Annotated in this window: 43 protein-coding genes (1 of these 43 cut by a window edge); 19 read left to right on the top strand and 24 right to left on the bottom strand. The window is 44.4% G+C overall.

What is annotated here, in order from left to right; all coding sequences use genetic code 11:
- Nucleotides 1-459: the 3' portion of a GyrI-like domain-containing protein gene (locus AB6805_RS20045; protein WP_370911220.1), read on the top strand. Its footprint begins 222 nt before the window's first position; the window shows 459 of its 681 coding nt (coding positions 223-681); its start codon lies beyond the left edge, outside the window; it ends in the stop codon at nucleotides 457-459.
- A 35-nt stretch (nucleotides 460-494) separates the two neighbouring features.
- Here AB6805_RS20045 and rnc read toward each other — a convergent pair whose 3' ends face one another.
- The 3 genes from rnc to AB6805_RS20060 are packed head-to-tail and all read right to left on the bottom strand — an operon-like array spanning nucleotide 495 to nucleotide 2,738.
- Nucleotides 495-1,214, bottom strand: coding sequence for a ribonuclease III (rnc, locus tag AB6805_RS20050; protein ID WP_079469778.1), 720 nt, complete (start codon nucleotides 1,212-1,214; stop codon nucleotides 495-497).
- 10 nt (nucleotides 1,215-1,224) lie between these two features.
- Nucleotides 1,225-2,478: a beta-ketoacyl-ACP synthase II gene (fabF, locus tag AB6805_RS20055; RefSeq protein ID WP_370911221.1), complete on the bottom strand. Its 1,254-nt coding sequence runs from the start codon at nucleotides 2,476-2,478 to the stop codon at nucleotides 1,225-1,227.
- A 23-nt stretch (nucleotides 2,479-2,501) separates the two neighbouring features.
- On the bottom strand, nucleotides 2,502-2,738 hold the full coding sequence (locus tag AB6805_RS20060; RefSeq protein ID WP_012788038.1) for an acyl carrier protein: 237 nt from the start codon (nucleotides 2,736-2,738) through the stop codon (nucleotides 2,502-2,504).
- Between the two features lie 451 nt (nucleotides 2,739-3,189).
- Here AB6805_RS20060 and AB6805_RS20065 point away from each other — a divergent pair, with 451 nt between their 5' ends.
- The 4 genes from AB6805_RS20065 to AB6805_RS20080 all read left to right on the top strand — a co-directional run bounded on the left by AB6805_RS20065 (nucleotide 3,190) and on the right by AB6805_RS20080 (nucleotide 9,667).
- On the top strand, nucleotides 3,190-4,278 hold the full coding sequence (locus AB6805_RS20065) for an efflux RND transporter periplasmic adaptor subunit (RefSeq protein WP_370911222.1): 1,089 nt from the start codon (nucleotides 3,190-3,192) through the stop codon (nucleotides 4,276-4,278).
- A 78-nt stretch (nucleotides 4,279-4,356) separates the two neighbouring features.
- A complete protein-coding gene (locus AB6805_RS20070) occupies nucleotides 4,357-7,488 on the top strand; it encodes an efflux RND transporter permease subunit (RefSeq protein ID WP_370911223.1) in 3,132 nt (1,043 codons plus the stop codon).
- A 15-nt stretch (nucleotides 7,489-7,503) separates the two neighbouring features.
- Nucleotides 7,504-8,856 (top strand): TolC family protein, encoded by a 1,353-nt coding sequence (locus AB6805_RS20075; protein ID WP_370911224.1) that lies wholly within the window; start codon nucleotides 7,504-7,506, stop codon nucleotides 8,854-8,856.
- A 220-nt stretch (nucleotides 8,857-9,076) separates the two neighbouring features.
- Nucleotides 9,077-9,667 (top strand): family 16 glycoside hydrolase, encoded by a 591-nt coding sequence (locus AB6805_RS20080; RefSeq protein ID WP_370911225.1) that lies wholly within the window; start codon nucleotides 9,077-9,079, stop codon nucleotides 9,665-9,667.
- Between the two features lie 68 nt (nucleotides 9,668-9,735).
- On the opposite strand, the gene AB6805_RS20085 is transcribed toward AB6805_RS20080, so the two are convergent.
- Together AB6805_RS20085 and AB6805_RS20090 are read right to left on the bottom strand one after the other, a co-directional pair.
- A complete protein-coding gene (locus AB6805_RS20085; RefSeq protein WP_370911226.1) occupies nucleotides 9,736-9,960 on the bottom strand; it encodes a hypothetical protein in 225 nt (74 codons plus the stop codon).
- 16 nt (nucleotides 9,961-9,976) lie between these two features.
- Nucleotides 9,977-10,621 (bottom strand): hypothetical protein, encoded by a 645-nt coding sequence (locus AB6805_RS20090; RefSeq protein ID WP_370911227.1) that lies wholly within the window; start codon nucleotides 10,619-10,621, stop codon nucleotides 9,977-9,979.
- 442 nt (nucleotides 10,622-11,063) lie between these two features.
- Here AB6805_RS20090 and AB6805_RS20095 point away from each other — a divergent pair, with 442 nt between their 5' ends.
- The 3 genes from AB6805_RS20095 to AB6805_RS20105 all read left to right on the top strand — a co-directional run bounded on the left by AB6805_RS20095 (nucleotide 11,064) and on the right by AB6805_RS20105 (nucleotide 18,095).
- Nucleotides 11,064-12,887: a type VI secretion system Vgr family protein gene (locus AB6805_RS20095; protein ID WP_370911228.1), complete on the top strand. Its 1,824-nt coding sequence runs from the start codon at nucleotides 11,064-11,066 to the stop codon at nucleotides 12,885-12,887.
- A 214-nt stretch (nucleotides 12,888-13,101) separates the two neighbouring features.
- The gene (locus AB6805_RS20100; RefSeq protein ID WP_370911229.1) at nucleotides 13,102-16,977 is read left to right on the top strand and encodes a PAAR-like protein; all 3,876 of its coding nucleotides are present in this window, start codon (nucleotides 13,102-13,104) and stop codon (nucleotides 16,975-16,977) included.
- Complete coding sequence (locus AB6805_RS20105; protein ID WP_370911230.1) at nucleotides 16,974-18,095, top strand: hypothetical protein; 1,122 nt, start codon at nucleotides 16,974-16,976, stop codon at nucleotides 18,093-18,095. Before AB6805_RS20100 ends, AB6805_RS20105 begins: the two co-directional genes overlap by 4 nt.
- Nucleotides 18,096-18,207: 112 nt before the next feature.
- Here AB6805_RS20105 and AB6805_RS20110 read toward each other — a convergent pair whose 3' ends face one another.
- Nucleotides 18,208-18,939 carry a carboxypeptidase-like regulatory domain-containing protein gene (locus tag AB6805_RS20110; protein WP_370911231.1) on the bottom strand — a complete coding sequence of 244 codons (732 nt, stop codon included), beginning with the start codon at nucleotides 18,937-18,939 and terminating at the stop codon, nucleotides 18,208-18,210.
- 161 nt (nucleotides 18,940-19,100) lie between these two features.
- On the opposite strand from AB6805_RS20110, the gene prs reads away from it, so the two are divergent.
- From prs to AB6805_RS20135, 5 genes are all read left to right on the top strand, one after another.
- Nucleotides 19,101-20,033, top strand: a complete 933-nt coding sequence (prs, locus tag AB6805_RS20115) for a ribose-phosphate diphosphokinase (RefSeq protein ID WP_370911232.1) — start codon at nucleotides 19,101-19,103, stop codon at nucleotides 20,031-20,033.
- Between the two features lie 108 nt (nucleotides 20,034-20,141).
- Nucleotides 20,142-20,588, top strand: a complete 447-nt coding sequence (locus tag AB6805_RS20120; RefSeq protein WP_370911233.1) for a GNAT family N-acetyltransferase — start codon at nucleotides 20,142-20,144, stop codon at nucleotides 20,586-20,588.
- Nucleotides 20,589-20,728: 140 nt separating this feature from the next.
- The gene (locus AB6805_RS20125) at nucleotides 20,729-24,253 is read left to right on the top strand and encodes a SusC/RagA family TonB-linked outer membrane protein (protein ID WP_370911234.1); all 3,525 of its coding nucleotides are present in this window, start codon (nucleotides 20,729-20,731) and stop codon (nucleotides 24,251-24,253) included.
- A gap of 11 nt (nucleotides 24,254-24,264) precedes the next feature.
- The gene (locus AB6805_RS20130) at nucleotides 24,265-25,755 is read left to right on the top strand and encodes a SusD/RagB family nutrient-binding outer membrane lipoprotein (protein ID WP_370911235.1); all 1,491 of its coding nucleotides are present in this window, start codon (nucleotides 24,265-24,267) and stop codon (nucleotides 25,753-25,755) included.
- A gap of 110 nt (nucleotides 25,756-25,865) precedes the next feature.
- Nucleotides 25,866-26,582, top strand: a complete 717-nt coding sequence (locus AB6805_RS20135; RefSeq protein ID WP_370911236.1) for a DUF2490 domain-containing protein — start codon at nucleotides 25,866-25,868, stop codon at nucleotides 26,580-26,582.
- 11 nt (nucleotides 26,583-26,593) lie between these two features.
- Here the strand turns inward: AB6805_RS20135 and AB6805_RS20140 are convergent, their stop codons facing one another.
- From AB6805_RS20140 to AB6805_RS20150, 3 genes are all read right to left on the bottom strand, one after another.
- Nucleotides 26,594-27,082 (bottom strand): YcxB family protein, encoded by a 489-nt coding sequence (locus AB6805_RS20140; RefSeq protein WP_370911237.1) that lies wholly within the window; start codon nucleotides 27,080-27,082, stop codon nucleotides 26,594-26,596.
- Nucleotides 27,083-27,102: 20 nt separating this feature from the next.
- Nucleotides 27,103-27,603: a hypothetical protein gene (locus tag AB6805_RS20145; RefSeq protein ID WP_370911238.1), complete on the bottom strand. Its 501-nt coding sequence runs from the start codon at nucleotides 27,601-27,603 to the stop codon at nucleotides 27,103-27,105.
- Between the two features lie 549 nt (nucleotides 27,604-28,152).
- Nucleotides 28,153-31,449 (bottom strand): vitamin B12-dependent ribonucleotide reductase, encoded by a 3,297-nt coding sequence (locus AB6805_RS20150; RefSeq protein ID WP_370911239.1) that lies wholly within the window; start codon nucleotides 31,447-31,449, stop codon nucleotides 28,153-28,155.
- A gap of 328 nt (nucleotides 31,450-31,777) precedes the next feature.
- Between AB6805_RS20150 and AB6805_RS20155 the strand changes: the two genes are divergently transcribed.
- Nucleotides 31,778-32,533 (top strand): geranylgeranylglyceryl/heptaprenylglyceryl phosphate synthase, encoded by a 756-nt coding sequence (locus AB6805_RS20155; protein ID WP_370911240.1) that lies wholly within the window; start codon nucleotides 31,778-31,780, stop codon nucleotides 32,531-32,533.
- 79 nt (nucleotides 32,534-32,612) lie between these two features.
- On the opposite strand, the gene AB6805_RS20160 is transcribed toward AB6805_RS20155, so the two are convergent.
- Nucleotides 32,613-33,341 (bottom strand): LytTR family DNA-binding domain-containing protein, encoded by a 729-nt coding sequence (locus tag AB6805_RS20160; RefSeq protein WP_079469799.1) that lies wholly within the window; start codon nucleotides 33,339-33,341, stop codon nucleotides 32,613-32,615.
- A gap of 91 nt (nucleotides 33,342-33,432) precedes the next feature.
- A complete protein-coding gene (locus AB6805_RS20165) occupies nucleotides 33,433-34,461 on the bottom strand; it encodes a sensor histidine kinase (RefSeq protein ID WP_370911241.1) in 1,029 nt (342 codons plus the stop codon).
- A gap of 222 nt (nucleotides 34,462-34,683) precedes the next feature.
- On the opposite strand from AB6805_RS20165, the gene dxs reads away from it, so the two are divergent.
- From dxs to AB6805_RS20180, 3 genes are all read left to right on the top strand, one after another.
- Complete coding sequence (gene dxs, locus AB6805_RS20170; RefSeq protein WP_370911242.1) at nucleotides 34,684-36,609, top strand: 1-deoxy-D-xylulose-5-phosphate synthase; 1,926 nt, start codon at nucleotides 34,684-34,686, stop codon at nucleotides 36,607-36,609.
- Between the two features lie 82 nt (nucleotides 36,610-36,691).
- Nucleotides 36,692-37,738, top strand: coding sequence for a flavin reductase family protein (locus AB6805_RS20175; RefSeq protein WP_370911243.1), 1,047 nt, complete (start codon nucleotides 36,692-36,694; stop codon nucleotides 37,736-37,738).
- 79 nt (nucleotides 37,739-37,817) lie between these two features.
- Nucleotides 37,818-38,984: a PAS domain-containing protein gene (locus tag AB6805_RS20180; RefSeq protein ID WP_370911244.1), complete on the top strand. Its 1,167-nt coding sequence runs from the start codon at nucleotides 37,818-37,820 to the stop codon at nucleotides 38,982-38,984.
- Here AB6805_RS20180 and AB6805_RS20185 read toward each other — a convergent pair whose 3' ends face one another.
- The 11 genes from AB6805_RS20185 to AB6805_RS20235 form a co-directional block, all read right to left on the bottom strand.
- The gene (locus tag AB6805_RS20185; protein WP_370911245.1) at nucleotides 38,985-39,362 is read right to left on the bottom strand and encodes a hypothetical protein; all 378 of its coding nucleotides are present in this window, start codon (nucleotides 39,360-39,362) and stop codon (nucleotides 38,985-38,987) included.
- A gap of 146 nt (nucleotides 39,363-39,508) precedes the next feature.
- Nucleotides 39,509-40,222: an HAD-IIB family hydrolase gene (locus tag AB6805_RS20190; protein WP_370911246.1), complete on the bottom strand. Its 714-nt coding sequence runs from the start codon at nucleotides 40,220-40,222 to the stop codon at nucleotides 39,509-39,511.
- A gap of 119 nt (nucleotides 40,223-40,341) precedes the next feature.
- Nucleotides 40,342-41,055 (bottom strand): pirin family protein, encoded by a 714-nt coding sequence (locus AB6805_RS20195; protein WP_370911247.1) that lies wholly within the window; start codon nucleotides 41,053-41,055, stop codon nucleotides 40,342-40,344.
- Between the two features lie 176 nt (nucleotides 41,056-41,231).
- Complete coding sequence (locus AB6805_RS20200; protein ID WP_079469807.1) at nucleotides 41,232-41,642, bottom strand: OsmC family protein; 411 nt, start codon at nucleotides 41,640-41,642, stop codon at nucleotides 41,232-41,234.
- A gap of 229 nt (nucleotides 41,643-41,871) precedes the next feature.
- Nucleotides 41,872-42,399: a YceI family protein gene (locus tag AB6805_RS20205; RefSeq protein WP_370911248.1), complete on the bottom strand. Its 528-nt coding sequence runs from the start codon at nucleotides 42,397-42,399 to the stop codon at nucleotides 41,872-41,874.
- Between the two features lie 35 nt (nucleotides 42,400-42,434).
- Nucleotides 42,435-43,307 (bottom strand): pirin family protein, encoded by an 873-nt coding sequence (locus AB6805_RS20210; RefSeq protein WP_370911249.1) that lies wholly within the window; start codon nucleotides 43,305-43,307, stop codon nucleotides 42,435-42,437.
- Between the two features lie 103 nt (nucleotides 43,308-43,410).
- Complete coding sequence (locus AB6805_RS20215; protein ID WP_370911250.1) at nucleotides 43,411-44,319, bottom strand: helix-turn-helix domain-containing protein; 909 nt, start codon at nucleotides 44,317-44,319, stop codon at nucleotides 43,411-43,413.
- Nucleotides 44,312-45,106 (bottom strand): ScpA family protein, encoded by a 795-nt coding sequence (locus AB6805_RS20220; protein WP_079469813.1) that lies wholly within the window; start codon nucleotides 45,104-45,106, stop codon nucleotides 44,312-44,314. The genes AB6805_RS20215 and AB6805_RS20220 overlap by 8 nt, the downstream gene beginning before the upstream one ends.
- Nucleotides 45,107-45,236: 130 nt before the next feature.
- Entirely contained in the window at nucleotides 45,237-46,181 is a 945-nt protein-coding gene (locus tag AB6805_RS20225; RefSeq protein ID WP_370911251.1) for a DUF3078 domain-containing protein, read from the bottom strand.
- 86 nt (nucleotides 46,182-46,267) lie between these two features.
- The gene (gene mscL / locus AB6805_RS20230) at nucleotides 46,268-46,696 is read right to left on the bottom strand and encodes a large conductance mechanosensitive channel protein MscL (RefSeq protein ID WP_370911252.1); all 429 of its coding nucleotides are present in this window, start codon (nucleotides 46,694-46,696) and stop codon (nucleotides 46,268-46,270) included.
- A gap of 76 nt (nucleotides 46,697-46,772) precedes the next feature.
- On the bottom strand, nucleotides 46,773-47,519 hold the full coding sequence (locus AB6805_RS20235) for a PPK2 family polyphosphate kinase (RefSeq protein ID WP_370911253.1): 747 nt from the start codon (nucleotides 47,517-47,519) through the stop codon (nucleotides 46,773-46,775).
- 118 nt (nucleotides 47,520-47,637) lie between these two features.
- Here AB6805_RS20235 and AB6805_RS20240 point away from each other — a divergent pair, with 118 nt between their 5' ends.
- Nucleotides 47,638-48,525, top strand: coding sequence for a DMT family transporter (locus tag AB6805_RS20240; protein ID WP_370911254.1), 888 nt, complete (start codon nucleotides 47,638-47,640; stop codon nucleotides 48,523-48,525).
- An 89-nt stretch (nucleotides 48,526-48,614) separates the two neighbouring features.
- Here the strand turns inward: AB6805_RS20240 and frr are convergent, their stop codons facing one another.
- Together frr and AB6805_RS20250 are read right to left on the bottom strand one after the other, a co-directional pair.
- Complete coding sequence (frr, locus tag AB6805_RS20245) at nucleotides 48,615-49,178, bottom strand: ribosome recycling factor (RefSeq protein ID WP_370911255.1); 564 nt, start codon at nucleotides 49,176-49,178, stop codon at nucleotides 48,615-48,617.
- 107 nt (nucleotides 49,179-49,285) lie between these two features.
- Nucleotides 49,286-50,428, bottom strand: a complete 1,143-nt coding sequence (locus AB6805_RS20250) for a glycosyltransferase family 4 protein (protein WP_370911256.1) — start codon at nucleotides 50,426-50,428, stop codon at nucleotides 49,286-49,288.
- A 163-nt stretch (nucleotides 50,429-50,591) separates the two neighbouring features.
- Here AB6805_RS20250 and AB6805_RS20255 point away from each other — a divergent pair, with 163 nt between their 5' ends.
- Nucleotides 50,592-51,428: a transketolase gene (locus AB6805_RS20255; RefSeq protein WP_370911257.1), complete on the top strand. Its 837-nt coding sequence runs from the start codon at nucleotides 50,592-50,594 to the stop codon at nucleotides 51,426-51,428.
- Nucleotides 51,429-51,534 lie beyond the last annotated feature (106 nt).

The following is a 51,534-nucleotide window of genomic DNA, read 5'->3' on the forward strand; positions in this document are numbered from 1 at the left end:
GCGTTGTATGCAGTGGCCTATGGTATTAAGTTCAGCAGCAAGCAAAAGGGCCGCGACTTTACCGTGAGCAAGCTGGAAGGTTTCTGGTGGGTAAACGTTAATACCGCGGATCCGCTGCAGGTCCCCCGCGATCAATGGCACTACGAACTGGCCATCAGGATGCCGGATGACATTACCCGCCAGCAGTTTTCCGAAGCAGTGCTTGCTGCAGAGAAAAAGAAGAAGTCTGTTTTTATCAGGCAGGTGGATTTAAAGCATATAGAAGAGGGGCTGAGTGTTCAGCTGATGCATATTGGTCCTTATAGTGAAGAGCCGGTATCATTGAAAAAGATGGAGGACTTCATGCTTCAGCAGGGGTTGCGCATGAATGGGCGGCATCATGAAATTTACCTGTCGGACTTCAGGAAAACGGCGCCGGAAAAGCTGAAAACGATATTAAGGCATCCGGTAAGTAAATAGCTGATGATGGGCGGAGCACATCTTACCAAAAACAGTTAGTCGGTTAACCCGAGTTGTATAATGGCTTGTTGTGCGGCGATCTGGCTGGCATCTTTTTTATTGAAGGCTTTGCCGCTGCAAATGAGTTCGCCGTCTACTACAGCCCCTACGGTGAAGATGCGCCGGCCGTTGTCCATCTGTTCTTCGAGGAGTTCGAATTCCAGTGTTTTGCCATTTTTATTGGCCCAGCCGTATAATTTGTTCTTGTGGTTCATTTCCACGGTTTCCAGCAGTTCCATGTCTATATAAGGCATGATAATGCGTTTATGCACAAACTGTTGGGTTTTATTATAGCCGCGGTCGAGGTATACAGCGCCTACGAGGGCTTCGAGGGTGTTGCCGAATATCTGGCTTATTTTGAGGAAGCTGTTGTATTTGTCGTAGATGGTGAGCTTTCGTAAGCCCATTTTGATGGCGATGTCGTTCAGTTGTTGCCGGTTAACGATCTTGGAGCGCATCTCGGTTAAATATCCTTCTGTTTTATAGGGATATTTTTTAAAGAGATAGTCACCCACAATGGCGCCGAGAATAGCGTCACCGAGGTATTCCAGCCTTTCGTTGCTTTCCAGGAATTTTTCTTTACTGGAACGATGGCTCAGGGCCACTTCATAAAGGGCAAAGTTACCAGGCGGGAAGCCCAGCAGGTTGTGCAGCTCTTTATATAAGTGCCTTTTTTTGGAAACAAGTCGATATAAAAAACCTGGCAGTAAACTCACACAATCAAGATCAAGGAACAAATTTTTTGAAAATCACGGAAGCATTATGTCCGCCAAACCCGAAGGTGTTGGACAATGCAGCGTTTACTTCTCTCCTTTGTGCGATATTAAAAGTAAAATTCAGCTTCGGGTCTAACTGCGGGTCGTCAGTGAAGTGGTTGATCGTAGGAGGAACTATGCCATCGAGGATAGACATAATTACGGCTATGGATTCAACGGCGCCGGCAGCCCCGAGTAAGTGCCCTGTCATGGATTTTGTAGAGCTGATGTTCATTTGATAGGCATGCTCTTCAAAAACGCGCTGAATGGCTTTTACTTCGGCAATATCTCCCAACGGAGTGGAAGTACCGTGAACGTTGATGTAATCGATTTCGTTGGCCTGCATTCCGGCATCTGCCAAAGCATTCCGCATTACATTTAAAGCGCCCAGTCCTTCCGGATGTGGGGCTGTGATGTGATATGCGTCTGCGGTAGCGCCGCCGCCGGCTAACTCTGCATATATCCTGGCGCCTCTTTCCTGTGCGTGTTCTAACGACTCCAGTATCAGTGCGCCAGCTCCTTCGCCCATCACAAAACCATCGCGGTCAAGATCAAAGGGTCTGGAAGCAGTTTTGGGATCTTCATTCCTTTCTGACAGGGCCTTCATGGCGTTGAAGCCACCAACACAAGGCTCGTTGATCACATTTTCCGATCCGCCGGTAACCACCATATCGGTTTTGCCGTAGCGGATACTGTACATCGCCTCAATGATAGCATTGGTAGCAGATGCGCAGGCTGATACAACGGAAAAGTTAGGCCCCCTGAAACCGTGACGGATAGAAATATAGCCGGCAGCGATATCAAGAATAAGCCTTGGAATTAGAAAAGGACTGAAGCGGGGCGTACCATCCCCTGTATGGAAATCTCTCAGCTCGTGACTGAAATTGATCATACCTCCAACACCAGTACCCCATATCACTCCAACACGATCAGCATTGATCTTGTCTTTATTGATATTGGCGTCTAGTATCGCCTGATCTGCGGCAATTACAGCCGTTTGTGTAAAGGGGTCCATTTTACGGGCCTCTTTTTTGTCCAGGTAGTTAGCAGGATCAAAATTTTTCAGTTCGCAAGCAAAACGGGTTTTGAACTTGGAAGCATCAAATTGCTTGATATAATCCGCGCCGGATACACCGTTCGTCAATCCGTGCCAGAAATCGGCCACAGTATTGCCGAGCGGTGTAAGAGCGCCTAAACCTGTAACGACAACTCGTCTTGGTTGCATTAAAACAATTCTGATTAGGAGGATTATTTTACATGTTCTTCCAGGTAAGCAACTGCCTGGCCAACAGTAGTAATAGTTTCAGCTTGTTCGTCAGGAATGGAGATGTTGAATTCTTTTTCGAATTCCATAATCAGTTCTACCGTATCCAAAGAGTCAGCGCCTAAGTCATTGGTGAAGCTGGCTTCAGGAGTTACCTCGGCTTCGTCAACGCCCAATTTGTCAATGATGATCTTTTTAACTCTTGATGCAATGTCTGACATAATTTTAAGTGTTTTTGGTTTAAAACTTGACTGCAAAAATATAATTTTTATTGAATTGCCAACAGATAGCCCGAATTTTAAGGACGCTCTAACCTGGCCAATCTCACCAAACCCAATACAGTAAACATATTCATAGCTTTGTTAATAAAAGAATTTATATATTTTTGATACTGGCTGGATTACAGATTTGCATATTTTACCACAAAAGTCGCCTTTTTCGGGACAATTACGCCATTCTCTGAAATCCAAAACATATAAATCTTAAAATATCTCCATTCAACCGGCTATTTAGCCACTTATCTAAAGCATTAACGCTATTTAACAGTTGCCGGGAGCATTCAGCCTCCTCAATGCGTAAATTTGTCCGGCTTGTGAGATAGTATCCCTTCAGGAGCCTGTTTCTCTGTTATGAATCAGTGGCAAAAGTTAGAAAAACACATATAAATAAGATATGGCCATCACCAAAAAGACCGTTCGCACAATAGTTATATTGGCCGCAGCCGGTATCGTCGTTTACCTCGCTTTTAAGAAAATAGCCGGCAAAAAATCAGCCGGAGAGCCGGCCGCTGCCGCATCCGGCGCAAAAGGAGGCGCTTCCCGGCTGCTGCTTACCGATGCCTGGATCGTTAAAACATCCCGGCTCGACCAATCTATTGAAGCAAGCGGCACCTTGCAGAGCAATGAAGAAGTAGAAGTGAAACCGGAAATTAATGGCCGCATCACACACCTCTATTTTAAAGAAGGAACCACTGTAAGAAAAGGAGATCTGCTGGTTAAACTGTATGACGAAGACCTCAGAGCACAGCTTCAGAAGCTCAAATTACAGCAGCAACTGGCCAAAACAACCCTGGAACGCCAGGAAAACCTCCTTAAAATAAATGGAATCAGCCAACAGGACGTAGATGTGACCCGCAACCAGGTAAGCGCCTACGGAGCCGATATGGAGTATACCCAAACCCAGTTGCAGAAAACAGAACTACGCGCTCCCTTCAGCGGCAAGCTCGGTTTACGCAACGTAAGCGAAGGCGCCATCGTGTCGTCCCTTACCATTATTACCACTCTCCAGCAAATAGATCCGCTGAAAATGGACTTCTCCGTGGCCGAGAAATACCGCAACGCCATCAAAAATGGCGACCAGGTCAACTTCCTGGTATCCGGTGACAATAAAGAATATAAAGGCAGCATTTATGCCATCGATCCGAAAATAGATCTTACCACCCGTACGGTAAAGCTTCGTGCTATCGTTCCTAATAATAACGGTATCCTGTTCCCGGGCTCCTTTGCCAAAGTGAAAATTTTGCTGAAAGACCTCCCGGATGCTATGTTGATACCGTCACAGGCCGTTATTCCCGGCACCCGTGATAAAAAAGTAATTATTGCCGATAAAGGCCAGGCCAAGTTTGTAACAGTAGAAACAGGCATCAGAACCGAAAGCAGTGTACAGATCACCAGTGGCCTACAACCTGGTGACACGGTTATTACCACTGGTATTCTCCAGCTGAAACCAGGCATGCAGTTGAAGTATAATAAGATACAATAATAGTTTTCCCAACGGCACTTCCACCGGCGGCATCGCTGTCAACAGGAAAGCCCGGCAGAAAATCTGAAAATAATTATCATGAGTTTACCTTCATTATCTCTCAAACGCCCCGTATTTGCTATCGTGATGAATATCATTATCGTGATATTCGGCCTGGTGGGCTTTACTTTTCTGGGGGTAAGGGATTTCCCGGCGATCGATCCGCCTGTCGTGAACGTACGCACCTCCTATGCGGGCGCCAACTCCGATATCATCGAAACACAGATCACCGAACCACTGGAAAAACAGATCAATGGTATCGCAGGGATCAAAAATATTTCTTCCAGCAGCAGCCAGGGAAGTAGTAACATCACCGTGGAATTTGAACTGGGAGAAGACCTGGAAGGTGCTACCAACGATGTGCGTGATAAAGTATCACAGGCGCTGCGCCAGCTGCCACCCGATATTGATGCCCCTCCCGTAGTATCCAAGCAGGACGCCAACTCCGATCCCATCATCTCCATGACGGTGCAGAGCAACACCCGCAACCAGCTGGAAGTAACCGAATACGCCTCCAACGTACTCCTGGAAAAACTGCAAACCATTCCCGGTGTAAGCGCCATACAGATATGGGGAGAAAAAAAATACGCCATGCGTATCTGGATGGACCCCGCCAGGTTATCGTCCTACAGTCTTACCCCCGGCGATGTACAGGCTGCCCTGTTACGCGAAAACGTGGAACTGCCCTCCGGAAAAATTGCCGGCAACGCCACCGACTTTACCGTACGTACCTTCGGACGGCTGGTATCTGAAGACGACTTCAACGGCCTGATCATCAAAAATGTAAACGGCAGCGAAATACGCATCCGCGACATCGGCCAGGCAGTGCTGGGACCCGAAAATGAAGAAACGGTACTGAAAGAATCCGGTAGCCCGATGATTGCACTCGCCCTCATCCCGCAGCCCGGCTCCAACTATGTAGCCATTGCAGAAGAATTCTATAAAAGATTCGAACAACTAAAAAAAGATATCCCGGAAGATTATTCCGTAAATATTGCAATGGATAATACCCGCTTCATCAAACAATCGATCGATGAAGTAGAAGAAACCCTCATAGTAGCACTGGTACTCGTAATTATTATTGTATACCTGTTCTTCCGCGACTGGCTCATGGCACTCCGTCCGCTGATAGATATCCCTGTATCTTTAATCGGCGCCTTCTTTATTATGTACGCCTGCGGCTTTACCATTAATATCCTCACCCTGCTGGCCATTGTACTGGCCACCGGTCTGGTAGTGGATGATGGTATTGTGGTAACAGAAAATATTTATAAAAAGATAGAACAGGGAATGCCCCGTATGAGGGCTGCACGCGAAGGATCTGAAGAAATATTCTTTGCCGTAATCGCTACGTCGATCACACTGGCCTTTGTATTCTTACCGATCATCTTCCTCCAGGGCTTCGTGGGACAACTGTTCCGTGAATTTGGTATCGTGGTGGCCGGCGCAGTAATCATCTCTGCCTTTGTATCACTCACGTTAACGCCTGTACTAAACGTAAAGCTCGGCCGTAAAACACATACCCACTCCTGGTTTTATACCAAAACGGAACCTTTCTTCCGCTGGATGGAAGACGGATACAGAAAATCGCTGGAATCGTTTATGCGTATCCGTTGGGTAGCCGGACTAATCATCGTCGGCTGCCTGGCAATGATTTACTTCCTCTTTAAAACGTTACAGTCGGAACTGGCGCCACTGGAAGACCGCAGCACTTTCCGCCTGTCTATTACCACTCCGGAGGGCACCGCATTCGATTACATGGATAACTATGTGGACAAGCTTACTAAGTTCATGATGGACTCTATTCCTGAAAAGAAGATCATCCTGAGCGTAACTTCTCCCGGCTTCAGTGGCTCCGGTGCGGTAAACACCGCCTTTGCCAACGTAATGCTCACAGAGCCGCACGATCGAACCCGCTCCCAGAAAGATATCGTGAATATGGTAAACCGGAGCATGAACAAGTTCCCGGAAGGTAAAGTTTTTGCCATCGAATCCCAGACTATCCAGGTAGGCCGCCGCGCGGGATTGCCGGTATCTTTTGTGCTGGAGCACATTAACTTCGACAGTCTGACCAGGGTGCTACCCAAGTTTATGGAAGAAGTGGGCAACAGCCCTGTTTTCCAGGGAACGGATGTGGACCTGAAATTCAATAAACCAGAACTGCGCATACATATTAACCGCGATAAAGCAACCCAACTCGGCGTATCTGTACAGGATATATCATCCACACTGCAGCTGGCACTGAGTAACCTCCGCTATGGTTATTTTATCAGGAATGGTAAACAATACCAGGTAATGGGACAGGTGTTCCGTGCCGACCGCGATGATCCAATGGATCTGCAAAACCTTTATGTACGTAACTCCCGCGGCGAAGCCATACAGCTCGATAACGTGGTAAGTATAGAAGAAGAAACCAGTCCGCCGATCATTTATCACTTTAACCGTTACAAATCCGCTACAGTATCTGCAGGATTGGCGCCCGGCAAAACTATTGGCGATGGTATCACCGAAATGTACCGGATCTATAATAAACTGCAAAATGAAAGTGTGCTGAATGAGTCCTTTAATACCGCCTTGTCCGGTTCCTCCCGCGACTACGCGGAAAGCGGTTCCAATACTATGTTTGCATTAGGACTGGCATTGGTACTCATTTACCTGGTATTGGCCGCACAGTTTGAAAGCTGGGTGGATCCGCTGATCATCATGTTAACGGTGCCGCTGGCATTTGCCGGAGCGCTGCTGTCGCTATGGGTATTTGACCAAACCTGGAATATCTTCTCACAGATCGGTGTAATTATGCTGATAGGGCTGGTAACGAAGAATGGTATCCTGATCGTGGAATTTGCCAACCATCAGCGTGATACCGGGATGGCAAAAGCCGATGCCGTAATCCATGCCTCCTCGATGCGTTTGCGTCCTATCCTGATGACGAGCCTCGCTATGGCACTGGGTGCGTTGCCGATTGCGATGTCGCTCGGCGCTGCCGCCACCAGCCGCATTCCGCTGGGAATCGTTATCGTAGGCGGAATCATCTTTTCACTGGTGTTAACTTTATTTGTAATTCCGGCGATGTATACTTTCCTGTCGCGCAGGGGCAGAAACAATAATGATGACGAGGAAGATGAAATGACAAAGAATGAGGAAGCACAGGTAGCAGCAGCACATGCCTGATAATAACAGATTTGAATGATCACGATTATGCTATTTATGATGAAAAATATAAAGAAGTGTTTCTTCTTATTCCTGCTACTGGTAAGTGCGGGTGTGTTAAAAGCACAGCAACAGGTACTTACCCTTGAACAGGCGATAGATGTAGCGCTGAAAAACAATTTTGATATCCGTCTGGCCAGGAATACAGCTGAACTGTCTGCTAACGACTACGCCTATGCGAACTTTGCATTTGTACCGCGCGTGAATGCCACTGCAGGTACTACCTGGAATCGCACCGCTACCAAACAGGAGTTTGTAAACGGTACCAAACGCGATACCAGCGGCATCAAGGGCAACAATCTCACTGGCAACGTAACCCTCAGCTGGACGTTGTTTGACGGTTTAAAGATGTTCGCTACACGCAATAAAATAGCATCTATCCGCGACCTCGGGGAACTGGCCATAAAAGACCAGGTGCAGAATTCCATCTCCACTATCATCGGCGGATACTATAACATTGTACAACAAAAGCAACAGTTGAAAGCCCTGGCAGAGCAGATGTCCATCTCCGAAGAACGGGTAAAATTGTCTGACGCCAAATTCAGTACAGGTCTCGCGCCCAAAACGGATCTGCTGCAATCAAAAGTAGATCTGAATGCGCAGAAGGCATTATACATCCGCCAGCAAACGCTGATAGAACAAAGTAAAGCCCTGCTGAACCAGTTGATGGCAGTACCTGCCGGCGCTACCGGATATGATGTTGTAGATTCTATTCCGCTTAACAGTGGACTATCCTTTGCGGTGCTGCAACAAAATATTGCTAACAACAATACCGCTATTAAAGTACAGCAACAGAACGTGAATATTTCTGCGCTGACAGTCAGGGAGCGTAAAGCGGATTACTTCCCGGTTATCTCCTTCAATTCAGGCTATAATTATAACAGGAATACCTCCAATGCTGCGTCTAACGCATTCAGTCCCCGTTTCAGCCGGAATGCCGTTTTCAACTACGGCTTCACCGCTGCTATCCCTATCTTCAATGGATTTAATGTAAAAAGACAGGTGCAAAATGCGCGGATCGACTTTGATTTCCAGAATATCACATTGGATAACGTAAGATCTCAGGTAGACCTGTCGCTCAACAACGCGTTCAAAGACTACGAATACTATAAAAAACAGGTGTCGCTGGAAGAAGAAACAAACGATCTTGCCAGAGAGAATGCGATGGTAGCGCTGGAGCGCTTCAAACAAGGCGTATCTACCATTCTTGAAGTAAAAATAGCGCAACAAAGCCTGGAAGATTCCTATTACCGGCTTATACAGGCGCGTTATAATACCAAGCTTGCGGAAACAGAGCTGGGTCGCCTGAACGGCGCATTGCTGCAATAGATCATTTTTTTTATATCAGAAGCGGGTAAGTAAGGGAGATGTCTCCTGCTTATCCGCTTCTTTTTTTAGTCTTATCATCAACTGTGCGGGCATGAACAGGCACTTGTATCATTAACGAACACATTAAATAATAGACAATATAAAAAAGATTACCACTCAAAGCCGATTCGTCCGGCATGATTTTGCAAATATCTCCACCGGATTATAAAACACAATACACATGTTACGCTACATTATGCTTTCTTTAAGCGGCATTATCTGCTTCACCTACATATGTACAGCACAAGAGCTACAGGTGGTAAACCGCGCAATGGTCAGCGACTCCATTATCCATTTGAACGAAGCACCAGGCGCAGGAATAGCCTGGATTAAAAATAAACAATTTGCCAGCGGCACTATTGAGTTTGATGTAAAAGGGAAGAATGTTTTGCAACAGAGTTTTGTAGGTATTGCTTTCCATGGTGTAAACGATTCTACTTATGATGCCATTTATTTCAGACCGTTCAATTTCCAGGTTCCTGAAGCCGGCAGAAGAGGGCACGCTGTGCAATACATTTCACTCCCCGGAAACGACTGGTCGTTTTTAAGAGAACAATACCCCGGAAAATATGAGCATGAAGTAAATCCTTCTACAGATCCCAACAAATGGTTTCATGTAAAGATAGTAGTAACTGATACAGAAGCAAGCACCTATCTGAATGGCGAAAGATGCTTAACAGTTACATTACTGGGCAGGCAAAAAACAGGAATGATAGGTTACTGGGTTGGTAACGGCTCCGGCGGGGACTGGAAGAATCTGAAACTAAACTAAGATTGTTGATTGATAAGTTAGAAGTCGGGCTTTGAGAACATGTGTTCTTAAAGCCTTTTTATTGGTGTTTAGTCACATAGAAAAGTGAGGAGTTTAGTTTCGACATAAATCCCTTCTGAAAAGGTGTCTACAGGGTATACTACTTCCATCTCTGTATAGGCATCTTTGGGGATGCAAAGATGAAAGATATTAAGTCTTATCAGCAGTTCCCGCGCGGCTTCGGCATCCCGGCTAACCAGTTCCCTTTGCTCCTTTAAAATCTGCTTCATTTCCATGTATTCTCTTTCAGTCATATAGTAAGTTTAAATTTCAGACCCAATCCCCAACACCGTTATCTTTTAACAAAACCGGATCGGGCCAATGTACTTCTTCTACTGGATTAAAATATCCCCTGATGCAATTTGGATTACGAATGCATATCTGAATATGATTTTTGTTCTTAAAGCCTGAATTAGGATATAATTCATCTCCTTCCACGAAAACACTTCTGACGGAATCATATGGCAGCAAGCTTTTTATCTCTCTATCAGTATGCAGATTTTCAATTACTGCGCAATCAAGATTTCTTAGCAGCAAGTCCTTTGATCCCATTGCATATTTGTTCACGGGAAGCATTCTGCCATTTTGCTCCGCTGCCTCAGATAATGTTTGATAAGAATCATACACAAGCTTCAAACAAGTTGTATCCAGCAGATCAAGACAGAACTTCAGATCAATAACTGCCCCCAATACCGCCGGTGAGCGAATTACTTTATTCCCCGGAGGATTACAGGCATAATCATATGCCCGTTCATAACTGTTCTCCCAGAAATAGTAGCCACTTCCCAGCCAGTCATATGGCTTACTGCTGGGACTCATTTTAATACTCCCTCTCACTAATGCGTCCCTCACATTTTCTTCACAACCGTGAAAACCAAGCACCAATCCAGGCCGTGTTGCGTGAATCTTTTCCATGATAGATTAACATGAACAATAAATCATAGAACAAGATTATAACTGAATGAATAGATCAGTTTAACCTGCCCTTTGCAACATACATTTACTATGGATGGAACACCTGTTGTTGTGAAAGTATTTCCGGTAAATAAACCAGCGAACAACGACACAATTTATCATTTTTCCGGATAAAAATAAGCATAGAAAAAAAATATTTTCATTTGCTACACTAAAATTAAATCTCATGAAAGGCAATATTGACATGGGTTGTATCAAAATGATATTAAAAATAAATTTGCAAAAACGAAAAGATAAAAATAATTTTTAGATAGGAATCTTAATTATTTTTTCATCAATTAAAATTAATTACATAATTTAGTTTCCACGTTTTGTTATCAACAATAACTTCAAGTTAACTCCTCACCAAAACATATCCTCAACTCTTTCAACTCATTTAGTCATGGCACTGTATACAACAACAACCATATCAGTAGACGAACAACAGTTCAGTCAATTCAACTTCCTGCACCTGAAACAATACATGGACCAGCACCACGAATTTGAGATAGGGATACAATACGATTGGCTATCACAATACGGATCGAATGCGGTTGCAGCGGGCAGGTCGTTACTGGGAAAAGAAATCAGCATCTGTATCCGGCCTGTCGAATCCCCGGGAGTATTCAATCAGTTGCTGTTTAATGGTATCATTACAGGAGTCCATGCCGGAAAAGAAAATAATGGTAATGCCGGCAGCTGCGTACTTCATGGTAACAGTCCTACCATATTGCTTTCGGGCAATCCACATATGCAATCTTATGAGCAACTGGCCTTATCATCCATTGTAAACACCGTCATAAAAAACTGTTACCCCTTTGCTGTGCATCCGCAGGTGAACCCCCATTTCACACAACCGCTGAAGTATATTGTACAATACAAAGAAACAGGATTCGACTTTCTTCAGCGGCTTTCTCAGCGTTTTGGAGAACATTTCTTCTACAATGGGCAGCAAATTATTTTCGGTCAGTACAGTTCCCTGAAAAACGACCTGGTACATCAGAAAGACCTGATTGATTTCCAGCTGGAATACAAAATTTTACCTATCCATCAAACGTTTCAAACGTATGAATACAGGTTACATAATATAGTAGAGGAAGATAGTTGTAATGCAGCCTCCGGCAACATGAACCATCACTCGTATCACGCGGGATCAGTGAGCCGGAAACTGTATCCTTATAAACCCAGCTATAAAGTACCACATGTATTTGGCAGGAATGCCGCCGCAGAACTTTCTGCATTTACCAATCGCTTCTATAAAGGACGAATAGCAGAATTGGTTTTCATAAAAGGCAGCAGCAGGAACACCGGTCTGTGTATTGGAAACATAATTGACGTAAAGGAACAGCTATCCGCCCGTGAAGACTATGGTGAATTTATACTTACAAGGCTGGAACACCATTGTAATGGGAATGGCGACTATTACAATACATTTGAAGGTATTCCGGCCGATATAGCAGTACCTGCTATGAACCTGAAAAACATGCCATATTGCGAAGCCCAGAGCGCCGTAGTAACGGATAACAATGACCCCAAAGGGCTTGGACGCGTCCGGGTAAAATTTAACTGGCAGCAGGGAAGTACGCCCTGGATCAGACTTCATCAACCGTATGGCGGAATCAATAAAGGTTTTTACTTTATTCCCGAAATAAATGAAGAGGTATGGGTAGATTTCGAAGGCGGCAACCCTGAAGCACCATACGTTACCGGCTGCGCTTACAACGGAAAAGCAACGGCTGCCTTCGGGGATCCAATGAATAACATTAAGGCAATTAAAACACGTAGTGGCCACATGATTCGCCTCGACGATACAGATGGCAATGAAAATATTATCATCACCGATAAAGGTGGCAACATGATCATGATGGATACCCAGGGACGGAACATTTCACTTTCGGCGCCCGAAAGAATAAACCTGACCGCCAAAAATATCGACGTTAATGTCACTGAAAATATCAATATAAATGCCGGGAATAATATCAATCACTACGCAGGGATAGATATCCTTCAACAGTCAGGTAACTGTCTTTATCAATATACGGTGAACGATTATCAATTAACTGCAACCAATATCACAAAAATAGCGATGGAAAATATCAACATGCAGGCGAGAGAAATAGATAAACATGCAGAAGAAATAAACATCAACAGCTCCAAAGAAAACATGCAGATAAGCTCGGGAAAGTCTGTCAACATAAAAAGTACAGAAAAGTCAAAACTATTCTAAAACACCAACACATGCGAAATATCCCCACAGGAGGCATGCTGATTGTCTGCAAAAAGTACATAGAAACAGGGAAGAGCATTCGTTGGCATAGTTCAGGAGAACTGTTTCTTCATTCCGGCAAGTCCGTAATCATCAACGGCAAACAGAAGGGTGTAAAATTCCATAAAATATCATCAGACATTCATAACCCTGGAAAATAAATTGCATTAAAAAGATGGCTGATAAACACTTTGTGGTGCAAGGAGCATTATGTAGATGTAATTTCGGTAATACTCCCGCAAAAATACAGGTTTCTGCATATACAGAATATATGAACGACGCCAGCGGAAACTCCAAACCGGTTGCTGGTTCCAATGAAACAGGCAATCCCTTCATGCCAGGTACATTTGGGATGTGCGCGTTAACACACAAGCCTTGCACACCCAACATCATTCAATGGCACAATGCATTGCCCGGCATTACACTTTCAAACGGAGGGAAAATACTAACAGAAAAAAGCACTGCTGTTTGCGCGGCAGCCGGGGCTCCCTGTGTTTGTATTATCCATCATGGTCAAACAGCTTATGTCGCTAAGGATAGCATTGCGGAAAATGAATCCACTATTATACCGGCGCTAAATCCCTTAGTTGCCACCCGTTTGAATCGCAGGGAAGTTCCTGCCATACGCACAATTATTTTATGTATTGAAAACCGTAACCCTGCGGTAATCTTTACCAGTGAAAAGAAGGAGGAGGTTTCCGTCAGGATCATGGAGCCGTTATTATTTGAGGTTGAAAGCTATTATAATCATGTGTTTCCGGACGAATCAGCGGTACAATGGAAAGTACTCAACCTTCACAATGATGGCAACGACGTGGTGTTAACCGAATCATCCGGCCCACGGTTAACATTTTCATTCGACACATCTGGGCACTTCCGGGTACTGGCCTTCGGAAAAGAACAAACAGATAGCGATGCCTTCATTGATCTATGTGCAGATAACAACACGCTTAAAGAGGAATTCATCATTAATGAAACACCTTATAAGTCAGGCCTCCTGCAAAGTGGAACTCCGGTTTGTGCAGAAGCTGTATACAGGATAACTCCCCCAACTGAAGCAGAAAGAGCGCTGGTGTCTATGCAGGTAACCGATAACAGCAAAAACATAATTGCCATATCCGATGATGATAAAATCTGGTTTACGCCCACCAACGCATCTGCCACTTACCTTGTTTCAGCCACCATGCGTACGGGTCTACATCCGCAACAGATCAGCAAAGAAATCCATACCCAAAACAACGGGGCCATATCAGTGAGCAACGGGACGTCAACACATGTGGTAAGGCCCCGCACAAATATGAATTTCCAGGTTTCACAAATGGTGCATATTAAACTGCCACCAGTACCTGCAGCGGCTATTCAATGGTTGCTAAACGGCATGCCTGTAGGCATAGGACCCAACATTACAATCAATGGCGACGTTCATCTTATTCTTCCCGGAAAGTATACAGTAGAAGTACGCGTAAATATTATGGAGGGGGAGCGTAATAATATTCAGCAAGCCTATTGGCACTTTGAAGTAAAAAACAATGAAGTACTAAAGATACTGGTACTGGAAGATAGTACTAACTGGATTGTCGGAAGGTATTATACTGTTTTCGCGCAAACACTAATGGATTATGAGGAAACTCTGGATGGTTCTGTTTTATGGAATCCCTACGGAGCCTCTACCAATAAGATCTCAACTGCATTGGCTTCACAGGAAGGAAGCTTCATGATCAGTGCACGTCTGGGAAATTCCCGGAAAACGCTCAGGATCAGTGCCATAAAAGCCACGCTCACCCGTTGGTGTTTTACAGATGAGCAATTAATTTATAGACCATCGGCTGGTTGGCAGGAGATAGTCCGCATAGCTATCAGTAGTCATGAAGCGGCAAATGAAAAGATACCGCTTCATTTGTTGCAGATAAATCCTGCGAACTGCATGCATCATGTAAAGAACCTGGGAGAGGTGGTTTTCAATGCGGATGGACTGTTGCAACTCGATGTTAGCATAAATAGCCTGAAACCATTATTAACTAATATCAGTTTCGAATGGGATACATTTCGCCTGTTGTTTGCAATACCTTTGTCTGCTAATTGCGTCCGGTTTGCTGATATGAAAACCATTACCTGTGATGGAACAGCATACTGGGTGCCGCAAAAGCAAAGCAACAAACGTATGCAGGAAAAGGGAGGGTACCTGGAGCTCAGTAACAAACGACGTGTGGTATCTGTACACTTTTACGATCAGCATAAATATCCTGGCTATAAAGTTTACAAATACGGACAGAAATTCAGCATGCTCGTACAAACCGCTAACCTTGCCGGAGAGGAATTATTCTTTCAGATATGGGAAAACCGGTATCAGGGAAAAGATAAGCATTGGCTCAGCGGCAGGTTGCATATAAATGAATATGGAACCGCAAATGCAGCAATAGATTCAAACCAGCTGAAAGCGGGGAATACACTGGAAGACAGCTTTCTCCGCTGCTTCTATGCAGTAATAAAGTCTTCTCCGGATAATTATTTCTATCCACATGAGATAGCGGATAAAAATATTCTGAACCCGGATAATATCAGTTACTACCAGCATATAAAATTATCCAACTGGTTTGATAATTTTATAAACAGGCATTCCAGGGCAAATGCACCGGTAGTATTGGGTGAGCAGCTGGAAATAAATGAGCCTAATACCAGGTGCCCGGCATGTGACGAGATGATTACGGTAGAACAGCTGGCTAAAATATTCTCCCATGCAACAACACCCTCATTGCAGATTGCAGCTGCTACCTACAACAGGTTTATGGAACAAACCGGTATGAATACCTGCTGGAATAAGGCACACTTTTTCGCCCAGGTGGCTATAGAAAGCGGTGGATGTTTGAATATTAAAGAAGGCGAAAGCTTCAACTGGTATTGGGAAGACCTGGGAAAGAATTTTCCGCCATTCAGAACAGCGGCGGGTAAAATAAAAGCGAAAGCATGGGGGAGAGCGATAAGAAAACCAGCTCGTCCTGGCGTAACAAAGGAAAACCAACGGCATATCGCTGATTATGTATACGGTCCCGATTCGGTAAAGGGGAAATCATTGGGCAACATACAACCAGGAGATGGATGGAAATTCCGTGGCAGGGGACTGATTCAGCTTACCGGCCGGGAAGCTTATACTTATGCAAACAAGTTTACCCGGAAAGAAAAGGCCGATATTCTTCTTCAACCAGATCTGGTAGCTACAGATATAAAAATTGCCGTACTCTCGTCAATGGCTTTCTGGAAATGGAAGGGATTGCAGCTTGCTGCTAATGGCAATACAGAAGTAACCGCTAAAATAAGTAAGGTAGTAGGCCTGGATGCGATTTCAAATGGCAAGAGCTCACATGCTGAAAAGAAACATTTCTTCGACACAAATTCATCTGTCTTATTCCAGGTAAACAACTGCCGGCATGGAAAAATATCCGATGGTGCCTTGAACAGGTATATTGTCAAAATAGATGCTTTCAGTTACACACTGATGGAACAAAATGTTAACTCCAATCAATACAGATACGATCTGTACAATGCCGGTACACTTATTAAAACATGCTTACTGCAAAAAAACAGATACGGCTTGCTACCATTCCCCGAAACTGGCCCCAACTGGGGAAGATACGGCACCAGGGATGGAGGAGATGATAATTATATAGCTCCTGATATTGCCGCGCCTTTGTTTGGATTCTTCTATTCATTACCACAGAATGGCTACAAGGATACACTTTATTATAACGATATCTCCGCCGGAGATAAACGGAATATAGGTCATAAAGGGCATATTAATGGTAACGACATTGATATCAGGTACCCTGGAAGCTCAAACAGGAAAGGATCTGTATTATGGACGGAAGGAATGGAGGCATATGGCAGCGAAAAGGAATTTTTGAAAGTGTTGGAGAAGATACTCAACATTGCCACTAAATGGGAATTTAGAAACAATTTCGCTTATAACAAACGTATTAATAATACGCTTGGCAGTTCTACAATCGTACATCAAGATCATTTTCATCTCGGTCTCAGGAAAAAAATAAAAAAATGAGAACAGTAAATTTAATACTGATAGTCTTTATACTTGGCAATGTAAGCTGTCAAAACACTCAGCAGCAACCAGTACAAACCATTGGAAAGAATAACGTTATCAAAAAAGAAAAAATGTATACCATGAATATAGACACCATTAAACGACACATAGAATGGCAATCCCACATAGAATCAACTGAAGACGGAATACCTGCAAGCTATACGTATACAGAGCAAGATGTTAATATCGCTTTACCTATTATTGCTCAAGGTTTAAAAGACAAAGGGTTTAAACAACTCAGCGATAGTTCTTTTAATAAAGCGCTGACCAATATATTTGGAAAAATACTTAGTCGTAAAAATGACGGAGTCAGGTTTCATAACAAATTCAATACTATTATTGAAGAAGGATACGAAAAAGAAGATGAGTATGACTATACAATCGAGAATATCTTCGTTTCAATAGAACACAAATTTATCTCGTGGGTTCCTCTATTAGGGGATTTCATTGAATTTGAAGGTAACAACAGTTATAAAATTGATCTTCATCCAAAAATAATCTCACGCAACAAATACCTCTTCAACAACAGCCAATCAGATCTTGCTTATCTTCTCGCCGAAGATACGCTCTTCCTCAAAACACTGGTCAAGTCATTTGGCTATACCAAAGAAGAAAAGATAAATACGCTGGCTATGAACGATTACCTGGATCTCGACAATAATCACATGCCTACAGTAGGCGAAATTATCTTTGTAAAAAACGTAGAAGGTGTGTTAGAAATAAAGCAGGAACTACTACAATGGATTTCGGATCATACCCGTGTCAATGATAATGCCTTGCTTCAGGCCCTTGCCCAATACGCCTATTCATTATATAGCAATACCAGTAACGACATATTCGCTGATAATCCCTTCGAAATATTTTCGCTGGATGAAAAAAGAAAAATCGTGGCCTATATCGCCAATATTTATGAACCACTTCAGCACCAGCTTATGCCTAAAAATCCAGGTATATGGCCGGGTTCATCGGTACTGGAAAATATGCTTAACGAAGACAAAGGGCTGGAGGATTTTCTCAAACAACATCACTATTTTTCATTGCCGGCCTTAAAACAGGAATTGGAACCAGCTGATTAAAATTCGTGGTTTCGCCGCCAGCATACCACATGGTAAAAACATAAATATTAAAAAAATTCATAGCAGATAATAAACAATTACGCCGGAGATAATTCTCCGGCGTAACAATTATTTAAGGTTCTTTCTTTTCTATCTTTTGCTTCTTATATTCTTCAAACGATTGCTTTATATAAAGTAACAGATCATAGTCGGAAGCGGAATTTAAAAACTGGTATCCCGGCCTGTATTTATACATAAACGAATCCAGTTCCGGGCTCTGTAGCTTGGTCATTCTTCCCACCAGTTCAGGAGAATAGCGATAGTCGATGAACTTCTCCTTCTCCCAGTAAACCAGCTGTTCATGAAACTGCTCTTTTCTTTTACGCACTTTACTTGGCACTAGATAACTTAAAGCCGTAATCGGGTTAGCCGGCAAGGTTTTAAGTACATCCATCGCCCCTGGCTTACGGTAATCAAAGTAGCGCCCATATTCATCTCTCAGTGCCATAGAATCGTTGCGGTAGTTCTTACCCCGGATATTTACCCCCTGCAGTTCAAACAACCGCTTCTGCATATATACATCCTGGGAAGCTGACATTCCCGGAACAAGCAACATTTTAGGTGTATAGCTCAACATGGAAAATTCAAGGGTATCTCCCGGCAGTGCCTCAATATAAAAACGGCCATTTTCATTACTTAATGTGCCCGTCATTGTCCTCTTGTTAACAATAGAAACAAAAGGCAATCCCGTTTTGGAATCCTGATCCGCCACCATACCGGACAAACGCACCTGCGCGAAGGTTCCCTGCATGTTAATGAAAAAGAAAAAAAACAGTGCTCCGATATATGCTGTAATACGAATCATGAATATACTAATCCTTCAAATTTAATGTTCCACCCGCAAATGAAAAGTTAAAAAACGGGAGAAATGTGAGTGCTCAGCAGCAAAATTATTAATTATCAACATTATAAATATCCCTCTAATCACTTATTTTTACGGTTATCACCCATTATTGTGTAAAAGTCATGCCACAGAAAATCATCTTTGCTACCCAACATTATCAGTATCTGAAAAACAGGATACTCTCAATTGCAGGCTCCACCTGGGAAAATGGGGAATTAGACATACGCGATTTCCCCGATGGGGAGCATTATCACCGCATTTTGAGTAATGTCAGCAACAAAGAAGTGATTTTGCTTGGTGGCACTATCGACGATAAAGAAACACTGGAACTATATGATCTGGCCAGCGGTTGCATCCAGCTGGGAGCTTATTCCCTGACCATCATCATTCCTTTTTTTGGATATTCTACTATGGAACGCGCCGTAAAATATGGCGAAATTGTAAAAGCCAAAACACGCGCTGTATTGTTTTCGTCTTTACCCAATACCTCCCGTGGCAACAGGATCGTAATGATTGATCTTCATGTGGATGGTATTACCTGGTATTTTGAAAACGATGTTCGCCCGGTGCATTTATATGCAAAGGAATTTGTAATGAATACGGCTATGGAACTCGCAGCCGGAGAGCCTTTTGTGCTGGCCAGCACAGATGCGGGCAGGGCTAAATGGGTAGAATCCCTTGCCAACGATCTGCATGTACCGGCGGCTTTCGCGTTCAAACGTCGCCTTTCCGGCGATGAAACAGCTATTACCGCCATCAGCGCCGATGTAAAAGACAAAACAGTGATCATCTACGATGACATGATCCGCACGGGCGGTTCTCTGATCCATGCCGCACAATCTTATCGTGATGCCGGTGCCGGCAATATCTTCGTTATCACCACCCACGGCATCTTTGCAGGAAATGGCTTCGAAAAAATCAAGCAATCAGGCCTCATTAAAAAGGTAGTCTGCACAGATACCCATCCCAATGCTATCACCATCAACGACGATATGTTGCTTGTAAAATCAGTCGATCAGCTGATCGTCAATTATTTTCAGTCACAGCACTCCTGATTACCTGTTGGCAGGCTATTTGTCATCCAGACACTTGTGAACCATGCAGCGGTAATTCCTGAAATTGAAATGGCATAAATCGGCCATCTGCAAATCTGACAAATCATTATGCTTGATTTTCGTATACTCGAATACGGTAGTTGCGACTACCATAGTATGATTGACCTTCGTAGCGAGGTGCTTCGAAAACCATTGGGGCTTACATTTTCAGCCGAACAATTACAAAAAGAAATCAATGATATTTTCATTGCCGGCTTTACACAAGGGAACGATCATGAAATACTCGCCGGTTGTTGTATTCTCACTCCTGTTAGTGAAAACACAGTACAGTTAAGACAAATGGCAGTGTCGCCGCGCCTGCAGGGCAAAGGAATAGGCAGAGAAATTGTAGTATTTGCAGAACAATATGCACGTAGCAACGGCTTTGATGAATTAACCATGCACGCCCGGAAAGAAGCTACGGGGTTCTATCGGAAACTGGGCTATGAAATCTGTGGAGAAGAATTTACAGAGGTGGGCATTCCGCACTACGAAATGAGGAAAAACCTGAATTAATTATTTTTTATTTTTTTGCTTCTGCAACCCATTGTAGAAGGCGTTTTGATTGTATTGTTATATTGATGGATAACCAATATAACAACAGACAGCATAGGAATCCTGTCAAAAAATTTTGTAACCAAATCTTTCATAATACGATGAGAAGCCATGTACTAGCCTGGTCGGGGCTGTGCTATGCCTTTTTCTGCTATACCTCCAGCAGCGCATACGCAAAACCCGAAGGGTATCTCACAGCAAAACAGCTGCAAGCTGATACCACCGTTCCGGTAGTGATTAAACCCGCTGCTGCTGATACCAGTGTTAAACCTAAACAGGATACCACTGCTCCGGTAGTCATTAAACCTGCTGCTACCGATTCCACTGTTAAACCGAAACAGGATACTTCCAAACCAGTAACCGATACCGCCAAAACGGCTGTAGCAAAGCCTAAAGAGGATACCGCACTCATCCTTCCCCCGGACTCAGCTACCGCTAAAAGCGAAGTAGGAAAATTCCAGTTAACAGGAACAGTGAAAGATGATAAAGGAACTCCTATTCCAGGCGCCGTTATCCGGAATAAAACATCTAAACTAAACGCACAGTCAGACCCAACTGGTCAATACACCATTAAGGCGGCCGTACGCGATACCATACTCATCACAGCTCCTACTTTCGGTGAACAGTCTATCCCGGTAGAAAAAAGAGGTGAACTCGATGTTACCCTGGTTCCCTCCAATGCTACCAAAAAAGTTTTGGGAGAGGTAGTAGTCACGGCCCTCGGCATAAAAAAGAATCCCCGCTCCGTAGGTTATGCCATACAGGAAGTAAGCGGCAATGCCGTACAGGAAGCAAAAGAAGTGAACTTTGTAAACGCCCTCACAGGAAAAGTTCCCGGTGTGCAAATCAGCTCTAACACCGGTTCCATGGGCGGCGCCAGCAAAATCACCATCCGTGGGGTAAAATCCATCCTGGGTGATAACAATGCCTTCTTTGTATTGGATGGTGTACCCATGATCAATAACGTAACAAACGATCCCGGACAGCAAAACGGTGGTGGTGGCTACGACTACGGTAGCCCTATGCAGGATATCAACCCGGAAGACATTGAAAACATCTCTGTCCTCAAAGGCGCAGCCGCAACCGCCCTTTACGGAAGCCGCGGCGCGAACGGCGTTCTCCAGATAACAACCAAGAAACGCCCGGATACCGAAAAAGGAATCGGGGTTACCTATAGCCTCAATGCCCAGGTAGATCAGGTAGCTGTACTCCCCGATTATCAGAATTCTTACGGCGGCGGTAGTGCAGGAAAATTTGATACGCTCTATTACAACCAGCATCCGGAAGGCTTCCTTAATGAACAAAGCGCCACTTACGACGACAACAACGGCAAAGGACGCTACGACCTGATGCCACAATATGCAGTAGATGAATCATGGGGACCCAAACTGAACGGACAGATTATTCGCCCTTACTGGTCATGGGACAAGGATAAAAAAAATCCATACTTCGGTAAAACTGATACCTGGTCACCACATCCAAATAATGTAAAAGACTTCTATAAAACAGGTTTTACTCTAACCAACAATATATCAATGGCAGGCAGCGACGATAAAGGAAGTTTCCGCTTATCGTACGGTAACATGGATCAAACCTTCGTACTCCCCAACGCCACCAACAAAAGAAACAATCTCTCTTTCAATGGTAGCTATGAATTAACAAAGGGAGTAAAAGCCGTAGCCTCCATGAACTACACCTCCTTAAAAGTAAAAGGCCGTCCGGGTACCGGCTTTACCGGTCCCAATCCTACATTGCAGTTCACGATGTATGGTCAACGCCAGCTCGATTTGGAAATGGAGAAAAGATATAAGTATGATGACGGATCACAGATCACCTGGAACCGCCGGTCATGGGACGATCCAACGGTCTCCTCCAGCAATGGACCATACTGGAACCGTTATATGGATTACGAAACAGATAGCCGCAACAGGCTCTTCGGATCCGCCGGACTGGATATAGACGCCACAAAATGGCTCTCCTTCTCCGGTCGCGTATTCATGGACGACTATAGCACACTCGAAGAAGAAAGAACAGCAAAAGATTATGCAATAGGAGGATATATCAAACGCGTGAGAAGTAACCGAGAAATGAACTATCAGTTAACAGCAGATATCAAAAAAGATTTCGGTACCGACTTCCAGCTGAATGCAACAGTTGGTGGAAACGTAATGCATCGTAAATGGACCGTCACCGGCGGAAGCGTTGTAGGTGGATTGATCACGAAAGATGTATACAACCTGCTCAACTCTGCCCAGCCCGCTCAGGCCATTGATCAGTACTACGAAAAACAGATCAACTCCGTTTTCGCTACCGCCAACCTGGGATATAAGAACCTGCTGTTCCTCGACCTCACGGGTCGTAGCGACTGGTCCTCTACCCTGGTAAAAGGTAATAACCAATATTTCTATCCATCGGCCTCCCTTTCCTTTGTTTTCTCAGACCTGTTGAAAGAATGGAAATGGCTGTCATTTGGTAAATTAAGAGGTAGCCTCGCTGCAGTAGGTAATGATGCCGATCCGTACCGGATTTACAACACATACGACTTCATTCCTCCTTTCGGCAGCAATCCGGTTATTCAGTTCTCTCCAACATTATACAACGAAGACCTGAAACCGGAACGTACCACGGAAGTGGAAACAGGCGTGGAATTGAAATTCCTGGACAACCGTATTGGTGTTGACTTCACCTACTACAGACGCGTTACCAAGGATCAGATCATCACACTGGCACTGCCTACAGCTACCGGTTTCACCGGAGCCTACGTAAATGGCGGTAGTGTGGAAAATAAAGGTATTGAAATAGGCCTGAACCTGAACCCCATCCGCCTGAAAAATGGCTTCCGCTGGGATATCAGCGCCAACCTCGCACGCAACCGGAACAAGGTGCTCAACCTGGATATTGCACAGTATAATACATCACTGGACTTTCTGACAATCGGCACCGACCGCCGTACACAGAAGGTATCGGTGGTAGGACAAGTAGGAGAGCCGCTGGGAACTATCCGCGGTACCGATTATACTTACCTTAACGGCCAGAAAGTAGTAGATGCACTCGGACGTTATGTGCCAAGTGAAATCAAACCTATTGGTAACGCTTATCCCGATTATGTAGGTGGTGTTACCAACACTTTCACTTATAAAGGTATTTACCTGTCTGCACTGGTTGATTTCCAACACGGCGGCGATTTCTTCTCCTACACTAACCTGTACGGAAACAAATCCGGTCTGCTGGAAACTACAGTAGAAAATGGCATCCGTGAAAATGGCATTATCGTTCCGGGTGTAACCGCAGATGGACATGCCAATACCACAAAAATTACCGCACAGGATCATTTCAACTACAATGGTGGAAATGTGATCAGCAAGGCCAACCTGTATGATGCCAGCTACGTCTACCTGAGAGAAGCAAAAATTGGTTACAACCTGCCCGAATCATGGTATAAGAAAATAGGAGCCCAGGCCGCCCGCCTTTCTCTCTATGGCCGTAACCTCTGGTTAATTAAATCCAATGCGCCGAATGTAGATCCATCCAATATCCTCAATTCCGCTTCCAACGTACAGGGAATTGAAGGTGGTGCGCTGCCATCACTCCGGTCTTATGGATTAAACCTGAATGTATCATTCTAAATTTTGTGAAGATGACTAAAAAGATTTTTAAATATAGCAGCATCCTGTTCTTGTTGGCTTCACTGGCAGTTACCAGCTGTAAAAAGTTGGATGATATGAACACTGATCCAACCAGGCCAACTACCGCTTCGCCCGCAAACCTGCTCACGGGCGCCCAGAAAAGCACGATGGACATGCTTTACAGCGGATTACAAAACGGCTTCATCGCCATGAACTATGCACAATTCTGGACTGGAAACTCCAGGACAAATGATAGCCAGTTCAATCTCGATGAAGGTAATAATGCCGCTTTCTGGAATACATTATACCGTATCTCGTTGCATAATCTTGATGACCTGGTTAAACAAAACGCGGCTAACCCAGGGCTGCCCGGCGCAACTAACCAGAGTGCCATCGCAAAAATCACAAGCGCCTGGATTTACCAGATCCTGGCAGATACCTACGGAAATATTCCATATACAAAAACCTTCCAGGGTAGCAGTAATATTACCCCTCAATACGATGATGCCCAAACCATTTATAACTCCCTGCTCGACACCTTGCAGGCGCAGATAAATGTGCTGGATACATCACAGATTAGCTTTGAAACCGGGGATATTATTTATAACGGAGATGTGGAAAAATGGAAGAAACTGGCAAATTCGCTGATGCTCAGATTGGCCATCCGCATGGTAGACGCCAATCCGCAAAAAGCCAAACAGATCATTGAAGCGCACTATCAGGATGCCCTTAGCGATAACAGTGACAATGCCGAGTTCGAATACCTGAATGCAGCACCCAACAAATTTCCTTATAATGACTCTGAACGCGATATCATCGACTTTTCTGTAAGCGCCACCCTGGTGGATTATATGAAAAGTGTAAATGATCCCCGCCTCAGCATTTATGCCCGGCCTTCAGCCATTAGCGATACCATCAAAGGTATGCCTTACGGCTCGTCCGCTTCAAATCCGGACAGACTTCCTATAGACAACTACTCCTTTCCCGGCACACAAATATATAGCGCCACAATGCCAGGTATCCTAATGGGATATGCAGAAGTAGAGTTTATCCTGGCGGAAGCTGCTGCCAGAGGCATGAATGTGGGCGATGATGCAGCTACACACTATGCAAAAGGCATCACCGCTTCCATCAGCTACTGGCGTACACTTACCAACAACACAGATATCACGGATGCTGCTATCGAGGCATATATAGCGAAAGTACCTTACGTGGCCGCCGACTGGAGAAATGTGATCGGTACGCAAAAATGGCTCGCGCTTTATCCGCAGGGCTTCCAGGCATGGTTTGAAAGAACCAGGCTGCATTTCAGCAAACCAGGCGGACAACCATTATTCATCGCTCCGGTATCCGGTTCACTGGATCCCAGCGTTACAATGGTGCCCTACAGGTTAACTTACCTGCAAACCGAGCAAACACAGAATAAGGCCAGTTACGAAAAAGCCGCTTCCGACATCGGTGGCGACACAAAAGGCACCAAACTGTGGTATAACAAATTCTGATACAACAATCAACTATAGCTAAACAACAATCTACCGGCGCCTGCATCTGCAGGCGCTTTCTTTTTTTATACCGATTTATTTATCTTTAACCCCACCTATATTCAACGATCATGAGGAAAGTACTGCTAACAATGGCCCTGCTGGCTATTGTCCGTTTGGTATCAGCACAGGAAACAACACATGCTTACCAAAATTGGTATACTTATTTCGGCACCATGAAAATTAACAGTAAATGGGCGGTGCCTTTTGATGTGCAGTTACGTATCAGGGATGGTATCAGTAACAAAGGTCAGCTGCTCATGCGCGGCGGTCTGCAATATTCCCTTACCAAACAGGATCATATTTTACTGGGATATGCATATGTGCCCACTTACAATGCCACCAGCAATACATGGCTGCCTGAACAACGCATCTTTGAACAATATATCCATAAAGCAAAAAAACTGGATATGACTCACCGGGTACGGCTGGAACAACGCTGGGTATCCCAACCGTCAGCTCCCGGAGAGCCGCATGCTATCGGTAATTGGAAATATGGCAACCGCGCCCGCTATTTCAACCGCACACAACTACCCATCCTTCATAAAAAAGCAGCCACCCCGTTTTACGTGGCCCTGCAGGACGAAATCTTTTTAAATCTCTGGGGAAATGATATCAGCAACCTGCTGTTCGATCAGAACCGCTTCCTGGTTGCTTTTGGATATCAGTTCAATCCTAATCTCAAAGCAGATATAGGTTATATGAACCAGCTGGTCCAGGTTACGTCAGGCGCTAAAACCATGAACCATATCCTGCATTTCAGCATATTCCAGAATATTAACCTGTAACGTAGAAAGTCTTACCGGTAATTACTAAACTTCGATTTGAGTATGCCCGCGAAATTGCGGTAGGCTTCCTCTGTCTGGAAAGCACTGGTGGGAATGAGAAAAAAGGTTTTCTTATCACGATAGAGGAAGAAGAATTTTTCAGTTTCCACTACCCTGGAAAAATTGCTCCAGCTGATATTACGCGGATGATCACTCCCCCGGGTGGTAATCAATAATCCCTCGTCAGAATACTTCAGATGTATACTGTCTTTAAAAGTAGCCGCCTTATTGTAAATGGAAACAGGTAACAGGTACCAGAATACCCAGCCAAGCACCAGTATCATGATAACAATACCAGTAAGCGCGCCGGTGGTCACCACGCTAAAAAAATAACCTGTTAAAGTAGCAAGTAATAAGATGATAAGGGTATTGCGGAAGACTTTAATCTCGCCTCTTCGCATAAAATGATAGCGCAATGCATGCAACACATCCCCTTTATCGTAGTTAAACTCTAAATGCATTATCGCCTGGCAAAACTATTTTATCTGTTAACTGAAATCGACATCGGATTATCCATTTCATCACGCACAGTAACAGGTGCTTCCTTCTTCCGGCTGCGTTTTACATTAGACAGATCGTCCTCGCTGAATCCGGGGAAGTTCTTCTTGATGAACAGAAAATATTGCTGCAAGGTTTTTGGATCTACCTTGAAAGGAAAAGCCATTTCCTTACCACTCCCTTTGAGGAAGTCGTTTGTATTTAATTTAGTCTCGTTTTGTAAGTACCACTTGTATAAGTCCACAATAGCTTTCTCCAACTCTGCTTCATCCACTTTCTCAGTTGTCTCTACCCGCGGAAACATTAACACAAACTCTTCTACCCTTACAGGCTTGGCATTATTCGTGTTCTTGGCGTTATTACGGTTATCGTTGTTGTCTCCGTTTTTATCACCATTATTATCCCCGTTTTTGAAACCAGTGCTGGCATTTGCTGATGCGGCTGCGGCCAAAACTACCAACAGCATAAACAACAGCTTTTTCATAAGGCGTCAAATTTTCGAGTTTAAAAATACAATTATATTTTGAGATTTCTAGTAGATTCCAAAATATGCGTAAAAACCCCTGAAAAAAACAAAAGCAATGGGCGAACCATTGCTTTCGAGAGTCATTTACAGTGCATGATGAATCATGCGGTGTAGGAATATTTGGTTTTTCATAGGACAGTAACCATAATAAAAATTAATACAATAACAAATATAATAAAATTATATCGTGAGTTAGAGGAAAGATTAAATATTAGAAATATATTAATATTTCTGCATGTTTTTAAAAAAGATGCAATTAGATTGATCTTTTTAGAAAAATATCTAATGAAAAAATATGTGGTAAAGAATCAGGACCTAAATATTGCCTGGAGAAAGAGAAGAAAAACAGGGTATTTTTTGAAAAAAGTAAGGGCGCCTAGAAAAGCGCCCTCAATTTGTTACTATCCTATGAAAACCCTATTTGAATACAAAGGTAAGGGCATGTTATTTTTCTTTGAAATTTTAGAGCCTAAATAACATATCATTAACAAGAAGTTGTAACATCAATCAGCTGCAACCCATGCTGGTACCGCAATTCAAACATTTATAGCAAGTACCCGAACGCACCGTGATATGTCCACAGGTATTACATGCCGGCGCATCACTTTGCATACTTTTCAGGTAATCCTGCGTACCACTTTCCTGCTGAAATGCTGTAGCCGCCTGCATTCTGGGAATACGTGGCGCAGCCTGCCCGCTACTGTTTACCCTTCCCGGCAATGGAACCGGCACTTCCTCATCCGCATCTCCCTCACCCGTATTTCCAGCTGCATCCAGCACATGTACCAGGTCGGTACGGCCCAGGTACTCGTATCCTAACACCCTGAAAATATAATCGATCAGCGAGGTGGCCGATTTAATATTAGGATGATCTACCATTCCTGCCGGCTCAAACCGCGTGAATACAAACTTATCCACAAACTCTTCCAACGGAACCCCGTATTGCAATCCCACGGAAACGGCAATGGCAAAACAGTTCATCAAACTCCGTAAAGTAGAGCCCTCTTTCGCCAGATCAATAAATATTTCGCCCAACGTACCATCGTTGTACTCCCCGGTACGCACAAAAATTACCTGGCCACCCACATTTGCTTTTTGCGTAAACCCACCCCGTTTGGACGGCAAACTTTGCCGCTCCACAATCCTCGACAACTGGCGCTTTAAGGTGGTGTCCCTGCTGGCCAGCATCCGTTTGTTCACTTCCTCCAGCAACTCATCGATCGTCAGCTGCTGAAGGTCCTGCCCGGCAGCCACTTCGTTCACCGGCTCCGCTTTCTTCTTTTTATCACTCTTATTGCTCAAAGGCTGACTTAACTTACTACCGTCCCGGTACAAAGCACAGGCTTTCAACCCAAGTTCCCAGCTGAGCTTATAAGCATCCGCAATTTCTTCCACCGCCGCCTCATTCGGTAGGTTAATGGTTTTGGAAATAGCTCCGGAAATAAAAGGTTGCACCGCCGCCATCATCCTGATGTGACCATGCGCATGGATATACCGCTCCCCGTGCTTTCCGCATTTATTGGCACAGTCAAATACAGGCAAATGAGCTTCCTTCAGGTAAGGCGCCCCCTCCACCGTCATTGTTCCGCACACATAATCATTCGCCGCTTCTATCTGCTCATCCGTAAATCCCAAAGCATGTAACAGGCTGAACTCAAGACTGTAATAATCCTCCGCCTTAAACCCTAACCGCTGCAAACACTCTTCTCCCAATGTATATACATTAAATACAAATGATATATCAAAAGAAGAAGAAACGGCGGTATCCAACTTTTTCAGCTCTTCCCCCATAAATCCTTTCTCGCTCAGCGACTGATGATTAATATAAGGCGCCCCCGCAAAATTGCCGGTTCCTTTTGCATAATCCACAATCGCCTTTATTTCGTGGGAAGAATAGCCAAGGTTTTGTAACGCCGTAGGAATAGACTGGTTAATAATCTTAAAATAGCCGCCACCAGACAGCTTTTTGAATTTCACCAATGCAAAATCAGGCTCCACGCCGGTAGTGTCACAATCCATCACCAGGCCAATAGTGCCGGTAGGCGCAATCACCGTTGCCTGTGCATTACGGTAACCATATTGCTCACCCAGCTTCACTGCCTCGTCCCAGGCCTTGGTGGCCGATTTCAGCAGGTAATCCGCGCAATACCGTGCATCAATGCCCCTGGGCTTTATCTCCAGTCCATCATACGCATCAGAGGCATCGTATGCGGCCGCCCGGTGATTCCGCATCACCCGCAACATATCTTCCCGGTTCTCTTCATACCGCGGAAAGGCGCCCAGATGTGCAGCCATCTCCGCAGAAGTTTTATAGGCAATCCCCGTCATAATAGCGGATATCGCTCCTGATATACCACGCGCTTCCTCGCTGTCGTAGGCAATGCCGCTCACCATCAGCATAGAACCCAGGTTTGCATAACCCAGCCCCAGCGTACGGTATTCATAACTAAGCTGCGCCACTTCTTTAGAGGGGAATTGGGCCATCAGTACAGAAATTTCCAGCACCACTGTCCATAACCTCACGGTGTATTCAAAGCCGGGAACATCAAACAGGTTCTTTTCATCATCGAAAAAGCGCCGGAGGTTCACGGATGCCAGATTACAGGCCGTATTATCGAGGAACATATATTCTGAACACGGATTAGAGGCGTTAATACGCCCGCCCTGCGGACAGGTATGCCACTCATTGATAGTCGTGTCATATTGCGTACCCGGATCTGCACAACGCCAGGCGGCATAAGTAATCTGGTCCCACAAATCCTTTGCTTTTACCGTTTTTGTGGTTTTACCGGTACTCCTGGCTTTGAGTTCCCATTCGCCATCTTCCTCCAACACCCTGAAAAAAGAATTCGGTACCCGGACAGAATTATTGGAGTTCTGGCCAGATACCGTTTTATACGCATCTCCTTCATAATCAGAAGAATAGCCAGCTGCAATCAATGCTGCCACCTTCTTTTCTTCTTCTACTTTCCAGTTTACAAATTCCATAATCTCCGGGTGATCAAGATCCAGGCACACCATTTTTGCAGCCCTCCTGGTGGTGCCACCCGACTTAATGGCTCCCGCTGCCCGGTCCCCGATCTTCAGAAAACTCATTAATCCACTGGAAGTTCCGCCACCACTAAGCTTCTCCCCATCTCCCCGGATATGCGAAAAATTGGTACCCACACCGGAACCGTATTTGAAGATGCGGGCTTCCCGCATCCATAAATCCATAATTCCGCCCTCATTCACCAGGTCATCGTTTACACTTAAAATAAAACAGGCATGAGGCTGAGGCCGCTCGTATGCAGAAGTAGACTTTTCCAGGGTGCCGGTGTTTTGCTCCACATAATAATGGCCCTGCGGCTTGCCTTTAATACCATAGCTCTCAAATAAGCCGGTATTAAACCACTGGGGGGAGTTAGGCACACACGACTGGTTGAGCATACTGTAGGTCAGCTCTTCATAGAAAATCCGGGCATCTTCGGCAGAAGCGAAATAGCCATATTTTTCACCCCAGGCACGCCAGCAGTTGGCCATACGATGCACCACCTGTTTCACCGAAGTTTCCCTCCCCGAAGTGCCATCAGCCTGCGGCACCCCTGCTTTGCGGAAATATTTCTGCGCCAGGATGTCGGTAGCAATCTGCGACCAGGCAGCCGGTACTTCCACATTATTCATTTCAAATACTACATCGCCACCGGGATTCCGGATCACAGAAGAGCGGAGTTCGTAGGCAAACTGGTCGTATGGACTCACACCTTCTTTGGTAAAATGGCGGGTAAACGCAAGCCCATTCTTACTATTGACTGGATTTTTCATGCCCGTAAATTTTTTCTTAGATGATATAAATGAGTTAGTATAGCGGAGTACTCTAAAATTAATTTTAAAATGCCTGGAGCGGCCCATTTATTTTGCACAGATTGTGGATAATTGCGCAAACAGTTTGCCAACACGTTTGTTATAAAGCCAAAAAGAAATCCGGCTTAAAATTTGTCATTAACAAAACGTTTACAGTTGCGTTACACATAATCCGCTAGGTATCATGAAGTTCATGAATAGAAAATGAATTGAATGCATATTTATTTAGCAATGTGTGTTATTAATAAAAATATTATACATTTGCGACAACCGGAACAATGCGCTATTGATGTACAATAACATATACACTTCGTTCATCGAAAGAAAGGCTAAAAAGGAAAAGGCATTCGCGGTTTTAATTGACCCGGATAAGGTAACACCTGCCGGCATCATAGAGATTGCTGATAAATGCACTGCTGCCAAAGTTGATTATATCTTCCTTGGAGGTAGTCTGGTGATCTCTGATCACCTTGATGAATGCGTACAACAGCTGAAAGCCAGCTGCAACATTCCCGTTGTATTATTTCCCGGAAGCCCTTCCCAGGTATCAAAATATGCTGATGCCTTACTCTATCTGTCTGTAATTTCCGGCAGAAACCCTGAATTACTGATTGGACAGCATGTGGTATCTGCCGCTGCTGTGAAGAAAAGCGGACTGGAAGTAATTTCCACCGGTTACATGGTAATCGACGGCGGAGCACCTACTACAGTTTCTTATATCAGCAACACTATGCCTATCCCGGCAGACAAGGCAGATATTGCCATGTGTACCGCAATAGCAGGGGAAATGCTGGGAATGAAAGTGATTTATATGGATGCTGGCAGCGGCGCCCGTGTACCTATCACAGAAAGTATGATCAGTAGGGTAGCCAACCAGGTACAGGCTCCTATTATTGTAGGAGGAGGTATAAGAGATGCAGAAAAAGCTTACCTGAATTGTAAAGCAGGCGCGGATATCCTCGTAGTAGGCAACGCCATTGAGAAAGACCTTTCTCTCATTAAAGAACTGGCAGATGCCGTGCATTCTGTTCCTGTAAAAGCATAAAGATATATAGCATAAAATATAAAACGAATGACAGCAGGAAATCTACTGTCATTCGTTTTATTAGCTGACCGCTAAATACTTACAGGCTCATCATCTCTTTAAACTTCACTGCCTGCCTGCGGCTTACTTCAATTTTTTCGCCCCCGCGCATTTCCAGCAACAGGCCGCCATTAAAGTAAGTATCAATTTTCTCAATCATCCGCAGATTCACAATATGTTTACGGTTTGCACGGAAAAAAGTACGCTCGTCCAGTCTTTCTTCCAGCGCATTCAATGATTTGAGGATCAAAGGCTTGTTGGTTTCAAAATAAACCCGCGCATAGTTACCCACACTTTCAAAAAGCCGGATTTCCTGCAGCTTCACAAACCAGCACCTGTCGCCATCTTTCACAAAAACCTGGTCATTTTCAGACAATAAATTACGGATACCACCGGATGCCGCCAAACGGTCCTTCTCATCCTGCTGATGCAGTTTGTGGATCGCATCTGCCAGCCGCTTTGGCTCTACCGGTTTCAACAGGTAGTCCAGCGCATTGTACTCAAATGCTTTCAGCGCATACTCATCATATGCAGTGGTGAAAATCACCTGCGGCGTTTTCTCCAGCTCTGCCAGCAAATCAAAGCCCGTTTTATCAGGCATCTGGATATCCAGGAACAGTAAGTCAGGATGAAGCGTTTCTATCTTCTCTATACCATCCTTCGCGTTCACAGCTTCCCCCACCACCACTATTTCCGGGTGATCTGCCAGTAATTTTTTCAATTCACTCCTGGCCAGGCGTTCATCATCTATTATCAATGCTTTTTTCATTGGCAATATGAAGTTTGGTTGATGATTTAATTGATTTAAAAATAATAGCTATAACCAGTTAATCCGGCTACAGCAGTTTATAACAAGTGATTTAGAGCAACGGCATCACTACAGTAGCTTCCACCGTTTGCTCATCTTTATTCCTGATTTCAAAAGAAGCCCTGCTGCCAAACAAAAGGCTCAACCGCTGCCGGGTGCTCTGTAATCCAAAGCCATGCCCGTTCATATTGTTTTCTACAATCTGACCGGTGTTTTCGATGGTAATTACATGCTGCATCCCCTTCAGGGAAGAGTGAATATAAACCGAGCCTCCCCGGATGATCCGGGAAATCCCATGCTTAATGGCATTTTCCACCAACGTTTGCAACATCATCGGTGGTACCTGTAACTCCAGCGTATCCGGGTCAATCTCATACTTAACACTCAAACGCTCCTCAAACCGGATATGTTCCAATGCAAGGTAATCCTTTACTATATTCAATTCGTTTTCCAGACTCACCGTTTCCGCCTTCTCCGTTTGCATAGAGCTCCGCAGGATATTGGAAAGCTCTGTGATAGCAGTTCTTGCCCGCTGTGGGTTTTCATCTACCAGCGCCCGGATACTGTTCAGCGCATTAAAAATAAAATGTGGATTCAGCTGCGCTTTAATCGTTTTCAGCTCCAGCTCCTTCACAGTAGTCTCCAGCTTTAACTGATCCACCTGTGACCGCCGGTTCCTTTCAATGTAATGCCATATGAAATATAGAAACCACCAGATGGTAGTGATCAGGAAAGATCCTACAATCCCCACCTGGATGGGCGTATCCGATAAGTGTAACAGGTATATTCCAAAAAAGTAATATCCAATATACGACACCAGCCCCGACCCCGTCATTAACCCGATAAACAGCAGAATCTGGTTCTCAAAATTATAATTCACCCAGGCAAACCGGTGGATCAGGTTGCGGAAAAGATGAGTGGCTATAAAACCGAATAACACAAAAATTACCAGATTCAGATAATAAGCCGCGTCCGGAGACGTTTTCCTGTAAACAGAAAAGGCGAAGAAAACATTGATCAGAAAATATGCCGACCACCCCAATATCTGGCACCACCAATATTTGTTTATTTGTTTAAACATTCAATCAAATTAGTAAACTTCACCTATATTCCAAAAATACCCTACAGCGCCCCCAGCAGAAACCTAAATGTTATAAATGGTGAATCAAAAAAGGTAAATGGCAGATGGCTGTATCTGAATGGTGAAATATCACAGAACTGTCCTATTTTCCTGTCATACTTACACTATTTACCACATATTTTTATGTATTTTTGTTACTTCATATAAACCCTGAGCCCAATTATGAATATAAAGGCAGGTCAACTGTTGAGCCAGATAGAATATCCCGCTGATTTGCGAAAGCTGAATAAAGAACAGCTTCACCAGGTATGTGAGGAGCTGCGTCAATACATTATTGACGTGGTAAGTGTGCATGGTGGCCACTTCGCGGCCAGTCTCGGTGTTGTGGAGCTAACAGTCGCTTTGCATTACGTTTTTAATACCCCCTACGATCAACTGGTATGGGACGTAGGCCATCAGGCCTATGGCCATAAAATCCTCACCGGTCGCCGGGAAACATTTCCTACCAACAGGAAATATAAAGGACTCAGCGGATTTCCTAAAAGAGATGAAAGCCGTTACGACACTTTCGGCGTAGGACACTCATCCACTTCTATCTCCGCCGCACTGGGTATGGCAATGGCTTCCCACTACAAAGGCGAATTTGACCGCCAGCATATTGCAGTAATCGGCGATGGCGCCATGACAGCAGGTATGGCCTTCGAAGCGCTCAATCACGCCGGTGTGGCAAACGCCAACGTGCTCATTATACTGAACGATAACTGCATGTCCATAGATCCTAATGTGGGCGCGCTGAAAGAATATCTCACAGATATCACCACTTCCCCCACCTATAACAAGGTAAGGGATGATGTGTGGAACCTGCTGGGCAAATTACCTGTAGGAAAGAAATTTACCCGCGACATGGCCTCCAAACTGGAAGCCAGCCTCAAAGGTGTAGTGTCAAAATCCAGCAACCTCTTCGAAGCACTGAAGATGCGCTACTTTGGTCCCATCGATGGGCACAACATCACCAAACTGGCCGATACCCTGCAGGACCTGAAAGATATTCCCGGTCCGAAATTGCTGCACATCGTTACCACCAAAGGTAAAGGCTACGCACTCGCAGAAAAGGACCAAACCACCTGGCACGCACCAGGTCTCTTCGATAAAATTACCGGCGAAATATTCAAAAAACCGGTCACCAGCCCGCAACCTCCTAAATACCAGGACGTTTTTGGCCATACCATCATTGAACTCGCAGAACAAAACGATAAAATTATCGGTATCACCCCAGCGATGCCTTCCGGCTCTTCCCTCAAATTTATGATGGAGAAAATGCCGCAAAGAGCATTCGACGTGGGCATCTGCGAACAACACGCCGTTACCCTCTCTGCCGGCATGGCAACACAGGGTATGCGCGTTTTCTGTAACATCTATTCTTCCTTCTTCCAACGCGCCTTCGATCAGGCCGTACATGATGTAGCCATCCAGAAACTGCCGGTGATATTTTGCCTCGACAGGGCAGGACTCGTAGGAGAAGACGGACCTACGCATCATGGCGCCTACGATATTGCTTACATGCGCAGTATCCCCAATGTGATCATCAGCGCACCCATGAATGAGGAAGAAATGCGCAACCTGATGTACAGCGCACAACTGCCGGAAAATGATATGCCTTATGTAATCCGCTATCCACGCGGACAAGGTGTAATGCCGGAGTGGCGCACGCCGTTCAAAGCCATTAAAGCAGGTACCGGCCGGAAAATCCGCGACGGAAAAGATATCGCTATCCTCTCTCTCGGACATACCGGTAACTTCGTGGCTGAAGCATGTAAAGAACTGATTGGAGATGGGCTGCAACCCGCTCACTACGATATGCGTTTTGTAAAACCACTGGATGAAGCAATGCTGCATGATATCTTCCAGTCGTTCGACAAAATAATTACGGTAGAAGATGGTACCATTGTAGGTGGCTTCGGTAGCGCAGTCATCGAATTCATGACTAACAACAACTATAAAGCAACCGTTAAAAGGTTAGGCATACCCGACAGAATTGTGGAACATGGCAAGCCGGACGAATTATACCGCGAATGTGGTTATGATGCCGCCGGTATTGCACGCACCACCAGGGATATGCTGAAAGAAAAAATTACCGTCACTATTTAATAAAAGAATTTAGTTATTTAGCTACCTGAATATTTAATTTCCACAGGAATTGAATATTCAGGTAGCTAAACTTTTTTTTACCATGTACTTTCAGCTCAGGATAACGGAGATCATACGCGAAACACCCGGTACTTATACTTATAAGCTGGAAAATACATCGCCGGAGCCACTGGAATATCTGGCCGGACAATTCCTCACCTTTCTCATTACGCTCAACAATAAAGAGTACAGGCGCTCTTATTCTTTCAGCTCCACGCCAGGTGTAGATCCCTTTCTGTCGGTAACGATCCGCGAAAAAGAAAACGGCGAAATATCCCGCCATCTTATCCATACCTGGAAAGTAAATGATATCGTTACCACACTGGAGCCCTCCGGCCGCTTCACTTACGAAAAGTCAGATACTGCAGAAAGAGACATCTTCCTGCTGGCCGCAGGAAGCGGCATAACACCCGTATTTTCGCTGCTGAAACATATATTAACAACGGAGCCGCACGCGCATGTTAAACTGATTTACAGCAACGCTGCGCCTGAAACAACCATCTTCTATGAAGCGTTGCTGGCATGGCAAAAACGTTACCCGCAACAATTGGAATGTATCTGGCTTTTCAGCAATGATCCGGATAGTCATCATATCTACAGAAGGCTCAACAATATTTTACTGGAGCAACTGGTGAACACGCATATCCGTTACAACCGGGAGCATGCACAGTTCTTTCTCTGCGGTCCTCCCGATTATATGCGCACCATCCTGCTTACACTCACCTTTATGGGCTTCCGGGAATCACAACTCCATAAGGAAAACTTTGTGGTGAATACAGATGCACGGATTGCAAAAACGCCGTTGCCGCAGGATCACGACCCGAAACAGGTAATCATCCGCTATCGCAATGCAGAGTACAAGCTCGCTGTTCCTGCGAATCAAACCATCCTTAGCTATGCACTCGCCAACGAAGTATTGCTACCTTATAGTTGCAAGGGCGGTGTATGCGGTTCCTGCACAGCGCAGTGTGTGAGCGGCAAAGTATGGATGCCGGTTAACGAAGTACTAACGGATAAAGAACTGGCCGAAGGACTCGTACTTACCTGCGTCGGATATCCCGCAAGCAACGAAATAATACTAGAATTATAAAATCACATAATATAAAAAATATTATCAATCATAACGATCTGATATTATTTTTGGATTGCTAAAATTTTAGCTAAATTATGTGGAAAATCAGGTGATGCGGAATGCCCCAATCCCAATAAAGCTTACTTGCTTATCGCTTCTGATTGTTGTTATCACTATTAACAGCTACCTCCTGTTTAAAAACAGTTTCCAGCATTCTTCATTATTATTGTCACTCAGCATACTAACGCTTTGCAGTGTATGTGTCCTGCTGATCGTTGCCACATTCTTATCAGACAAACGTCCCCTTCAGTTCGAACATCTCTTTAATGAATATCCCATTCCCATGTGGATCTACGAAAAAGCTACGATGCGCTTTCTGTCTGTTAACAATGCCGCGGTAGAAAAATATGGTTATAGCAGAAAAGAATTTCTGGATCTAACGTTATTGGATATACGGAACGAAGAAGATATACCACTGTTGGTAGAAAATGCCGCGGAGCGGTGTAATGGAGATGAATACAGGGGCATCTGGAAACACCGTAAAAAAGATGGCACCAATTTTTTTGTGGAGATATACTCGCTTCCTGCGGTATATTTTGGTAAAAATGCCCGCTTCATCATGGCCAGGGATGTAGATGCACAGGTAAAGGCCACCAGAGAAGCGCGTGAGCTGGGTATCCGCTATGAATTACTTGCACAGGCAACCAACGACGCGGTATACGACAAAAACCTCCTGACAAACGTTGTTACCTGGAACCACGGCCTGCATCATCTTTTCCTCTATAACAACCATGATGAAACCGACCTGGTGCAATGGTGGCAGAATAATATTCACCCGGCAGATCACGCCAGGATCGTTGCTTCACTAGATGCATGCAAACGGGCACACCTGAACTACTGGTCGGAAGAATACCGCTTTAAATGCGCAGATGGCAGCCATAAATATGTGGTGGACCGTGCATTCATCATGTACGAAAACAATATCCCCCATCGCATGATAGGCATGATACAGGATATCGACAAGCTTGTAAAACAAGCCCGGCAACTGGAAGAACAAAATGAAACACTCAGGGAAATTGCCTGGATCAATTCTCACGAAATACGCAGGCCGGTAGTATCTATACTCAGCATTGCCGGCTTATTCGATAAAAGCAATCAGGACCTGCATCTCAACACCCAGCTCATGGAATGGCTGCATGAATCCACCCTTCAGCTGGATGAAATCATTCATAAAATTGAGCATAAAGTAAAAGCCCTCCAATAGCTACACCTCACAAGGTATAAACTGGTTGAAGTCTTCCTTTAACGATAGATATAATTTCCGGAAAATCTCCATACGGTGCTGTATGGTTTGGAAGTCATCAATAGGACGGTCGTCGTGCACCACGGTTACCGGCGTGTTGGCCACTCTTTTAGCGCATTGCTTGATGTCATGATGCATTTCATCAGCTACTTCGCGCTGGCGCAGTAAACGGTTCTCAAAATGTTCAACCTGTGTCATTACATCCCTGGAAGCTTTGCTGAGGGCGATTTGTTCCAACCGCTCCCGCATCATTTTTACTTCAGTTCTTACTTCGTTTACTTCTTCTTTCCAGGAATTCAACTGCTGGTGCAGTTCTTCAGTGGGAGTTGTGATTTCCATGGTGTATTGATTTATCAATTTAAATGATGATTAAAAAACTATTCATCATACCAAACGCTGTGTCAATATCCATATTAATTTACCAGAAAAGACCTCTTCCAAGGTACAATCTTTTTCTATTCAACCCCTCACTTTTGCACTTCTTTTTACAGATAAATGCCAAACTCAGGAAAAAAATCCATCGCCTCCAGGATGCCGCCGGCGCCCGGCCGCTGTGCCTGTAATACATGCGTCATTCCTGCAGTGCGCGCTATTAATTCGGGCTCCGAATCACCTACTACCACACCTTTGAATCCGGTTTCATACATGGAATAATCATTCATGGAGTCCCCGGCTACCAGCACATTCTGATGCGGCAATGCCAGCACCTGCAACAGCTGTTTCAAGGTAAAACCTTTGTTCACACCGGCAGGTAATATGTCGAGGTATTTTCCGGCAGATAAAATCAGGTCACATTGCAGCGATGCCGCAATTTCACGGGCGCCTTCAATATCTGTACTATCATCATAATAGTAAGAACACCGGTACTGCTGATGTGCCTCCTGGTGCAGTAATCCCTTCACTGTTTTCAATGTTTCCCTCACGTGATCACCGGGCCATTTAGCCGCAATGTGCGACTGCACCGGCTCTACCGCCGTTAACGTAGGCAAATGGGTAACAGTGGCGCCTACATCACAAATAATATATTCGGGCCGCGGTAAAGGATTATTTTCCAGTAACGATAATACACTGCGTATGCCCCGCCCGGTTACAAACACCAGCTGTATATCTTTCTGCCGCTGCAATAAACTATATAGTTGTTCCTTATCTGCCGTTGTACCTCCTAAAAAGGTACCGTCCAGATCTGTAGCTAATAACATGTGTCCTGGTTGCTTTAATGATTTCAATGAATGCGGATGCCGATAAAAATATAAAAAAAAGACCAGCCGTAACGACTGATCTTCTTTTAGATATAATGGGTTAGTATATAACGATGTGATTAGTTCAGCATTGGTACATCTATCAGCAAAAACTCTGCCGGTTTGATTACCTCAATACTTACTTTGTTATATTCAGATAACCCGATCGCATCACGCGTTGTTAATGTTTCTCCATCTACATTCAGTTCACCACTGAGTAAAAACAGGTAGGTTCCCATGTTGGTGGCCTTAGCGGTAATATCCAGTGTTTTGCCCGCTTCATATTTACCCAGCGTAAACCAGGCATCCTGGTTTAACCACAGGCCATTGGCCTCTTTATCCGGTGAAATCACCACCTGCAAAGCGTTTTCACGCGCGGCAGGATCAAATGTTTGCTGATCATAACGGGGTGTTACGTTCCTTTCTTTCGGAATTACCCAGATCTGCAGGAAACTCACTTCCTCCGTTTTAGATGCATTAAATTCAGAGTGCACCACACCTGTTCCGGCACTCATAATCTGTACATCATTTTTACGGATCACTTCTTTATTACCCGTGTTATCGCTGTGAGCCAGTTCACCATCCAACACAATAGATACAATCTCCATATTATCATGCGGGTGGGCGCCAAAACCCATTCCGCCTTTTACGGCATCATCATTTAACACACGCAGTGCGCCAAAATGGATCCTGTTGGGATCGTAGTAGTTAGCAAAGCTGAAAGTATGATGACTTTTCAGCCAACCATGATTGGCGTATCCCCTGGTATCTGCACGATGAATAACTTTCTTCATAACTAAATCTCCTTTGTTTTAACACTACAAATATCGCTATAAACGAAGGGGGGAAGAATGGATCATATGTTGAAAAACGTGGACAAAAAAATACGGATCTTTCTATACAGTAGCCGTTTAAAAAACGGCATGCATATGAAAAATCCGTAAAAGCTGTAACGATGCCTGGTAGCTATTTACACCAGTTTCGCATCTGTAGTAATGGTAGCATTCAGCACCTTGCTTACCGGGCAGTTAGCCTCAGCATCCGCTACAAATTCAGCGAATTTGGCAGCGTCCAGGCCTTCTACGCTGGCAGTTACTTCCAGATGGCTGGTAGTAATAGCACCGTTATCTAAAGTAATAGTGCATTTGGTATCAATGTTACCTGGAGTAAAACCTGCGCCAGTGATCACAAAGCTCAGCTTCATGGTAAAACAACCGGCATGGGCTGCTGCAATCAGTTCTTCAGGGTTAGTACCAATACCATCTTCAAAACGGCTGCTAAAAGAGTACTGGGTCTTGTTTAATACAGTTGACTGGGAAGTTAAAGTGCCTTTACCTTCTTTACCGGTACCTTGCCAATTGGCAGATGCAAATCTTTTCATGTTTAATTTTTTATTTTTTTCCAGTTAGAAAAATCAGTGCGGAGGCCCAAATTACAAATTAATCGGCAATAAAAAACGCCGGAGCTTCCTGGAACGTAAAAGCACATAAAAAAGCCGCACAGTTTCCTGCGCGGCTATACATGGTTCCTGTCAATTGATTCCTATATTCTTTCTATTAATATTGCTATAGCCTGTTACAGATCCTGACCTGCAACGGGCAAGTGCCATATTATTGTTGCTTTACCATTTGTACACTGGCCAACAGCTTTACTTCATCACTCAACAATAACCCGCCGGTTTCAGTAGTAGCATGGAAAGTAAGACCAAAATCCTTACGGTTAATTTTACCGCTCAGTTCAAATCCTGCTTTAGTCTGGCCATAAGGATCCACCACTTCGCCGCCAAATTCAACATTCAGCTCTACGGGGCGGGTATTATCCCGGATGGTTAAATCGCCTACCAGTTTAAATGTATCTGCATCTATTTTCTTTACTTCTTTAGACACGAATGTGAGCTTTGGATACTTTTCTGCTTCAAAGAAATCTCCTGCCTGCAGGTGGGCATCACGCTGCGCATTCTGTGTGGAAATACTGTTGACGTCTGCTTCAAATGTGATATTGGCAGTGCTGAAATCATTATCAACAGTTTGCATGGTACCATCAAATTTGGCAAACTGACCGGTTACAGTCGTAATCATCAGGTGCTTGATTTTAAATTGTACATCACTGTGTGACGGATCAATTTTCCAGGTTGTCATATAGCTTTGTTTTTTTAGTATTATTAAATGTTTAATTAGTTTAAAACTCCCATTTTACCGGCGTTAAAATCATCTATCGCCGTTCTGATTTCATCTTCGGTATTCATCACAAACGGACCATAAGCAAAAATGGGCTCATCAATCGGTTCGCCGCTCAGCACCACCATAGCGGTGTCTCTCAGCGCGGTGATGGTTACTTCCGTACCTTCTTTTTCAAAGAGGGCGGTTTCCACTCCTTTGAGTGACTGGCCATTCACATCAGCTTCTCCCTGGAATACGACTGCTGCCGTGTTAAAATTTTCCGGTATGCTTAAAGTGATTTTATCATCCTTTTTAAGATGAATATCATAAACATTCACCGGGGAAAAGGTACTGGCAGCGCCTTTCACACCATCATATTCACCTGCAATCACTCTCACATATCCTTCTGCACTTACCTTTACCACAGGAATTTCCGCTTTGGTAAGGTTCTGATAGGAGGGAGGATTATTTTTAAATGCTTTAGGAAGATTTACCCACAACTGGGCAAACTCCACCTTCCCGCCTTGTTTGCTGAATGCTTCGCTGTATTTTTCTTCATGTAAGATGCCGCCGGCAGCTGTCATCCACTGCACATCACCTGGGAATAACAAACCACGACTACCGGTAGAATCCCGGTGTTCCAGTTCGCCCTGGTATACGATGGTAACGGTTTCAAAGCCTTTGTGCGGATGTTCGCCAACACCTTTGGGTCTTACACTCGGTGGGATGTAATTGGGAGCTGCATAGTCCATCATGATAAAAGGACTGATCCTGTTACCTTCAGAACGGGTTCCGCCCGGTAAGGTGCTCTGCACCCTGAATCCATCGCCTACCATGTGTGGTGCGGCTGCAATTACGATCTGGCTTACATGTTTTTGTGTTTTCATATTATTTGCCTCCTTAAGACAACACAAAAGTACATGTTACAACATCGGTTAAGAATGGATAAAACACTCCTAGTGATGGACTTTTTTTAAAATTCCGGAAAATTCAGACAGAAGGGCCTACAGATGTGCGGGCAGCCTCTTTAAATTCAGAAGGACTCTGGTTGGTATATTTCTTAAAAAAGCGGCTGAAGTAGTGCGGATCATCAAAACCCAGCTTATAGGCTATTTCTTTGGCGGTAAGGTCTGTATTGTACAAATACCGCTGCGCTTCCAGGATCACCCGGTTGCGGATATGTTCCCCGGCAGTAATACCGGATAATTGCTTGCTGATTTCATTCAGCAGTACAGGTTTGATATGTAAAAGTCCGGCGTAATCAGATACAGTCTTTAATTCCTGGTATTTTTCCTCTATCAGGTTTTTAAATTTCAGGAAGATAGAACTATTATGCGCTGCATGCTGTTCAGGGGTAATGGCTACATTTTCTCCCTTTATGCGGGAAGCCAATACCAGGAAATAACGCAGCAGCCCGTGCAAGGCCATTTCATATTCAGGTTCACGCAGGGTTAACTCCTTCATCATCAGGCGAACAATGGCGTCAATATCTTTCTCCTGTTCATCATCAATATGAATTACGCTGCTGAACTGGTTATTGAAAAACAACCCCGAATTGATGCCGGATACCTGCGTCTGATCCTTTAAACACATGAAAGCATCGCGAAAGGCGATCATGTATCCGTCTATTTTATCGGTTGCCTGCAGGTTATGCACCTGGCCGGGAGCCACAAAAAAGAGCGTGTTCTTTTTTACCTCATGCGTCACCGCATCAATGGTATGCAGCAGTTTACCCTTCTTAATCCAGTAAATGGTGTAGAAGTCGTGCCGGTGCGGCACGCCAATCTGATCAAAAAAAGAGTTACCTAATTCACAAAGACCAGACACCACAAATCCCGGATCTACATGTGAGTACTCTGGTAAGGAAACAATCCCGATATTTTCACGTTTCTCAGCCATCTATTAAGGTCCCTGCAGTTTCTTCCTCCCTTTCGGAAGGATCAATGTATTCAATAATAAAGTTATTCCTGCCTTCGCCCACCATAATCCCCATATGCTTCATTTGCACCAGCTCCAGCATACTGAGGAACAGGAAAATGGCATGCACACGGTCTTTACAGTGATCGAATATTTTTTCAAAAGATAAAGTACGCTCCGCCCGTGCCAGCTCTTCCATATACATCCTGGAACCCTCCATTGTATAATCGTACTTATATACTACGTGCTGTGGCTTATTATCGCGCTCTTTCATGCGCTGAATCACCTTCTCAAAGGTTTTTGTCAGCTTGAAGAGGGTGAGGGTTTGCACTTCAGTACCTTCACTGGTCACTTCCCCGATTTCGGCCAGTTCCTTCGCAATATTTCCACGTTTTACAGACAGCATACGGTCTGCTTCCATTTCTGCCAGTTCCGCGGCCGCCAGCTTGTAACGCTTATATTCCAGGATTTTGTCTATCAGCTCCATCCGCGGATCAATTTCATTTCCCTGCTCATCCAGTTCCTTGCGCGGCAACAGCATCTTTGCTTTGATACGCATCAGGGTAGATACAAAGAGAATAAATTCACTGGCCAGCTCTATATTCAACGTTTCAATATGATGAATATAGTCCAGGAAATCCTGCGTGAGGGTATTGATAGGGATATTGTAGATATCCAGCTCATCACGTTCAATGAAGAACAGCAGCAGGTCGAAAGGACCTTCAAATTGCGGTAATTTGATCTTATAGACAGGTGCTTGTTCGCTCACGTAATGTTTTTAAAGATTTTTTATAAAAAGATATCGCACAATTGCCTGGAGTCATTAAATACCGGTTAGATAACCGGCTTCCTGTCTCCCTGCCGCTGTGCGATATCAAAAATAACAAAATTCCGGCGAATCAGAACTTGGCAGCAAAGCCAACCCCGATCACCTGTTTTATCTGAAGCCGGGGCCCCATCACACCGGTTTCTTTATTCTCAAACACTTTTACATCATCATCATATATCATATCTACGGTCAGCAGAGCAGAAATCCACTTGTTTACCTTCAGTTCCAATGCGTTGGTAAAAAACACGTCTATGTTCCCCGGGTTGTGCCTGTAATCGGAAAATAAATCCAGCCGGCCTTTATAAGTCATGTTTTTTGCAAAGGTCTTTATATAGTTGGCAGACAGGTAGGCGCCTATTTCATATTTAAAATGCGACCCTGTATCCACTCCGTAAGCGCCCTGTTTAGAGAGTACGTCATCCATTACAAACACAAAACGGGAAGTAATTGGCGACAGGAATAAAGAAAATGAATTATCCGGTTTATAATCAAAACCCGGCGACACCAGCACGTAAGCAGGAGAGAAGAATTTTGAGGACAACTGCGGCGTAGTATCTGAAGGATACAAATAACCATTGGTGAACTGGGTACGTAAATTCACCAAACCGCTTAAATACCAGTTTTTGCCAATCTCATAGCCATATTTAGAAGTAAGGTCAATGCGGTCGTCATTTTTCCGTCCTCCCAAACTGGTGGTATTAATATAGCCATATGCCAGGTCGGCTATGTTGTCCCAGGAATGTTTTCCTTTCTTATAGAACGCCCAGCCAAAAAGATTGGACCCGATAGAGAAAGCAAAATTATCACCGCCCGCAGCCCAGTTACTCAAGGATCCCTGGTTGATATTTACATTAATGTTCATCCCCTTTCTCCACAATTTGGGAATGGTGTCATTAGGGTCTTTTTTGATCTTACCGGCAGCTTCTTCTCTCGACTTCTTCATCCAGTCATTTTGCGCGTGTACCGCCGTAAACAGTAGCATACAGCAGGCAATGGATAAAGTAAATTTTTTCATCAATTTGTGTTTAAATGAGTACGTAATAAGTCACCCCACTTTTTCCGGAAGGAAAAATGGAATGGTAAGGGTATTTCTAAAAAATTTTATCTGGATTTTTTCAGTTCATCACGGATTTCCATGAGCAGTTTTTCCTGGGTAGACAGTTCTGCCGGGGCTGGGGCTTCTTCTTTTTTCTTGGTAAGCTTATTCATAAATTTCACCAGCAGGAAAATACAGAAGGCGATAATCAGGAAATCAATCACGCTTTGTATAAAAGCGCCATAGGCAAATACCGCTATGCCTTTAGCTTTCGCATCCGCCAGTGTGGCCACGTCTCCCTTACTTGTGTCCAATACATAAAAGACGTCGTTAAAATTCTTTCCCCGGGTAAATAATCCGATGATAGGCATCAGGATATTATCTACCAGGGATGTAACAATCTTTCCAAACGCACCACCTATAATCACACCCACTGCAAGATCCATTACATTGCCTTTCATGGCAAACTCCTTAAACTCTTTGATGAACGACATAATGCAAGGTTTTTATTGGTTAAAATAAGTGAACAAAATTAAAGCATAATACCCGAACACGTTAATTATTAAGCTATTATTTCTTTAACCGGGGATATTTCATCTTTAATGACTTCAGTGTATCCCTCAACGTTAGCGCAATCAGGTATTCTTTATACCAGTTCTGATCTGCCGGAACAATCAGCCAGGGCACATAGTTACAGTGGTTAATTGCATCTTCATAAACATCCATATATTTATTCCACAGCTTTGATTCTGTCAGGTCATTTTCGTTATACTTCCACATCTTGCGGGGATCTTCTGTCCGTTCCACCAGGCGCTGCTGCTGGGCTTCCTGTGATACGTGCAGGTAACATTTGATGATGTGTGTATTATTATGAACCGTCAGCAATTTTTCAAAGTCGTTGATGGCGTCCATCCGCTTAAAAGCCATCTTATCGTCGATCCACTTGTGTACGCGTTGTATAAGAATATCTTCGTAATGCGAACGGTTAAACACCTGGATCATGCCTTTACCCGGCGCATGCTGATGTATCCTCCATAAAAAATCGTGTTCTGATTCCTCGGGGCTGGGTGCTTTGAAAGAGTGGACCGTGCAGCCCTGCGGATTTAAGGTACCGGTAACGTTTTTGATTACGCCGTCTTTCCCGCTGGCGTCCATTCCCTGTACTACCAGCAATACACAGTGCTTATGCTGTGCATACAGCAGGTTTTGGAGTTCATCCAGCTCCTCCAGAATTTCCCGGGTTACCGCCTTTATTGTTTCTTTATCCAGCTTTTTGGGAGCCGATGTACTGATAGCAGACAATTTGATTTTACCCATGTAGCGTATTCTTATAAATAAATTTAACAAAATCGGGACAGAAGTGTTGCGTTATCATGATTTATATTTTGCTGAATATGAAGGATACCTGCACCTTTGTACTCGAAAAACAACAGCTATGCACCAACGTTTCGCCCATTGGGGAGTGTTTCTCCTGTTATCACTCACATGGGGCAGCTCCTTTATATTGATGAAAATAGGGCTGGAATCATTTACTTCGTACCAGGTGGCCAGCTTAAGACTGGTGGCTGCCGGCGTAGCCCTCTCGCCTTTTTTACCAAAGGCATTCAGGCAAACACCCGTAAATAAACTTCCCCTTATTATACTTTCCGGCATCCTGGGCAACGGTATCCCAGCTTTTCTATTTTGCCTGGCAGAAACAGAAATCGACAGCTCCCTGGCAGGTATCCTTAATGCCTTAACGCCGTTAATGGCCCTGCTTTCCGGCATCATTATCTTTAAAAGTCCATTTAAAAAAGCGCAGCTCACCGGCATTTTCGTAGGGCTGGCCGGGGTCGTATTACTGTTCGCTGCCAAAGGTATCAATACAAATGGCCACTGGTATTATGCGCTGCTGGTAATCCTGGCTACGGTAAGCTATGGGGTAAATATCAGCATGGTACATCATAAGCTGCAGGGCTTCAGTTCACTGCAGCTGGGGTCTCTGGCTATGTTCTTTTGTGCCGTGTTCACATTCCCGATTCTGTGGTACAGTAATTTCTTTCCACAGTTTTCCCAACCGGATGCGCCCTGGCGCTCACTTTCCGCAGGCCTGGTACTGGGTGTGATGGGAACCGGGGTGGCAGCTGTACTCTTTTTCCTGCTCATCAAAAGAGCGGGGTCTATGCTGGCCTCTATGGTGGCATATGCGTTACCGTTAGTAGCCGTGGGATGGGGCTTGCTGGCACATGAAACAATTACCTTGATTCAGGTAGGGAGCATGGGCATTATTTTGTTGGGAGTATATCTCGTAAACAGGGCCAACAGGGTGACTACAGCAAAATAAGGCATCTGCCCACCGCAAAAAAGAGCGGAGATATTAACAGGATCAGTATCCGTTAATATCTCCGCTACAATATTTCCAGGCTATACTTTTTAAATAGCCATAATTTCTTTCTCTTTTACTTCGCAATGCTTATCGATCAGCGTAATGTGCTTGTCGGTTAATTGCTGGATATCGGCTTCCGCATCCTTGGCAGTATCTTCACTTAAACCGTCTTTCTGTAACTTTTTAACTGCTTCAATAGCATCCCTGCGGATATTTCTGATGGCCACCTTTGCCTGTTCACCTTCGTTATTCACCTTTTTCACAAATTCTTTTCTGCGTTCTTCGGTTAATGGCGGAAGGAATAAACGGATGATAACCCCGTCGTTTTGAGGATTGAGACCAATATTAGATGCAATAATGGCTCTTTCAATAGGCTGCAGCATATTTTTTTCCCAGGGCTGAATGGTTAGGGTGCGGGCGTCTGCAATGCTTACATTAGCGACCTGGTTCAGTGCAGTTGGTGCACCATAATAGTCAACAAAAATACCATCCAGTATTTGCGGATTGGCTTTCCCGGCTCTGATTTTTGTAAGTTCCGATTCCAGGTGCCCGATAGCTTTCTTCATCGAGTCCGCTGCCTCATCAATGATAAGCGTTAGATCATCTTGCATAACATAAATAGTTAAGTGCGTGCAAACCTACAGGTTTTCTTTTAATCGTCAAAGTAACGCCCTGATAATGGAAGTAGAAATGCTTACAAATAACCACAACAAAAGGATTATTTATCTTGCAATACACCCTCTGTTGTAACACGCAATATTTTGGTGGCTTCTTTTGCTGTTGCCACTGCTGGCTGTATTACCGGCTCTGGAATAGCCTTCACCGCCAGTTTCTTCCGGCGTGCCAGGTACAATACCCCTGTAAAAAAGGTAGCAGAACCTATTACAACCATTAGCAGCCAGGTAGCGCCCATTCCCTGTAACACAAATGCACCAACGATATAGGTGGCATTGATTGCTACAGAAACCAGCGTAGTTTGCCTGTGATTGAGCTTCAGGTCCAGCAGGTAGTGATGGATATGGTTCCTGTCGGCAGAGAAAGGAGATCTTCCCTGTAACATACGAACAGCAAATACGCGTAAGGTGTCAAATAAAGGTACGATCAGGATAGCAAATGCTACAGCTGGTGTAGCCCCGATAGGCATTTTACCGGCAGGATTGCCAGCCACATCAATAAATTTCAGTACCAGCACCGCATTTACCAGGCCTATCAGTAAGGATCCCGTATCTCCCATAAAAATACGGGCAGGAGAAATGTTATATATAAGAAAACTGGCTAATCCACCTGCTAATGCGAAGCCTATTACAGCATAAGTAATTTCACCCACATGCAGGAAATAAGCACCAAGCACCGCACTCACCAGTAATCCGATGCTACCGGCATGGCCGTCTACCCCATCTATCAGGTTGAAAGCATTGATAACCACAATAAAAGTAAAATAAGTCAGCATCAGGCTGATATTCGGAGGCATGGCATAAATTCCCATGAAGCCATACATGCTGGTTATCTGAAGATTGCCGAGGTAAATAATAGCGAAAGACGCCGCCAGCTGCCCGATTAATTTCTTTAACGGAGACAACCCTACGATATCATCCTTCATGCCCACCATGAAAATGATAAAGAACGCCGCCATCATGTACTGAAATGGCGAATTGGCTAACGCGGGTACGCAGATAGCCGTGGCGATTATAAATCCGGAGAAAAAACCGATTCCTCCCAGCGTTGGTATACGCTGTTTATGCGTCTTTCTTTCGTCCGGTTCGTCGTATAAATGCTTTAATTCCGCCACTCTGATCAGTATTGGAATAGAAAAATAGGTAACAACAAAACTTAGGACGGTAGCAATTAATACATTCTCCATTAGTGGGGCTTAATTGTGCAAAGATATTAATTTCAACGAAATATGAAAAGAAACGTTAAAAAAATCAACTTTTTTAATACTTTGAGATCGCAAAAAAAACATTCAACAGCCACAAAATCTACGAAATTCTATTAGTTTTGCGGCACAAAAATTAACAACTATCATGCCACAGCTCAAAGATATTGCTACTCAGGTAAGGAGAGATATTGTACGGATGGTACATGGCGTTCAAAGCGGTCACCCCGGAGGTTCATTAGGTTGCGCCGACTTCCTGACTGCCTTGTATTTCAAGGTTATGGATCATAAACCGGAACCTTTTGATATGGATGGTAAAAACCAGGACCTGTTTTTCCTGTCCAATGGCCACATTTCCCCGGTGTTCTATAGCGCACTTGCCCGTTCCGGCTATTTCCCCGTACAGGAACTGAGCACTTTCCGTAAGCTGAACTCCCGCCTGCAGGGCCATCCCACCACCCATGAACACTTACCGGGTATACGCATTGCTTCCGGCTCCCTGGGGCAGGGCATGAGTGTGGCAATCGGCGCTGCGCTTGCAAAAAAACTCAATAACGATAAGAACCTCGTATTCTCCCTGCACGGAGATGGCGAACTGGAAGAAGGACAAATCTGGGAATCTGTAATGTTTGCTCCTCATCATAAAGTAGATAATCTTATCATCACCGTTGATCTGAACGGTCAGCAAATTGATGGGACTACTGATGATGTTGCCGGCCTTGGTGATGTAGGCGCCAAATTCGAAGTATTCGGATGGCTCGTACTTCACATGAATGGTAATGATATGGATGATGTTGTTGCCACACTGGAAAAAGCTAAAAGCCTTACCGGTCAGGGTAAACCTATTGCCATCATCATGAAAACCGTTATGGGTCAGGGTGTTGACTTCATGGAAGGTCACCACGAATGGCATGGTATCGCCCCCAGCGACGACCAGCTGGCCAAAGCACTGGCTCAGTTACCGGAAACTTTAGGCGACTACTAATAACAGTAACTCATTAAAATATTAAAAAAAAGAGGCTGTATCATAAATAAATGATGCAGCCTCTTCTATTTTGCTGATATATTTATCAATTTGAGATAAAATCTTA

Origin of the sequence: Chitinophaga sp. RCC_12 (assembly GCF_041360695.1) — a bacterium.
Taxonomy (GTDB): Bacteria; Bacteroidota; Bacteroidia; order Chitinophagales; family Chitinophagaceae; genus Chitinophaga.

Excerpts from the sequence above, each read along its gene's own strand:
- AB6805_RS20110 (WP_370911231.1), bottom strand. The coding sequence starts at position 18,939 with ATGATTCGTATTACAGCATATATCGGAGCACTGTTTTTTTTCTTTTTC.
- fabF (WP_370911221.1), bottom strand. The coding sequence starts at position 2,478 with ATGCAACCAAGACGAGTTGTCGTTACAGGTTTAGGCGCTCTTACACCG.
- AB6805_RS20060 (WP_012788038.1), bottom strand. The coding sequence starts at position 2,738 with ATGTCAGACATTGCATCAAGAGTTAAAAAGATCATCATTGACAAATTG.
- AB6805_RS20165 (WP_370911241.1), bottom strand. The coding sequence starts at position 34,461 with ATGTTTAAACAAATAAACAAATATTGGTGGTGCCAGATATTGGGGTGG.
- AB6805_RS20190 (WP_370911246.1), bottom strand. The coding sequence starts at position 40,222 with ATGTTATTAGCTACAGATCTGGACGGTACCTTTTTAGGAGGTACAACG.
- AB6805_RS20085 (WP_370911226.1), bottom strand. The coding sequence starts at position 9,960 with ATGACTGAAAGAGAATACATGGAAATGAAGCAGATTTTAAAGGAGCAA.
- AB6805_RS20105 (WP_370911230.1), top strand. The coding sequence starts at position 16,974 with ATGAGAACAGTAAATTTAATACTGATAGTCTTTATACTTGGCAATGTA.
- AB6805_RS20145 (WP_370911238.1), bottom strand. The coding sequence starts at position 27,603 with ATGAAAAAGCTGTTGTTTATGCTGTTGGTAGTTTTGGCCGCAGCCGCA.
- AB6805_RS20065 (WP_370911222.1), top strand. The coding sequence starts at position 3,190 with ATGGCCATCACCAAAAAGACCGTTCGCACAATAGTTATATTGGCCGCA.
- AB6805_RS20070 (WP_370911223.1), top strand. The coding sequence starts at position 4,357 with ATGAGTTTACCTTCATTATCTCTCAAACGCCCCGTATTTGCTATCGTG.
- AB6805_RS20090 (WP_370911227.1), bottom strand. The coding sequence starts at position 10,621 with ATGGAAAAGATTCACGCAACACGGCCTGGATTGGTGCTTGGTTTTCAC.
- AB6805_RS20075 (WP_370911224.1), top strand. The coding sequence starts at position 7,504 with ATGATCACGATTATGCTATTTATGATGAAAAATATAAAGAAGTGTTTC.
- AB6805_RS20195 (WP_370911247.1), bottom strand. The coding sequence starts at position 41,055 with ATGAAGAAAGTTATTCATCGTGCAGATACCAGGGGATACGCCAATCAT.
- AB6805_RS20125 (WP_370911234.1), top strand. The coding sequence starts at position 20,729 with ATGAGAAGCCATGTACTAGCCTGGTCGGGGCTGTGCTATGCCTTTTTC.
- AB6805_RS20150 (WP_370911239.1), bottom strand. The coding sequence starts at position 31,449 with ATGAAAAATCCAGTCAATAGTAAGAATGGGCTTGCGTTTACCCGCCAT.
- AB6805_RS20250 (WP_370911256.1), bottom strand. The coding sequence starts at position 50,428 with ATGGAGAATGTATTAATTGCTACCGTCCTAAGTTTTGTTGTTACCTAT.
- AB6805_RS20210 (WP_370911249.1), bottom strand. The coding sequence starts at position 43,307 with ATGAAAACACAAAAACATGTAAGCCAGATCGTAATTGCAGCCGCACCA.
- AB6805_RS20185 (WP_370911245.1), bottom strand. The coding sequence starts at position 39,362 with ATGGAAATCACAACTCCCACTGAAGAACTGCACCAGCAGTTGAATTCC.
- AB6805_RS20140 (WP_370911237.1), bottom strand. The coding sequence starts at position 27,082 with ATGCATTTAGAGTTTAACTACGATAAAGGGGATGTGTTGCATGCATTG.
- AB6805_RS20155 (WP_370911240.1), top strand. The coding sequence starts at position 31,778 with ATGTACAATAACATATACACTTCGTTCATCGAAAGAAAGGCTAAAAAG.
- AB6805_RS20175 (WP_370911243.1), top strand. The coding sequence starts at position 36,692 with ATGTACTTTCAGCTCAGGATAACGGAGATCATACGCGAAACACCCGGT.
- prs (WP_370911232.1), top strand. The coding sequence starts at position 19,101 with ATGCCACAGAAAATCATCTTTGCTACCCAACATTATCAGTATCTGAAA.
- AB6805_RS20200 (WP_079469807.1), bottom strand. The coding sequence starts at position 41,642 with ATGAAAAGATTTGCATCTGCCAATTGGCAAGGTACCGGTAAAGAAGGT.
- AB6805_RS20255 (WP_370911257.1), top strand. The coding sequence starts at position 50,592 with ATGCCACAGCTCAAAGATATTGCTACTCAGGTAAGGAGAGATATTGTA.
- dxs (WP_370911242.1), top strand. The coding sequence starts at position 34,684 with ATGAATATAAAGGCAGGTCAACTGTTGAGCCAGATAGAATATCCCGCT.
- AB6805_RS20205 (WP_370911248.1), bottom strand. The coding sequence starts at position 42,399 with ATGACAACCTGGAAAATTGATCCGTCACACAGTGATGTACAATTTAAA.
- AB6805_RS20215 (WP_370911250.1), bottom strand. The coding sequence starts at position 44,319 with ATGGCTGAGAAACGTGAAAATATCGGGATTGTTTCCTTACCAGAGTAC.
- frr (WP_370911255.1), bottom strand. The coding sequence starts at position 49,178 with ATGCAAGATGATCTAACGCTTATCATTGATGAGGCAGCGGACTCGATG.
- AB6805_RS20225 (WP_370911251.1), bottom strand. The coding sequence starts at position 46,181 with ATGAAAAAATTTACTTTATCCATTGCCTGCTGTATGCTACTGTTTACG.
- AB6805_RS20120 (WP_370911233.1), top strand. The coding sequence starts at position 20,142 with ATGCTTGATTTTCGTATACTCGAATACGGTAGTTGCGACTACCATAGT.
- mscL (WP_370911252.1), bottom strand. The coding sequence starts at position 46,696 with ATGTCGTTCATCAAAGAGTTTAAGGAGTTTGCCATGAAAGGCAATGTA.
- AB6805_RS20130 (WP_370911235.1), top strand. The coding sequence starts at position 24,265 with ATGACTAAAAAGATTTTTAAATATAGCAGCATCCTGTTCTTGTTGGCT.
- AB6805_RS20100 (WP_370911229.1), top strand. The coding sequence starts at position 13,102 with ATGGCTGATAAACACTTTGTGGTGCAAGGAGCATTATGTAGATGTAAT.
- AB6805_RS20080 (WP_370911225.1), top strand. The coding sequence starts at position 9,077 with ATGTTACGCTACATTATGCTTTCTTTAAGCGGCATTATCTGCTTCACC.
- AB6805_RS20095 (WP_370911228.1), top strand. The coding sequence starts at position 11,064 with ATGGCACTGTATACAACAACAACCATATCAGTAGACGAACAACAGTTC.
- AB6805_RS20240 (WP_370911254.1), top strand. The coding sequence starts at position 47,638 with ATGCACCAACGTTTCGCCCATTGGGGAGTGTTTCTCCTGTTATCACTC.
- AB6805_RS20235 (WP_370911253.1), bottom strand. The coding sequence starts at position 47,519 with ATGGGTAAAATCAAATTGTCTGCTATCAGTACATCGGCTCCCAAAAAG.
- AB6805_RS20135 (WP_370911236.1), top strand. The coding sequence starts at position 25,866 with ATGAGGAAAGTACTGCTAACAATGGCCCTGCTGGCTATTGTCCGTTTG.
- AB6805_RS20160 (WP_079469799.1), bottom strand. The coding sequence starts at position 33,341 with ATGAAAAAAGCATTGATAATAGATGATGAACGCCTGGCCAGGAGTGAA.